The organism is Streptomyces erythrochromogenes (assembly GCF_036170895.1).
Classification (GTDB): Bacteria; Actinomycetota; Actinomycetes; order Streptomycetales; family Streptomycetaceae; genus Streptomyces; species Streptomyces erythrochromogenes.
This window is the reverse complement of the sequence record NZ_CP108036.1, coordinates 7,033,719-7,090,130: the sequence shown is the minus strand read 5'-3', so window position 1 is coordinate 7,090,130 and position 56,412 is coordinate 7,033,719. Positions and strand designations below refer to the sequence as shown.

Sequence of the window (56,412 nt, the reverse complement as noted above, 5' to 3'; positions counted from 1 at the left end):
TCCTTGCCCTGGATCACCAGGGGAGCGGCGCCGGGGCGCGCCAGGGCCTCGTCGCGCCTCCTTGCCGACGCTCACCGTGAGGCCCTCGTCGTTCAAAAACTTCTCGGCGTCGACCTCGGCCTCACTCACACCATCCACGGCACCTTCTCCGCGCTGCCCACGCCCTCACCGCAAGGGACGACTAGAGCAAAGATCCGGTCCAGGGTGGGCTGCGCGTCGACACCGAGCGCCCTGACGGTCAGTAGGTACGGGGTGGCACCTTGGCTCGCATCGTGCAAGCGCGCGCCGGAGATCTGGACCGTTTCCGACCACGAGGCCAACCGAGTGCCACTAATGCAGACAAGCCACCTGGGTCAAGTTGGGGACGCAGGCCGGATCAGCTGCCTCGCTGCACCGGTCCTAGTCCGCCGACGTAGCCCGTCGATCAACTGCCGAAACGTCCACATCGGCGGCCGCCCCGGCTTCCTGCCCAGCAGCAGCAACGGCTCCAGCCGAGCCGACTGACCATTCCTCAGATCTCCGCGCTCCACGGCGCTTGATCACCCCGGCGAGGCGCCCGCCACGGCCCGCCCCGGGTCTTTCGTCGACACCGGTCGCCCGATCGGTCGCCGACCGGACCAGTGAGGCGAACAGGCCGTCCCGGCCCCCGCCGGGCCGGTGACCGACTCCGGAACACCGTCCGACCTGCACGGATGCGCCGCGTATCCGCCGAGGCTTACATGACGCGCGCGGAGGGCTGTCGAGTGACTGTCGATGCAACAACAACCTACCTTGTGCGTGCTGCGGAAGCAGGGGCGCATGGGCCTCTTGCCAACGACCATGAGGCCGTTCCATGCCCATTCAGAAGAGGCAGAGTTCCATGCTGAAGATCCCCTTCCAGATAAATGGCGGCGGCATTGTTGCGCTCCTACCGAACGGCCACGTCGAGTTCCTCTCCAAATCCGCAGAGAAGACAATTCTCCTACACAACTCGGGAACGCCCACGTCAGTCGACGAGTTGATGGCATATGCGATTTCGGACCCGCTGGTGGAACTGGAGCGGTTCCACCTGTCTGCGCCGGCGATCGCCTTCGTCGAGACGACAAACCTCTGCAATCTTCGCTGCCGCCACTGCTACGCCGACTCCGCACTCAAGCGACCCAACGAGATCTCCACCAAGGCCCTCAAGGACCTACTGGACGACTTCGCCGAAATGGGCGTACTCCAGGTGTTTCTGACTGGCGGTGAAATCTTTTCGCATCGGGATGCGGTGGAAATCATCCAGCACGCGCGCACCAAACCCTTCAGCACTCAGGTCTTCACCAACGGCCTGCTGATCACCGAAGAGAAGCTGGCGAAGATCCCGCCCGGCCAGTCGTTCTTCATCAGCTTCGACACCGCAGATCCCGAACGCACCGTCCGTGGCCGGATGGACTTCCCCAAGCTACGCAACGCCTTCGAGATGATGCGGAAACACGGGCACGTCTTCCGTACCGCGATCTCCGTCCACCGCAACAACATCCACGACGCCGAGGAAATCTTCGACTGGTGCGCCGACCACGGCTACCCACGCCCTCAGTGGGTGGAGACGCATCCAGTCGGCCGCGCACTGCTCCACCCCGACATCCTGCTCCGCCCAGAGGACGTGGACGAGGTCTTCGAGGTCTTCAAGCGGTGCATGGACCGCTATTCCTCGGACCCGAGCGCCGTGCCTCCCGCAGCGGGTACGCAGGACGGCGAGGCCCCGCGCCGCGCCGCGGACGAGATCCGCGGCGTCGACACCATCCAGTTCTGCCAGCGACTGGAGCATGCCGTCGGCCAGGAGAAATGCGGCCGCTCCGTCGTCTACGTCAACAGCCGCGGCGACGTCTACCCGTGCAGCAACTGCATGTCGGGCCAGCTCTACCGGGCCGGGAACATCACCGAGCGACCCTTCGCGGCCATTTGGGAGAACGGCTTCGACGAATTCCGCGACATCCGATTCGACCAACACACCGTCTGCGGCGCATGTCCGGTGGCACAGGAAGGCAACTGGTGCCAGTTCCGCTGCCCGCCGCTGGCCCGCAATCTGACCGGTGACCCCAAGGGCTGCGGCGCCACCGAGTACCTACAGGAGTTCATGCTCCGGTCCGGCCGGTACTGGCGCCGACGCCGCGAGCAGAACATCCGGCTCACTCTGTCCCCGCGCTGAAGCGCCCTTTCCGACTCCCGCTTGCCGTCAATGTGAGCGGGTGACTCTATCCGGCGGATCCACGTCCGCCCTTCCCGAGGGAGAAAGCCATGGCCGACGAGCAGAAGAAGAAGATCATCAAAATCCACCTCGAGCCCTCACAGGACGGCGTGACCCTGTGCGCCGTCGGCGCAGCCTCGGCCACCGCGCCGGACGACTGCAGCCGAGTGCTGGAGCAAACCACCATCAAAGAGCCCACCGTCATCGAGATCCAGGTCTGATCCACAAGCCTGTCAGCAGTTTCCGAGTCGGTGAACCGCTTTCCCGGCCGGCCCGCCCGCCGGACGGGCCGGGAAAGCCCCGCCGACGGACACGACCGGCAAGGAGACGAGGTCGCGATGAGCACTGTGACGGCTGCTGGTTCAGAGGAAACCAACGAACTCCGTCCTGGATTGGGGCTTGAGCAGCTGCTCCTGGAGAATCCCGCCCTGCGGATCGACCAGGACGAATACAACATCAATGTGACTGCCAACTACGGTGAGCAGCTGTCGAGTGCTCAGGTGGCACAAGCGATCCAGGGACACCCTGGGGCCGGCCTGCCTGCCCACCTGTACTTCCACGTGCCGCTCTGCGCCTACATCTGCCACTTCTGCAATTACGTGAAGCGGAAGATTCCGCAAGGCGCCGCAAGGGAATCGACGCTCCAGTCCTGGACCGACATGTTGCTGGAGGAGTCCTCCCGCAGGCTGGTGCACGCCCCGTGGATCGCCGAGGCCAAGATTGAGTCGGTCTACCTGGGTGGTGGCACCGCCTCGCTGCTCGGCACGGGGCACCTGAGCCGCCTGCTCGACCACGTGCGCGGACATTACAGCCTGTCCGAGGGATGCGAGATCACCCTCGAAGGCAACCCCGACAACTTCCAGCGGAACGAGCTCGCTGAGGCCTGTGCGATCGGTTTCAACCGGTTCAGCGTGGGGGTGCAGTCCCTGCAGAGCGAGGTCAACAGCTTTGCCGGGCGCGGGCACGACGCGGCAATGTCCCTGCACGCCATCGACCGGCTGCGGGCCACCACCAAGCCGTTCAACGTCGACATGATGTTCGGCCTGCCGTACCAGACCGTCGAGACCGTCGCGGACGACGTACGCCGCCTCATCGAGCTCGAGGTGCCCACCATCACCATCTACCGGCTGCGCAACGCCGACCGGGCGAAGATGAACATCGGCAACCGGGCTCTGTGGAACATCGACGACGTGAAGGCCCGCCTGCACGGGCAGGGACTCTTCCCCGGACTCGTCGAGACCTACCGCATGCGCGAAGCCATCGTGGAGCTCCTGCTCGACGGCGACTACCACCCCAGCCCGTGCGGCTGGTGGAACCGCCCGGGGACGTACCCGGGCGGGAACATCCCCCAGGTCTCGCGGAACAAGTGGCAACGCCACGACACCATGATCGCCTATGGTCCGGGCGCGTACGGCTGGCTCACCGGCGAGGGCGACAGCGTGGTGCAGACGCACAACATCGCCGACATCCCCGAGTACACCCGTCCCCTCAGGGAAGGGACGGGGCTTCCCCTCGCCTCGGGGCGGCGGCTGACGGGCTACCAGGCGATCGGCATGGTGCTCGGCTTCGCCTTCAAGGCGAACCAGCCCATCGACGCCGCGCGGTTCCGGCGGCGGTTCGGCGTCGAGCTCTTCTCCGACGATCCGTTCGCCGGGGCCTTCGCCGAGCTCACCGAGCGGGGGCTGGTGAAGCAGGTAGCCGGGTCCGCGGAGAGCGTCATGCCCACCCTGGACGGAGAGGCTCTGCATGAGGAGATCATCAGCGTCTATTTCCACCAGCGGATCGGTGGCTTCAGCGAAGCGGTGTGCCGTCGGTGATCCGGTGACAGTGCGGCGAGGGGGCGGGAGCAGCTCGTCCTACCGGCTGCGGCGCTCCTCCCCCACCGGCCCTGCCAACGCCACCGTGGTGCTCTCAGGGCCCGGCACCGTGTCCGCGTACGACGGCGTGGGCCGCGACGACCTGTTGCTCGCCAGCCTGACGCGCCACTTGGTCTCCGGTGGTGCCCAGGTACTCCAGTGCGACATGCCTGCCCGACACACGGGCGTCCCTTCGGAGGAGGTGGACGAGGTCGCCCGTGCGGAGCGGCTGGAGCACCTGCTCCGCGCGTACGCGCATCCGGCCTCGGGCCCGGTCAGTCTGCTGGGGTTCTCACTGGGCGGGCACGCCGTGCTGCGGCTGCTCGGCAGCACCCGGTCCCGGCTGGTGGACAGGGCGGTGCTGGTGGGCACCGTGGTGGGCCAGAAGACGTTCGTCAATGCGCCGATCACCTCGCTCGACTTCGTCTACGGCAGCTGCGACCTGATCGGCTACCAGGCTGTGGACGCCCCCGCCGATGAGCTCCCGCCCCTCACCTATGGCCCCGACGTGTACGGCAAGTGGTGCGCGAGTCGCCTGAGCTGCCGCACCGAGCCGACGGTCCGCATCCACGTGCTTAACGGCCTCGGCCACACCCTCCACCCCTGTGTCGCAGAGCCGGTCATGGACCCGGTCCCTTTCCTCGCCGCCCTCACCAGTGCATAGCTGGTCCCCGTCCGAAACCACACCCCCCTCGCGCCCAGCCGTTCAGGCGACTGAGGAAAGATCCCCCGAAAGGCGTTCGCATGCTCTCCAGCCAGCGATTCGACAAGATCGCCAGCAACTTCGCCACCAGCGAGGTACACCGCTCCAGCCCGACGATCGACGCGCTCCACGAAACGCTGGGCCCGCAGACCGGCCGAGCCCTGTGCGACGTTGCCTGCGGGGCGGGCCATCTCGCGCTCTCCTTCGCCGCTCAGGGCCCGGCCCGGCTGGTCGGCGTCGATCCCGCACCCAGCATGCTGGAGGAGTTCCGTGCACTGGCCGACGACCGCGGAGCGAAGGTCGAGGCAGTGGAGGCCTTCGCCGGAGAACTCCCTTTCCCTGACGGGTCATTCGATCTCGTCATGTCCCGGCTCGCACCCCACCACTTCCCCGACCTGGCAGCGGCGGTGGCCGACATGGCGCGTCTGCTCCGCCCCGGCGGCCAGCTCGCCGTCATCGACCTAGAGGGCCACGAGGACCAGGAGATCGACGCGCTCAACCACGAGCTGGAGATGCTCCACGACCCGACGCACCAGCGCAGCTACACCCTCGACGAGTGGATCCAATGCCTCAATGACGCCGGGCTGAACGTCCCTGTCGCCCGCGGCTCGCAGGCGGAGAGCCCAACCGGGGTTCCGGTGAAGCGGTGGTGCGAGATCGCCTCGTCCGGCACCGAGGCCGAGCAGGCCATCCGCCAGCGGCTCACCGAGGCGCCTCCTGGACACCTGGACGCCCTTGGCATCCGCCGCACCGGCCGAGAATTCCTCATCCCCGTGCGAACCTGCATGGTGATCGGTGTCAAGCCGCTGGCGGAGACCCGCTGACATGCCGATGATCACGCTCTACACGCCGGCGCCGAGCCCCGGTGTCGCGGCGTTGCAGGAAGTGTCCGACGCCGTAACCGGACTGCTGAACCTACCCTCCGGGCACTGCTGGATGCTCTGGCAGCAGCTGGAGCCCGGCAGTTTCCACCGGCCCGAGTGGGAGAAGGACACCGACGCCCCGGCCCCCGTCGGGTTCGTGGTTTGTAAGCAGAGTTACACCCGAGACCAGGTCGGCGCGTTGCTGAAGCTTCTCCAAGCGCGCCTCGGCGACTTGCTCGGCGTGGCCCGGGAGGAGATCTACCTGACGGTGCAGCGGGCCACCGCTGGCGAGTTGCTGGTGCGGGGCGAAGTCTGGCAGGGAGACGAAATAGTCGGGGAGGAGACGGGGCGGAAGATCAAGGCAGTGACGGACGTCGTCCCGGTCGGGTTCGTGCACAACGATCGTCTCGATCTCACCGACGACAACTGGGGTCCGGTGACCTCGGTGATCCACCTGGACAGCAACCAGTTCACCTCGGACGCTCTGCTCCGCCTAGACAGCTTCTCCCACGTCGAGGTCGTCTACCACCTCCACCGCGTTCCGGTGTCGAAGATCCAGCGTGGTGCCCGGCACCCGCGCAGCAACGTTGACTGGCCGCTGGTCGGCATCTTCGCCCAGCGCGGCAAGAACCGCCCGAACCGGATCGGGGTCTCCCGCTGCCGGTTGCTGCGGGTGGACGGTCTGGACATCCATGTGGAGGGCCTCGACGCGGTGGACGGCACGCCGGTGCTGGACATCAAGCCCTACATGACCCAGTTCGCGCCTCGCGGAAAGGTCGTCCAGCCGACCTGGGTGGACGAACTGATGCGCAACTACTACTGAACTGCCCACGGGAAAGGCCGACGCGACATGTCGGGTGGCGGGTCGAAACACTCCGACTCGGTATTGGTCATGTTCGTTGGCCCACTCGCCCTCTGTCGCCGGATGCCAGACGCCAGGAGGAGGCGGGTAGACCGGGCCCGATGGCCTTCCACCAGGGCAGCAGCCGGCGATCGACACGGGGCCAACATCTACACCACCGACCCGGATGACACCGAGGGCCACTGCCCGCAGAGACAGAATCCGAGGGCCGTGTCGGCGGTCCACTCTCTTCGGGCACCCGCGCAATTCGCCGGCTGAGTGGGAGAGCGGGCTCCCGAGGACCAAGATCCGGACCATTCCCGAACTGCATCTCTGGTCAGAAGCCTCAGGACCATCGCTTCATCTGGTCAACCATGATGCGCGTCCTGCACGACCAGCAGACGAAGAACCTCCTGGTCTCCTACTCCCCCAAGAGGCTCGGCTTCTTTTAGAGCCTGAAAGACGGCGCCTGACCTGGGCTTTCGCCCCTCAGGCGCCGTCGGCTCGACCCGCTCGACACGGGTGTCAACCCTTTCTGTTCCTCCCGGTTCGTCCAGCCCCTCTCCCGCGGTCGAGGTACACGTCAGCTGACCCGAAGACCGACCGCCATCGTCAGCTCGAGGACCCGGTGTGGCGATGCGAGATCCGGAAAGAGCTCCCGCAGCTGCGACATCCGGTACCGGACGGTCTGGGGATGGACGAACAACGCCGCCGCCACCTCGTCCCGCCTGCCCTGGTGCAGCAGCCACTCCCGCAACGTCTCCTCCAGCCGCCGTGCGGTCGCGACAGGCAGGGTCCGCAACGGTGCGAGGGCTCGGGCACGCAGGTCCGCGAGCACGTCCACGTCGGCGCTCAGCACCAGCTCGGGCAGGTGGTCCTCGGTGTCGCGGATATCGGAGGAGAGGGAGCGCGCGCGTGCGGCTCGTGCGTACGAGGCGGACGCTCGAGTCCATGGCCGGGCCGGGCCGACCACGGCGGTGCGGTCGGTCAGCTGCCGCAAGAGATGTGACCGGTCGGCATCGGGGACGAGCAGCACACCGGTGGCGTCCGGCAGATCGTCGAGAACGAGGGTGCTCGGGTCGAGCGCGCGGTAGGCAGGCCGGGCCTGGGCGGCGGGCAGAAGGACCGCGGTCAGCGAAACCGGAGGCTGCCACCCGGCCCGTTGAGCAGAGGCCAGCAGCACGTCCGGGCTCGCGTCGGCAAGGAGGTCGCGGGCCAGGTGTTCCAGGTGGCGCTCGTGGTCCCGGCCCCGGGCGGCCAGTTCGTCGGCGTGGCCCGCGGCGCTCGCGGCGGAGAGCTCGTCGATGTAGGCAAAGGTCAGCTCGGCGAACTTGGCGACCTCGGCGGCGGGCAGACCTGCGGGTACCGCCCCCGCTGCCAGGCATCGCCAGGCCACGCGGGCGCCGACGCGGTAGGCGCTGAGCAGGGCGTCCATCGAACGCCCGTCGCGCACCTCGCCGCGGCCCAGCTCGTAAGCCGCGTCACCGCCATCGCCGCCCGTGGCGTTCCCGCTCGCGAGGTCCAGGTAGTGCCCGAGGGCGGTGCGGACGGCGCGGCGGATGGTGGCGCCCATGCGGCCCGAAAGGGCGTTGGCGTAGGGAGGGACCTCGTCGATGATCGCCTGGACGACCTCGCCGGCGGTGGTCTTCAGTGCGGCCCGAAGTACGGTGACCGTCGTCTCATCCAGGGCCAGCTCGCTGGCCCTCCGGGTTACATGGCTCACGTTTTTGTTCCCTGCGAACAATTCTGCCGATCAGATTCACGTCCTACGGTCAGGACCTTACGCCGTGAGGCGCAGCAAGCTGGAGCCATGACGAGTGCAGCCCTCCGCAGTAGGGCGTGGAAACTGCTGGAGATGGTCACGACGCCGCTGCTGCCGTCGGACTACCTCGACCTGGTCAGCCCGCTGCGGGCGGGCGCCGACCTGCGGGGGCGCATCGAGGCCGTGCACCCCGAGACGGCTGACGCCGCGACCATCGTGATCAGGCCGGGAAGGGGCTGGCGCGGCCACACGGCCGGTCAGTACGTGCGGATCGGGGCCGACGTCGACGGGCGGCGCCTGTGGCGCGCCTACTCCATCACCTCGCCGACGAACCGCCAGGACGGCCGCGTCACGATCACCGTGAAGGCGATCCCGGACGGCAAGGTCAGCAACCACCTGGTCCGCAGGGCGAAGCCCGGCACGCTGGTCCAGCTCGACCAGCCGACCGGTGACTTCGTACTGCCGGAGGCCAAGCCCGCCAAGGTGCTCTACCTGACGGCCGGCAGCGGCATCACGCCCGTGATGGGCATGCTGCGCGACATCGACTTCGACGACGTCGTCATGGTCCACAGCGCGCCACAGCCGCAAGACGTGATCTTCCGTAACGAACTGCACGACCTGGTCGCGGCCAAGAAGCTGCGGCTCACCGAGGTGCACACCGACACGGACGGCGTGCTCGACATCGCCCGACTCGACGAACTGGTACCCGACTGGGCCGAGCGCGAGACCTGGGCCTGCGGGCCCGCGGGCCTGCTCGACGCCGCCGAGGAGTTCTGGAGCGAACGCGGCGTCAGAGAGCGCCTGCACACCGAACGCTTCCGCCCCGGCATCGTCGCCGCCGGCGACGGCGGCGAGGTCACGTTCAGCGCCACCGGCAAGACCGTCGAGGCGGACGGCGCAACGCCGTTGCTGGACATCGGCGAGGAGGCCGGCGTGCTCATGCCGTCCGGGTGCCGCATGGGCATCTGCTTCGGATGCGTCACGCCGCTCAAGGCGGGCGCCGTCCGCGACCTGCGCACCGGCGAGATCACCGAGGCCGAGCCGGGCGTCCTCATCCAGACCTGCGTGTCCGCCGCGGCGGGCCCCTGCGACATCGAACGGTAGGAGCACCTTGACCGCCATCGACCCCACCGCCCACCTGACCGCGGAGCAGATCGAAGAGCTTGGCCGCGAGCTGGACGCGATCCGCGACGAGGTGATCGCCAGCCGTGGCGAGAAGGACGCCGCCTACATCCGTACGGTCATCTCGGCGCAGCGCAAGCTCGAGCTGGTCAGCAGGGGCGTGCTGCTGTTCTCGTTCTTCCCGCCCGCGTGGCTGCTCGGCACCGCCGGGCTGTCCGTGGCGAAGATCATGGACAACATGGAGATCGGCCACAACATCCTGCACGGCCAGTGGGACTGGATGCGAGACCCGAAGATCCACTCCACCACCTGGGAATGGGATCACGTCTCGCCGGCCGACCAGTGGAAACACTCGCACAACGAGCTGCACCACACGTACACCAACGTGATCGGCAAGGACAACGACCTCGGCTACGGCATCATGCGCGTCGACGAGGACCAGAAGTGGCACCCGTTCCACCTCGGTCAGCCGCTGTGGAACTTCCTCAACGCCTGCTTCTTCGAGTACGGCATCGCAGCGTACGACCTGGAGCTCGGCAAGAACCTGCACAAGCGCCGCCGCAACACCCCGGAGTTCCGCGCGCGGGCCAAGGCCGTGGGCCGCAAGATCCGCAAACAGGTGCTCAAGGACTACGTGATCCACCCGCTGCTGTCGGGCCCGTCCTTCCTCACCACGCTCGCCGCCACGTTCACCGCGAACCTGGTCCGCAACATCTGGACCCACTCGGTCATCATGTGCGGGCACTTCCCCGAGGGCGTTCAGACCTTCGAGCGCCGGTCGATCAAGGGCGAGACCCGCGGCCAGTGGTACCTGCGCCAGATGATGGGCTCGGCGAACATCAGCGGCAGCAGGGCCATGCACTTCATGACCGGCAACCTGTCGCACCAGATCGAGCACCACCTGTTCCCGGACCTGCCGAGCAACCGGTACGCCGAGGTCGCGGTGAAGGTGCGCGCGCTGTTCGAAAAGTACGAGCTGGAGTACGTCACCGGGCCGCTGCCCAAGCAGGTGTTCTCCGCGTGGCGCAAGGTCTTCCGGCTCTCGCTGCCGAACAAGAAGCCCAAGGTCGATGCGCCGGACCGCGATCAGGAGCTCGTCGCCGCCTGATTCCCGGTATCGGTTCAGACCTTTCACCCGTACGTCGGCCGTTCTCACTCTGCACGCCGACCCGCCCACCGGACCTCGGAAGGACCTGGCTCTCCCCGCGCAACCCGCGCGAGATTCAGGCACGGGATGCGGCGGCCCGACAGGTGGGCGTGCTGGACTGCCCGATCCCGGCCGCCCGGGCCGGAACGTACCAAGATCCGGACCATTCCCGGGCCAGCCCCTGGCAGAAGGCCTCACCGACTGTCGTTTCGCCTGGTCAGAATGGGTCTAGGCGCTGTACCACCAGCAGACGAAGAACCTCCTGGTCTCCTACTCCCCCAAGAAGCTCGGCTTCTTCTGAGCGTCCTCGGAAGCGGCATCGGCTTCCTCCCCCTTCCGCTCCGTGGGGTCTGATGTACTTCAGCCGGCCGGTACGAGGGATTCCGGCGGAGAGTGGTGAGGGTGCGATGAGTGAACCGACGAAGCCCGCGGTCGAACGTCCGGCGGGTGATGCTCCCCAGGAGCTGGTCATCCGGGACCTCGTCGTCGGGGACGGACCCGAGGCGAAGCCGGGCAGGGTCGTCCGGGTCCACTACGTCGGGGTCACCTTCGAGTCCGGAGCGGAGTTCGACGCCTCCTGGGACCGCGGCGAGCCGTTCAAGTTCGCCGTGGGCGGCGGCAGGGTCATCAAGGGCTGGGACCGGGGCATCAGGGGGATGAAGGTCGGCGGCCGGCGCGAGATCGTCGTCCCTCCGCGCCTCGGCTACGGCAACCAGTCCCCCTCGCCGTTGATCCCGGCGGGTTCCACGCTCGTCTTCGTGGTGGACCTGCTCTCCGTGGTCTGAGTTCTGAGTGCCCGTGGCGGGTCGGGCCGGACGGATGCCGGCCCGGTCCGTCAACTGCCCGAGCCGGCGCGCCGGTCCGGGGCGGGGGCGGGCCGGGCATTGGGTACGCTCTCGGTGACTTCGGGGCGCCGGCAGGTGCTGAATCGCCGCAATCAGAGATGGATCCCATGGGCAGCGCTCCTTCCGCCGACTTCCTGCAGCCGCTCAAGGCGGACGACCCGGCCGTCGTGGGCGGCTACCGCCTGGCGGCCGTGCTGGGCGCGGGCGGGATGGGCAAGGTCTACCTCTCGCACACGCCGGGCGGTCGGCCCATCGCCATCAAGGTGATCCGGCCCGAGTTCAGCGAGGACCCCGAGTTCCGTCGACGCTTCCAACAGGAGGTGCGGGCCGCGGAGCGGGTCCAAGGGCTCTACACCGCCCCGGTCATCGACTCGGACACCGAGGGCCCCCAGCCCTGGCTGGCCACGGCCTACGTACCCGGCCCCTCGCTCGCCCACGCCGTCGCCCGACACGGCGCGCTGCCGGTCCGCAGCGTGCTGCTGTTGACCGTCGGGGTAGCCGAGGCGCTGCACGTCATCCACGGCGCGGGCATCGTCCACCGGGACCTGAAGCCCGCCAACGTGCTGCTCGCCTCCGACGGCCCGCGGGTCATCGACTTCGGCATCGCCCGGGCCGCCGACTCCACCGCTCTGACCAGTACCGGCGTCAGCGTCGGCACCCCGGCGTTCATGGCGCCCGAGCAGGCCTCGGCCGGCACGGTCACCCCGGCCACCGACGTCTTCGCCCTCGGGCAGATCGCGGCCTTCACCGCCATCGGTGCATCGGTCTTCGGCGACGGGCCCTCGCACGCGGTGCTCTACCGGATCGTGCACGAGGACCCCGACCTGAGCGCCCTGCCGGAGGAGTTGCGGCCTGTGGTGACCCGCTGCCTCAGTCGTGATCCGGCCGACCGCCCGACCCTGACCGAGGTCATCGAGCTGTGCAACGCGGCCTCGGAGGCTCCGCTGCGCCAGGGTGAGGACTGGTTGCCGCAGGCCGTCGCCGGTTCCCTCACCGAGCGGCTGCGGCTGCCCGCGCCGGCGCCCGTCCCGCCGGCGCAGCCGCCGACGGCCGCGCCGACTCCGGCTCCGGGTGCGGTTCCGACCGCGGTCTCGCCGCAGGCGCCCGCCGCCGCGCCCGGGTACACGCCGACCGGTGTGGCCGCCGCGCCGACGCAGACAGCTCCGGCTCCGGGGGCCGTGCCGCCGGGACACCCGACGCCGCCCCCGTACGCGCAGGCCTCGTACTCGCAGCCGCAGTACGGCCGGCCCCCGTACACGCAGCCCTCGTACGCCCCGGGCCACAGCACGCCGCCGCCGTTCCACCCCCAGGGCTTCGTCGCCGGTCCGCCCGTTCCGCCGCGCCCCAAGCGGACGGGGCTGATCGTCACCGGGGCGGTGGCGGCGGCGGTCGTCGGCCTCGTGGTCATCGGTTCCCTGCTGCCGGACGGCTCCGCCAAGGGCGGGAACGACAAGGCAGCGGGCGGCGCGAGCTCCCCCTCGGGGAGGCCCGACCCGCAGCCGGTCGCGTACCCGGGCATCGACGTGCCCCAGAACCACCAGCTGATGTTCGCCGACAACCCTCCGCGCCCGGCCGAGGAGCCGACCGGCGCCGGGGTGCTCTACGGGCACGCCGACCTGTTCTTCTACCGGGACACCCTGTTCGGGGACGAGAAGTTCGGTAGCACGAACGGCAAGCTCGTCCTGCTGAACAACTCCGAGAAGGGCTCCTTGGAGACCTGCCGGGCCGTGACCCGCTTCACCGAGAAGATCGGCCTCGACCAGCTCACGGACGGGTCGCAGGTCTGCGTGCTGAGCAAGGCCGGCCACATCGCGGTGGCGACGTTCCGCGGCAGGACGGGCGGCGCGAAGGAGACGGCCTTCATCACCGTCGACCTGACCGTCTGGCGCAATGCCGAGCCCGCGGCGAAGAACTGACGGTGGCTCGCGCACCCGACGACGTTGCCCGGTCCGTGTCCTTGCAGGGGCGGTCGAACTCGTCGACGATGCTTTCAAGCCTCGGCCTTCCGGATCCCACCGGGTCCGGACAGGGCAGGGGAGAACTGGGGGAGACAGTGACAACGAACAGCCGTCCGAAGAAGCGCCCGACGGTCGCGGCGGCGATCGTTCCGCTCTTCGTGCTCGCCGGACTGCTCCTGGGTCCCGCGGCCACCGCCTCGGCTGCCGCTCCGGGCGCCCGGCAGGCTCATGCCGCCGCGGCGCTGCCGCAGGGCGGTCCGCTCGCCGGCGCCGGCGTGGCAGCCGGTCTCCACCAGGCGCCGGCGTCGTCCCAGGTCCGGGCCACCACCGGGAACAAGAAGGGCAAGAAGAAGGGCAAGAAGAAGGGCGGCCTGTTCAAGAATCTCCTGATCGTTCTGGTCGTCGTCATCGGGCTGCTCGTCGCCCTGTACGCGGTCCGCCGGGCTCTGCGCCGCAGGTCCGCCTAGGGAACGGCACCTGAACCGGCCGGAACGAGCCGGGCCAGGTCCGGACCGGCCCGGCCGGGCCCGGCCTGCGGCTCAGGCTGTCGTCGGGTCCGCAGCGATCGGGTGCACTTCGACCGGGTCGCTGCCGGGCTTCCCGCCGGGTCCGGGGCAGGCCGACGCCCGTGCGGCGATCTCCAGGGCCCGCTCCTCGCTCTTGACGTCGACGACCCAGTACCCGGCCAGGACGTCTCCCGCCCGGGCCGGCCCGTCGGTCACCCGGGGCCGGCCGTCGCTACCGGCCCGCACCGGGACCGCCCCCGGGCCGGGAAGTTCAGGTCAGGCTCCACGACCAGGTCCCGTCGGCGGTGACGAGGCAGACGAGGAGCACCACGTCGGCCAGGCCCAGGCCGATGGCCAGGCGGGCCCGGCCGGGCCTGGTCGTGTGCCGCAGCAGTGCGAGGACGCCGAGGACGACGGCGGTCGGGCCGAGGATCAGGTTCATCACGAGCAGCCCCACCAGGCCGAGGACGAAGCCGGTGACGGCCATCGCGTCGGCGTCACGGGTGCGGGCCGGCCCTCGGGCTGCGGTACGGGCATCCACCTGCGGGCTCATCGGGCACCTCGGGGGTCGTGGTCGAGCCGTCCTCCGGACCGGCGGTGGCCGAAGAGGCGCTCGCGGGCGGCGAAGAGGGCGAGCCAGAGAGCGATGGCGAGACCGGCGACCATGCTGACGGGCGCGGGTACATGGGCCACGACGCCGAGGACGACGCCGAGCACCAGCATTGCACCTACGAGGAAGAGCATGAGACGTCCTCCATTCAGGTAACAGTTGTTCACTGACTACCCAGTCCAGTTTGCATCATGCTGGCGACGGACGACTGTGACGCGGTTGACTTCGCGTCATGAGTGCAGAGACCGGCCTTCGCGAGACCCAGCGCCGCCGCACCCGACGCGCGCTCCTCGATGCGGCCCTGTCGGAGTTGGCGGAGCGCAGCCTCGGCAGCCTCGGCCTCCGGGAAGTGACCCGGGCCGCCGGAGTCGCCCCCACCGCCTTCTACCGGCACTTCCGGGGCATGGACGAGCTGGGAACCGCGCTGGTCGAGGAGGCACTGGCCAGCCTGCACGGGACGGTGCGGGAGATCCTCACCTCGACCGGCGACGCCGACCGCCGCGGCGACGCCGCGGTGCGGCTCATCGGCGAGCTGGTGCGCGACCGGCCCGGGCACGTCCGTTTCCTGGTCCGCGAGCGCCACGGCGGGGTACGGGCGGTGCGCGAGGCCATCGCCGCGCAACTCGACGTCTTCGCCGACGAGATAGGCGTCGCACTGGGCGCCGACCGCCTGAGCGCGGGCTGGGAGGCTGACGACGTGACGATGCTGTCGCGACTGCTGGTGGATCACATGTTCATGACGGCCTCGGCGTTCCTGACCGCATCCCTGCGGGGCGACGACTGCTCGGCCGCCACCGGCACGGCCCTCGCCCAGCTGCGCCTGATCCATCTCGGGCGCGTGCACTGGGCGGATGACCGGGCGAGGTGACGGTCGGCCTCAGGTCGGCTTGCGCCACACGGAGATGTGCTGCGCGGAGTCCTGGGTGAACGGCGACCCGTCCCAGTCCGCGACACGGCGTTCCAGTTCGAGCCCGGCGATCCGTGCCATCAGGTCGAGCTCCGCCGGCCAGGCGTACCGGTGCCGGGAGCTGTCGCGGCGGTAGTGGCCGTCGTCGCCGTCGAGGGTGAAGTGGTGCGAGACGAGGATCTGTTCGACCAGGTCGAAGGTGTCGAAGCCGACGTGCTGCTCGGAGACGTCGAACGGCACCGCGACCTGGCCGGGCGGCAGGAACCGCAGCGGCGGCACTCCCAGCTCGATGACGAATCGGCCGCCGGGCTGCAGGTGACGTGCGGCGTTGCGGAAGCACTCGACCTGCTCGTCCTGCGTGAGCAGGTTCGTGATGGTGTTGTAGACGAGATAGACCAGGGTGAACCCGCCCGGGACGACGGTGGTGGCCATGTCCCCGAGGGTTACCGGGAGCGTGTCCTCGTCGATCTTGCGCCGCAGCACCGCTGCCATGTGCTCGGACAGTTCGATGCCCACCACCGGCACGCCGCGTTGCCGGAGCGGGACGCCCACGCGGCCGGTTCCGATGGCGAATTCGAGTGCCCGGCCGTCTCCGGCGAGCTCGGCGAGGAAGGCGATCGTCGGCCCGAGAACGGCAGCCGAGGACGTTTCGGCCTCCTCGGCGTCGTAGCGGTCGGCGGTCGCGCGGGTCCACAGTTCACTGCTCGTCACGGGCGGCCACTCTGCCGGGTGCCGGGGGTGCTGTCGACTCATTTGCGCCCCCTCGGCGCGGCCGGAAGGCCGTGGCGCATCCAGGTCGTGCCGGGCGCCCCGCGGCAGAACGGGGAGCGGCCGGCCCGGGCGGCGTCCCGGGGCGCACCCGTGGGTCGACCGCCTCGACGTGCCGGAGCGGTACCGGCACCCGCCGCGGGCGGGCAAGTGGTGCATGCGTCGTGCCCGCCCGGGCCGGGTGGGTCAGGTGGTGGGTCTGGCGAGGAACTTGTCGATCGCCGTGGCGACTTCGGGGTGGGCGAGGTACTCCTCGATGCTGTGGGCGCGGTCGCTCGCGTTCACCACGGCGTGCTCTTCCGTCAGCTTGCCCCAGACGGGCTCCAGCGGGCAGCCGATGGCCACCGCGTCGGTCGGGCACCAGGCGTTGACCCACTCGCGGACGACTCCGGGGCGCTCGGTGCCCGGCGGGATGAGACGGCTGGTGACCGCGTTCATCCCCAGGGGGCTGCCCGCGGTGACGAGGAGGGTGACCTTCATGCCCGGGCGGAGCCGCTTGGCGACGAGGTCCATGCCGACCACCGTGCCGAGGCTGTGGGTCACCAGGACCAGCTCGCCTTCGTGCGGGATCTCCTCGGACACACGGTCCAGGACGGCGTCGCGGACCGCCTGGTCGTTGAGGTAGGCATCCACGTCACGGAAGATGGTCGCGATGGCCAACGCGTCCACGTCCGTCTTGGCCGCCAGCCAGCCCAGGGCTCCCTGGAGGGAACCGACGATCGTGCTGCCGATGTTCTCCGCGGCCTCCTGCCCGTTCGGCGGCATGCCGGCCCGGACCGCCGCCTCCATGACGAGCTGCTCGTACGTGCCCTGCTCGGACCGGGCGGCGAAGGCCTCCAGCGCCGCCACGGCGGGGGCGTCGGCGTAGGAGGCGGGAAGCGCCTCGTGTTGCCCGATGACCTCGACGATCCGGTCACCGTAGTAGGGGAACCAGACGTCCCCCGGGTCCACGGTGCGGAGCCCGGCGCGGGTGAGTCCGTGGTTGAGTCCCCCGGTCCAGCCGCGGCGGAGCACCTCGGGGTCCTTGCCCTGCTGGCTCCGGCCGTGCAGGAACACCAGGTGGCGTGCGCCGCCGAACGCCTTCATCGGGGCCTTCAGGCCGACGCGGGTCCCGGCGGGCGCGGGGGTCGCGGCCGCCTCCTGCGGGGTCGGCGTCGGGGTCGGGGTCCGGGCCGGGGCCACGGCCGGCGCTACGGGCGCGAGCGGCGCCAGCGGCGCGACCGGGGTCTCCACCGGACCTGCGACGGCGTCCTGCCGGAGCCCCGACTCGGGACCCATCTCCGCCAGCAGCGCCCGCCGCCCGGGGTCCAGCGGCAACGCGGCGAGGTGCTTGAGGATCGAGCTGGTACGGGCGCCCTCGTTCGAGACGTAGTCGACGGTGTCGTCGCTGTCGATGCCACTGCGCCACAGCTGGCCGTCCTTGCGCAGGATGCGGCCCTGGGCGTCCGTGTTCGGGACGCCCATGTGGTGCAGCGCCACGACCTCCCACTGGTCGTTGAAGACCGGGGACCCGGAATTGCCGGGCTCGGTGTCGGTCCGGTAGTGGAGGAAGTCGTCGAGCCGCTGCACGAGGGCGTTGTCGCGGAGCGCGATCTCCTTGAGCCGGCCCATCGGGTGGCCGATGACGTTGACCGGTTCGTTCTGGACGAGTTTGCCCTGCTGGATGCTGAGCCGGTTCCATCCGAACTTCTCGCCGGCGAGACCGCCGTCGGCTGCGGGAGCGACCGCCACCAGCGCGTAGTCGAGATGCCTGTCCGCCGTGAAGAAGGTGTCCGGGTCGAGGGTGAACCGGATCGCGGCGTCGGGTGCGTTGTCGATGGTGACCTGGGCGTTGAACTCCAGGAAGCAGCGCCGTGCCGTCTCCGGGTCCGGCAGCACGTGGTGGTTGGTGAGCAGCAGCCGGGGGGAGACCAGGAAGCCGGTTCCGTGCGGCCGTTCGAGACCGCCCCGCAGGATCGAGATCCGGGCGACGGTGGCGGCCGCGCGAGCACCCCGGGGCAGGAAGCTCCACGGCTGGAGGTCCTTGGTGAGTCCGATGACCCGCTCCAGGGTCTCGGGAACGTCCAGCGCCTCCGCGTGGACGCTCTCCACCGCCGCCGTCGGCGGAATCCCGCCCCGTTCGAGCAGCCGGTTGGCCCGGGAGGCGATCCGCTCCGGGGTGTCCGGGTACCGCACCCCGGCTGCCAGCTTGGCCTCGATCTCCTTGCGCTCCGAGGACGCCGCGCGGTACCGCTGCGCCGCCGCCTTCTGCTGTTCCTGCTCTTCCGGGGATTCGTTGGAGGGGAGCATGCCACTCACCGTTCTGTCGATGTGGGTCTTCCGACGCCTTCCAGAAGGCGGACGCGCTCTCGATGCCGCAACAACAACGGGTGCGGCCGCGACCGCGCCGGACGGAGCGGACGGCACGCACCGAAGCGGCTTCCTGGGGCGATGTCCGGACGCAGAAGATTCCGGGGCGCTGCGCCGGACAGGTGGGCGGGCGCGGTTGCACCGTGATGCCCCGCACCCCGCCGTTCACCTGGGTTTTCGCCTGTCTGCCCCGCTCCGCACGACAGCGGCCGAGGGCTGGGGCAGCGTCGTGGGGAGTACAGGGAAATCCCCTCCGGGAAGAGGCTCGCATGGACGAGGTCGAACAGTACGAGCGCTACGCCGGCGGCAGTCCGGAGGCCGAACGGCTGGTCTTCGAACGGTTGACGCGTGAGCTGCTGCGGGTGCAGCACAAGGTGAAGAAGCGCAGTGGCGCCGCCGCCGTCGACCGGACCTTCCACGCCAAGGCGGTCCTCGGCGTGGAGAACGCCCGGCTGAGGTTCCGCGAGGACCTCCCGGCGGAACTGCGGGCGGGATTCGCCGCGCCCGGAGCCGAGTACCCGGTCACGGTCCGGCTCTCCAACGCGAGCGGGGTCCGTCAGCCCGACTTCGCGCCCGATCTGCGCGGGGCGGCGCTGCGCGTCGAGGTGGGCCCGGGTGAAGCCATCGATCTGCTGATGACGAGCTTCCCGGTCTCCCACGCCCGCGACGCGCGTGAGTTCGTCGCCTTCGCCAAGGCCATGGCGGGTGCCGACTCGCGGCTGCGCAAGGGGATCGCCCTGTTCCTCAAGCTGCCCCTGGCGGTCGGCTGGCCCACGGCCACCCGGATGCGGCGCAACATCGTCGCGGGAACCAGGCGTACGGTGCGCAGCCTGGCCCTGGAGACGTACTGGAGCCGCGGCGCGATCCTGTGGGGCGACCGCGGGCCGGTGCGCTACCAGCTGCGGCCCGCCGCGTCCGCCGCGCCGGCCCCGGCCGCGTCGGGCACCGATCCCGACTACCTGCGGCGCGAGCTCTCCCAGCGGCTGCGCCAGGGGGACGTCGTCTTCGAGCTGTGCGTGCAGCGCTACGTGGACGCACGGAGCACGCCGGTCGAGGACGGTGCGGCCGAGTGGCAGGAGGGTGTCGCCCCCGTCGTACCGGTGGCCACGCTGACCGTCCCGCGCCAGGACGTCCACACCGCGCAGGCCCGTGCCGGTGCGGCACGGGTCGATCTGCTGGCGTTCAACCCGTGGCACACCTCGGCGGGCTTCCGCCCCCTGGGCAACCTCAACCGGGCCCGCAAGGCCGCCTACGAGGCGAGCAGCGCCCACCGCCTGGGCCGCCGCTTCGTGACGGTCGAGCCGCGCCGCAACACCCTGCTCGGGGCACCGCTGCGGGCCGGCTTCCGCACGGTCAACCGCTTCGTGCCGTGGCACCGGCTGCCCACCCCGCTCGGCCTGCTCAACCTCATGGCTTTCCGGCAGACGCTGCGGCGCCACAACCTCATCGACACCGAGGCCCACGAGGCTCCGCCCGAGGCCGGTCCGGTGAAGGCACCGCCCGACGAGGAGCTGCTGGTCAGGCGTAGTTACGACGGCTCGTTCAACGATCTGTCGGCGCCGCGGATGGGAGCCGTCGGGGCGACGTTCGGCCGCACCATGGCGCCCGTCTACCGCCCGGACCGGTTCGACTCGCCCAATCCGGTCACCGTCAGCAGGGAACTGCTGCGGCGTGAGGCGTTCATCCCCGCGACCTCGCTGAACGTCATCGCCGCCGCGTGGATCCAGTTCCAGGTGCACGACTGGGTCAAGCACAGGAGGCTCCCGGTCTCCACCCGCAGCGTCGAGGTGCCGCTGCCACCCGGCGAGACCTGGCAGAACACCCCGGGCGGCCCGCGCGAGGCGGTGATGCGCTTCGGCGAGGACGAGGCGGTGCCCACGCCCGGCGGGCGGCCGCCGATCGTCTTCGCCAGCGACGTGTCGCACTGGTGGGACGGCTCGGAGGTCTACGGCGGCGACCGGTCCGCGGCGACCGCGTTGCGCGAGCCCGACGGCGGCGCCGGCCTGCGGCTGGAGGACGGCCACCTCCCCAACGGCCCGAACGGCTCCCCGCTCACCGGGTTCACCGACAACTGGTGGCTCGGCCTCAGCGCCATGCACACCCTCTTCGCCCGTGAGCACAACGCGGTGTGCGAAGCCCTGCGGCACGAGTATCCGCGCATGGACGAGGAACGGGTCTACCACACGGCCCGCCTGGTCGTCTCCGCCCTGATCGCGAAGATCCACACGGTCGAGTGGACCCCCGCGATCCTCGCCACCAAGACGCTCGACATCGGCATGCGGACCAACTGGGAGGGACCGCCGAAGAAGTGGCTCGACCAGTTGGGCGTCTGGCTGCTGGAGGCGAACGGGCGCCAGGGCATCCCGAAGACCCTGCCCGACCACCACGGTGCCCCGTACTCCCTCACGGAGGAGTTCGTCACCGTCTACCGGATGCACCCGCTGATGCCCGACGACTACGAGCTCGTCGACCACCGGTTCGGCCGTCGGCTCGACACCCTGGACTTCGCGGCCCTCCAGGGCGCCGCGACGGAGCCGCTCATCCGCAAGACGGGTCTGGTGAACACCCTGTACTCGCTGGGCATCGCCCACCCGGGGGCGATCACCCTGCACAACTTCCCGCGCGCCCTGCAGGCGTTCGAGCGGGACGGGGAGGTGATCGACCTCTCCGTGGTCGACCTGGTGCGCACCCGGCGCCGCGGCGTCCCGCGCTACAACGACTTCCGGGCCGGCCTGCACAAGCCGCGGATCCGGCGGTTCGAGGACCTCTCCTCCGACCCGGAGACGGTCGCACGGCTGCGGGACGTCTACCGCTCGGTGGACGACGTCGACACGATGGTGGGGCTGTTCGCCGAGAATCCGCCCGCGGGCTTCGGCTTCAGCGACACCGCCTTCCGCGTGTTCATCCTGATGGCCAGCAGGCGCCTGCAGAGCGACCGCTTCCTCACGGTGGACTTCCGGCCGGAGGTCTACACGCCGCTGGGCATGGACTGGATCGAGCGGGGCGGCATGACGAGCGTCATCCTGCGGCACTGCCCCGAGCTGGCCGGCATCCTGCCGCGCGGGGCGAGCGCCTTCGCGCCCTGGCGCCCGGTCGCACCGGTCCGGAACGGCAACGGCAACGGCAACGGCTGAGCGGGAGCGGGCGCCGCGGGTCAGGGGGCCATTTCGAACTCGGGCGCCTTGAGGGTCTTCAGGCATGCGGTGTCCGGTGCGGACGGGTTGTCGAAGAAGGAGACGGCGATCTCCTGGGCGCACTTCGACGTCGCGAAGACCACGTGCGGCTCGTAGGGGACCGTGACGACCGTGGCCTCGGGCAGCGTGCGGGCGACGTACGGGCCGTTGTCCGCGCCGGTCTGGGAGTCGAAGCCGCCCGACAGGGCGAGGGTGGGGATGTCGCCGCGCGTGGCGTCGCGGATGGAGGGCGGCGCCGCGGGGACGTTCCAGACATCGCAGTCCGGGTGGAGGAAGGTGAGCTGCGGGGCCTGGGCCTGCACCGAGCGGGGGAAGGCCGGGAACGTCGCCTGTCCGCCCCGGAGCGCCGCCTGCTCGCTCTCGTACGGGGTCCACTCGCTGCAGAAGACGCCGTAGACGAGGCCGTGGGCGATCCGGCCCATGGCCTGGGGGCTGAGCTTGCCGCCCGCCCACTGCTGGGCGATGCGCTGCGGCTTGCCGCGTGCCAGTTCGTCGAGGGCGGCGGGTACCTGGGGTGCCACGTGGGTGGCGGATGTCATCCAGTTCACCAGGGCTCCCCCGTCGAGTACGACCTTCACCGGCTTGTCGCTGCCGGGGAGGGTGACGGTGGTCGTGACCGGTTCGGCTTCCAGTTGGCGGACGAGCTTGTCGAAGGTGGCCGACAGGTTCGGGTAGCGCTTGTTGCAGGCGGGCTGCTCCGCGCAGGCCTTGAAGAGGCCGTCGAAGCCCTGCCGGGCGCTGCTCCAGGTCGCCGCAGAGCCGGCCCTGGACGGCGGGAGGATCCCGTCGATGCCCACGGAGCGCAGCCCCTCGGGGTGCAGGCGCATGTAGGCCAGCGCCAGGTGGGTTCCGTAGGAGATGCCGTACAGGTTCCACTTGTCGATGCCCAGCGTCTTGCGCAGGTCCTCGTAGTCGGCGGCGCTCTGGATGTCGTTGTAGGCACCGAGGTCGATGCCGGCCGCCGCGAGCTTGTCGCGGCAGGCCTTGGTGGCCTCGACGTGCAGGCGCTCGGTGGACGGGGCGTCGTAGACGAGGCCGACCGAACGGGCGTTGAACTCGTCGATGTTGGGGCACAGGAGGTCCGGGTCGGCCGAGTACGTACCGCGCTGGGACATGAAGACGACGTCGCGGTCGCGGTTCAGGCCGCCGTCGATCGCCATCTGCGCCTCCCCCACCGCGTCGTCGCCGGGTCCGCCCGCGAGCCAGACGATCGGGTCGGCCTTGGGCGTGTCGGTCGCCGCGGGCACGATGGCGACGCCGAGTTCGATCGTGCGGCCTCCGGACTTCTCACGGTTCTCGGGCACGGTGAGCGTGCCGCAGCGGGCTCCTTCGAGCGCCTTGATCGGTTCCGGTGTCTTCGGGCAGGGGCCCGGTTCGTAGGTGGCGTCCCCCACGGTCCGGGCGACGGTGCCGGTCGGCGCTCCCGGGGTGGGGTCGGTGGCGGTGCGGACCTGCGCCCCGGCGGGTGCCGTGAGCAGGCCGGCGACGAGGAGCGCGGCCGCCAGGCCGGCCGATGACGGGGCGAGGAGTCTTCCTGCGGGCTGGCGACGGCGGGGCGCACGGGCGAAGGTCATCTGCCCTCCCGGTCATTTGGGGATGATCGTGAACTGTTGGGGTTCGGGGTCGTCCACGCAGCCCGTGTCCGGCGGCGCGGTCGGGCGGTCGGGGAAGGAAGCCAGTACGCGTTGCGCGCAGGGCGACTGCGGGACCACCCCGTGGCCGGTTCCGGGGACTTGCACGGTGGTCGAGCGGGGCAGGCCGCGGGCCTCCTCGGCGGCCTTCAGTAGGAGCGCTTGCGCCTGCTGCGCGTCGTATCCGAGGCCCACGGCCTGCCCGTTGAACCGGTCGTCCCCCGGGCAGGCGAGGTTCGGCCGGTCGTAGAGGTTGCCGCGCTGGCCCATGACGATCAGTTCGCGGTCCTTGTCCAGGCCGGATTCGACGAGGAACGGGATGTCGTCGAAGGCGTCGGCACCGGGGCCGCCCGCCATGAACACCACGGGTTCCTTGGCGGGCTTCGCGGGGGTGAGCGCCGGAGTGACGGCGACGGCCAGCTCGATGGTCGCCCCGCCGGGGCGCGAGCGGTTCTCGGGGACTTCGAGGACGCCGCAGCGGGCGCCGCTCAGTGCCTCGATGGGCTCGGGCGGTTTCGGGCAGGCGCCGGGCACGAACCGGGAGGCCGGCGAGGTGGGTGAGGCGGGTGAGGTCGTGGCGCCGGGTGCCGGGGCTCCGGGTGCAGGGCCTGCCAGGCCGACTGCGGTCAGGCAGGCCAGAGCGGCCACGGCGGTCACCGCGCGGATGCTGTGCTTTGGCATGGACTTCGTTCCTCTGCCGACCTGGGCCGCAGCGGTTTGGCGGAACGCTCCTCCTCGACGCTACCGGTCGGACCGTACGGGCGCATGCGGAGCCGGCCGGCGGCCCCGGCCGCGGAGCCGACACACCCGCCCGGGTACGGCGGATCGCCGGCCCGGTCGAGCGCGGGATCGGCAGCGGCCGACCGGGTGGACGTGCGGGCGACCGTCCAGCGCGTCGACACCGCGGCCAGGGAGCTGGTGCTGCGGGTCCGGGTCACTCCGCGCGGAAGCCTCGGCGAGGAGGACGGGACCGCTCCGGTCGGGGACCTCAGCCTCCAGACCACCGAGGCGACCCTCGGCGACCTGTCGTTCAGGGCGCACGACCGGCTCGCGGCCAAGGACGTGAAGGTGGTCATGGCGGGTGGGTCGATCGGTGACTACCCGTTCGACGCCTACGAGACCGACATCGGGTTCTGGGCGCAGATGGACGGCAAGGAGGTCCCGGTCCGGTTGTGTTCTCCAACATCGACACGCTGTTCTCGGTCTCGGCGATCCCCTGGCCCTCCCCTCAGGAGGCCGCCCTGGGGGTGGAGTTGGTCCGCTCGGGCAGCCTGCTCGTCTTCGCCGTCCTGATGATGGTCGTGATGTGGGCACTGGCGGCGTCCGTGCTCATCGGGACCTGGTACCTGACGACCCGCGGCGAGGGCCTGGTCTGGCCCGCCCTCGGCTGGATGGCCGCCACCCTGTTCGCCCTCTCGGCGTTCCGCAACACGGCACCCGGCTCACCTCCGATCGGCTGCGTGCTGGACTGGTTCGCCTTCCTGTGGGCCGAGAGCGTCATCGCCCTCTGCGTGATCGCCGTGGTCCTCGCCGGCGTCCGCACCGCCCTCCGGGCCGACGGCGGCGAGGACGACGGGCCGGACGGCGAAGGAGCCGGACGGCCCGGGCCCGGCGGGACGGGCGATCTTGGCCGTGCGAGCAGACAATGAGCACGAGGCGCCCGGCGCGGTGACCGTCCGGGCGGGAGCCCGACGCCGCGTGCCGCAGCAGCGCCACGGGTCCAGCGAAGGACTGATGGATGATGCCGGACGAGAGAGCCGAACGCATCGCGGACTTCATCGAGCCGTTGCGGGTGGAGCCGGGGTCCGAAGTAATCCTCGGCCGGGACTTCGATCCCCGCTACAAGGCCGGCCTGAAGAAGCGGGACGGAGGCGAACTCCTGCGCAGCGGTGTGTCGTTGCTCGCCGAGTACCAGGAGCGGCTGGCCGCCCAGGACACGTACGGCGTGCTGCTCTGCCTCCAGGCCATCGACGCCGGGGGCAAGGACGGGACGATCCGCCACGTGATGAGCGGCGTCAATCCCCAGGGCGTGCGCGTCAGCAGCTTCAAGGTGCCCTCCGCCGAGGAGCTCGACCACGACTACCTGTGGCGGTACTCCCGCCGGCTGCCGGCGCGCGGCGAGATCGCCATCTTCAACCGCTCGCACTACGAGGAGGTGCTCGTCGTACGGGTCCACCCCGACAACCTCGTCCGGCAGAAGCTGCCGCACGACGCGTGCGGGCCGGACGTGTGGGACCGGCGCTACCGGGAGATCAACCGCTGGGAGCACTACCTCACGGACAACGGGTTCAAGGTCGTGAAGATCTTCCTCAACCTGTCCGAGGAGGAGCAGCGCGCCCGATTCCTGAAGCGGATCGACCGGCCGGAGAAGAACTGGAAGTTCTCCGCGGCCGACGTCCGGGAGCGGGCCCGGTGGGACGACTACCAGGACGCGTTCTCCGCGATGCTGTCGGCCACGAGCACGAAGTGGGCGCCGTGGTACGTGGTGCCGGCCGACCGGAAGTGGTTCGCCCGGATCTGTTCGGCGGCGGTCCTCGCGCACACCCTGATGGACATCGATCCCCAGTACCCCGACGTGGGGGAAGAGGCGCGCAAGGCACTGCTCGTCACCCGGCGGGAGCTGGAAGGGGAGGCCCCCGCCGGGACGGCGGCCGATCCGTACGCCGACTCCCGGCGGCCCGGGAGGAAGAAGCGCGGCTGAGGCCGGCGCCCGGGAGCATCCGCGGCCAGGATCGGAGGCAGGACGATGACGGTGCGGGCGGAATCTGCGGGAGGGCGGCCCCGGGCTCCGGGGGACGCCTGGTACACGCGCACGCCGGAGGAGGTCGTGGCCGCGTTCGGCGTCGACCCGGCCGTCGGCCTGTCCGCGGCGCGGGCCGCGGAGCTCCTGACCGCGCACGGACCGAACGCGCTGCCCGAGGAGAAGCCGACCCCGGCCTGGCGCCGGTTCCTCGCGCAGTACCGCAGCTACATGCAGATCGTGCTGCTGGCCGCGGCGGTCGTCTCACTGCTCATCCGGGAGTGGACCACCGCGATCCTGCTGATCGTGCTGACCCTGCTGAACGCCGTGGTGGGCCTGCGCCAGGAGGGCAAGGCCGAGAGCGCCATGAACGCGCTGCAGTCGATGTTGAAGGCGACGGCGCGGGTCCGCCGGGACGGGACGGAGGCCGAGATACCCGCGGAGCAGCTCGTCGTCGGGGACGTCGTGCTCATCGCCGCCGGGGACCAGGTGGGGGCGGACGGGCGCATCATCGAGGCCAGTGCCCTGCAGATCGACGAGTCGGCGCTCACCGGCGAGAGCGTGCCCGCCGCGAAGGACTCCGGCACGCTGGCGGGCTCCCTGCCGGCGCCCGGCGACCGGACGAACATGGCGTTCATGAACACGCCGGTCACCCACGGCAGCGGCGTGCTCGTCGTCACCGCGACCGGCCCCGGCACCGAGCTCGGCAAGATCTCCGGGATGCTGTCGGCCACCGAGAAGGAGGTGCCGCCGCTCACCAAGGAGCTCGACACCCTGACGCTGTGGATCACGGCCGCCGCGGGTCTGACCATGATCGTGATGTTCGCCCTGGGGCGCCAGCGGGACCAGGAGTGGGACGTGCTGTTCGTCAGCGCGGTCTCGCTGGCCATCGCCGCGATCCCGGAGGCCCTGCCGACCGTGACGCAGGCGATCCTGTCCGTCGGCAGCCTCAACCTGGCGAAGCGGAACGCCATCGTCAAGGAATTGCCGTCGGTCGAGACCCTGGCGTTCACGTCGGCGATCAATTCCGACAAGACCGGCACCCTGACGATGAACCAGATGACCGCCGTCGAGGTGCTGAGCCCCACCGACCGGTACACGGTCTCGGGCACGGGGTACGGGCTGGAGGGGAGGATCCACCATGCGGCGGGCTCTTCCGCCGGCATCGAGGACGCGATCCTGCCGTACGTGGTGGCCAGCGACGCGAAGCTGGTGGACGGCGCGGTGGTGGGCGATCCCACCGAGGGTGCGCTGCTGGTGCTCGCGCACAAGGCCGGACTGGACGTCGACGCCACCAGGGAGAGCCTGCCTCGGCTGGCCACCCTGCCGTTCGACCCCGGGTACAAGCTGATGGCCACCTTCAACGCGGCCCGGGACGCCTCCGGACGGCAGGTCGTGCGGTGCTTCGTCAAGGGCGCGGTCCCGGCGGTGGTGGCGCGGGCCGCCACGGCGCTCGCGGCGGGCGAGACCGTGCCGTGGGACGCCGCGCTGGCGGCGCGGGCCGAGGAGCAGACCGAGCGGATGGGCGGCGAGGGGCGCCGGGTGATGGCCGCGGCCACCCGGGACCTGGACCCGGCCGGGTTCGATCCGGAGGGCGACCTGCTGGCGTACGTCACGGAGCTGCGGATGACCAGCCTCGTCGGCATGGTCGACCCGCCCCGTGAGGAGGCGAAGGCGGCCGTGGCCGACGCCCGGGCGGGGCACATCCGGGTCCGCATGGTCACCGGTGACGACGTCACGACCGGTGCGGCGATCGCCCGGCAGCTCGGCATCCCGGGCGAGGCGGTCCTCGGCGCCGACTTCGCCGCCCTGAGCGAGGAGGAGCAGATCGCCCGGATCGACGGCATCGGCGTGGTGGGGCGGGTCGCGCCCGAGCACAAGGTGCTGCTCGCCGACACGCTGAAGAAGAGGGGCGACGTCGTGGCGATGACCGGGGACGGCGTCAACGACGCACCCGCGATCAAGGCCGCGGACATCGGCATCGCCATGGGCAGCGGCACGGACGTGGCGAAGAACGCCGGCCGCATGATCCTCTCCGACGACAACTTCGCCACCATCGTCTACGCCGTGGAGCAGGGCCGGAGGATCTACGACAACCTCACCAAGTACATCCGGTTCGTCCTGCTCCTGCTGGTCACCTTCGTACTGACCTTCCTCGGGGCCACGGTGTTCAACATCGCCGCCGGCGAGCCCTTCACCCCGCCGCAGGTGCTGTGGATCCACTTCGTGGTCAACGCATCCTTCGGCTTCGCCCTGGGCTTCGACCGGGAGAGCCCCGGGCTGATGCGCCGCACGCCGCGGCCGCGCGGGGAGTCGGTGCTCACCCGGCCCGTGCTGGTCACGGTCGCACTCGGCGGGCTGGCGATCACCGTGGTCCTGTTGGGGCTGATCACGCTCGGCAAGGCCCACTTCGACAGCGTCGAGACCGGTCGGTCCATCGCGTTCACCGCGTTCGCGCTCTGTCTGATCGTGGCGGCGTTCGAGTGCCGCAGCGAGACGGAGTCGGTGCTGACCGCGTCCACCTTCGACAGCAAGCAGATGAACTGGGTGGCGCTGGCCCAGTTCGTGCTGGCGGTGCTGGTGACCCAGATGGACGGCTTCCAGCGCCTCCTGGGGACGACGGAGATCGACGCCCGGCAGTTCGGCTGGGCGCTGCTCGCCGCCGTCGCCCTCCTGCTCCTGTGGGAGCTGGGCAAGCTCGTGGCCCGCCGGTCCCGAGGCACCTGATGGTCGGGCGGTCCGCGCCGAACCGGCACCCGAACCGCAAGCTCGCCTCTCGGGTGCGGGCCGTACCCGGGATCCGCGCGGTCTCGACCTACCGGCGGGAGTGGCTGGTCAAGGACCTGGTGGCGGGGGTCGTCCTGACCACGCTGCTGGTGCCGCAGGGCATGGCGTACGCCGAGCTGGCGGGCCTGCCGGCCATCACCGGCCTGTACACGACGGTCCTCTGCCTGCTCGGCTACGCGGTGTGCGGGCCGTCCCGGATCCTGGTGCTGGGCCCGGACTCCGCGCTGGGCCCGATGATCGCGGCCACCGTTCTGCCCCTGGTGGCCGCCGGCGGGGATCCCGACCGGGCCGTGGCGCTGGCGTCGGTGCTCGCGCTGATGGTGGCGGCCGTCATGATCCTGGCGTCGGTGGCCAAGCTCGGCTTCATCTCCGATCTGATCTCCAAGCCGACGATGATCGGCTACATGAACGGTCTGGCGCTGACCATCCTGATCGGACAGCTGCCCAAGCTGCTCGGCTTCTCGGTCGACGCGGACAGCCTGATCGGCGAGTGCGCCGGCTTCGTGCGGAGCCTCGCCGGCGGGGCCGCCGTGCCAGCGGCCGCCGCGGTCGGCATCGGCGGGATCGTCGTCGTCCTGGTGTTGCAGCGCTTCCTGCCGAAGGTTCCTGCGGTGCTCGTGATGGTGGTCCTGGCGATCGGCGCGGCCGTCGTCTTCGACCTGGGCGAGCGCGGCGTCGCACTGGTCGGGGAACTGCCCGAGGGCTTCCCTCCGTTCACGGTCCCGGACGTTCGGCCCGCCGACCTGCCGCTGCTGCTGGGCGGTGCGCTGGGCATCGCCCTGGTGTCGCTGACCGACACGATCTCCAACGCGTCGGCGTTCGCGGCCCGTACGGGGCAGGAGGTCCGCGGCAACCAGGAGATGGCGGGCGTCGGCGTGGCCAACCTGGCGGCCGGCCTCTTCCAGGGCTTCCCCGTCAGCACGAGCGGATCGCGTACGGCGGTGGCGGAACGGGCGGGGGCCAGGACCCAGCTCACCGGGGTCGTCGGGGCGGTCCTCATCGTCCTCATGCTGGTGCTGGTTCCGGGCCTGTTCCGCGACCTCCCCCAGCCGGCCCTCGCCGCCGTGGTCATCACGGCGTCGCTGTCCCTCGCCGACCTTTCCGGGTCCGTGCGGCTGTGGCGGCAGAGCCGTACGGAGTTCCTGCTGTGCGGCGCGGCCTTCGCCGGCGTGGCCCTGCTCGGCGTGCTGCCCGGGATCGCCGTCGCCGTGTCCCTGTCCGTCCTCAACGTCTTCCGGCGCGCGTGGTGGCCGTACCGCACCGTGCTGGGGCGGGTGCCGGACCTGGAGGGCTACCACGACGTCCGCTCCTACCCGCAGGCGCGGCAGCTGCCGGGCCTGCTGATCTACCGGTTCGACGCGCCGCTGTTCTTCGCCAACGCCAGGACCTTCCGCGACGAGATCAGGCGCCTGGCGGGCACGGACCCGCGGCCCACCTGGATCGTGATCGCGGCGGAGCCCATGACCGACGTGGACACCACCGCCGCCGACATCCTGGAGGACCTGGACGAGGCGCTCAACGCGGACGGCGTGCACCTGGTGTTCGCCGAACTGAAGGATCCGGTGCGGCGGAAGATCGAGCGGTTCGAACTCACCCGGACCATCGACGCCCGTCACTTCTTCCCCACGGTGGGGGCCGCCGTCGCCGCGTTCCGCCGGCTCACCGGGGCCGAGTGGACGGACGGCGACCACTGACCCGCCGGCCCCGCTCGGCGTCCGGATGGCAGGTCCGCGCGAGCCGCGGGACGATGTCCCCGGAGGACAGCGATGACCCAAGACCCGCCGGTAGCGGCGTCGTCGTCCCCGTCGGACGGACCGCCGCCGACCGGGGCCGGGGGCGGGACCGCGGGCGCGACCGACCAGACCGGGGCGGCCGGGCGGACCAGGCGGGGACGCGGCTCCGGGAAGAAGCGGCGTCTGCGGTTCCATGTCATGCTGCCCGGCTGCTGGGGCGCGCTCGTCCTCGCCTGCCTGTCCTTCACCCCGTCGTTGCTCCCCCGGGGCGGCGTCCTCCAGGGGCTGATCTGCGGCATCAGCGCGGCCATCGGGTACGGGCTCGGCGTGGTCGCCGCCTTCGTGTGGCGGGCCTTCGCCGACCGGGACGCTCGGACCCCCTCGCGCCGGTCGTGGCTCGTCCTGCTGGTCTGCGCGGTCGTACTGTTCGGCCTCGCGTTCGGGCTCGGACAGTACTGGCAGCACCGGATCCGCGGGCTCATGGGGGTCACCGACTACAGCGCGCTCGCCACCGTCGCCTGCCCGTTCGTCGCCGCTGTCGTCTTCTACCTGTTGCTGATGGCCGGGCGCGGACTGCGGCGCCTGTACCACGGGGCCGCCCGGCTGCTCGGGCGCTGGATCGGGCCGCGGGCGGCGCGGGTGGTCGGCTGGGTCCTGGTGGTGGGCGTGGCGTGGTCCGTGGTGAGCGGGCTGCTGCTGGGCGGATTCGTGAACGCGGCCAACGAGGCGTTCTCGGTGCGCGACACGCAGACTCCGGAAGGGGTGCACCAACCGACGTCCGCACTGCGCTCGGGCGGACCCGGCTCCCTCGTGCCGTGGGACTCGCTGGGCCGGCAGGGCCGGGCCTTCACCGGCAGCGGGCCGACGGCCCAGCAGATCGGCGGCTTCACGCACCGCGCGGCACAGGAGCCGGTCCGGGCCTACGCCGGGCTGTCGACCGCCGAGGACACGGAGACCCGGGCGGAGCGGGCCGTCGCGGACCTGAGGCGGGCGGGCGGCTTCGAGCGGGAGAACCTGCTCGTGACGACCACCACGGGAAGCGGCTGGGTCGATCCCGCCGCCGTGGACTCTTTCGAGTACCTCGGCAACGGTGACACGGCCACCGTGGCGATGCAGTACTCCTACCTGCCGTCCTGGCTCTCGTACCTCGTCGACCAGTCCAAGGCCCGCGAGGCCGGCCGCGAGCTCTTCGACGCCGCCTACGACGTCTGGTCCAAGCTGCCCCAGGACGAGCGGCCGCGGCTGTTCGTGGCGGGCGAGAGCCTGGGATCCTTCGGCGGTGAGACGGCCTTCAGCGGGGAGTACGACCTGCGCAACCGCACCGCCGGCACCCTGTTCGCCGGTCCGCCCAACTTCAACACCCTGTTCCGGGAGTTCAGCGATCACCGCGACGCGGGCAGTCCCGAGATCGAGCCCGTCTACAAGGAGGGGCGTACGGTCCGCTTCACCGAAGACCCGGCCACCGGAATAACCCCGGCGGACCGCGCGTGGGACGGCACCCGAGTGCTGTACCTGATGCACCCCTCCGACCCGATCGTCTGGTGGAGTCCCGCCCTGGCCCTGTCCGAACCCAACTGGATCGGCGAGGCGCCCGGCGGTGACGTGCTGGAGGAGATGGTCTGGATGCCTTTCGTGACCTTCTGGCAGGTCACGGCGGACCTGCCGTTCTCGACGGGGGTGCCGGACGGGCACGGTCACACGTACAAGGCCGCCTACGTCGACGGCTGGAACGCCGTCATGCGGCCGGAGGGGTTCACGGCTCAGGACCTGGACCGGCTGCGGGGCATCGTCGGGCCGCCGCAGGACTGAGCCCGGCCGCCGGACGGTCAGGACAACAGCAACCCGGCCACGTAGCCGAACGCGTTGACCGCCCAGTGCAGGCCCATGGGTGCCAGCAGACTGCCGCTGCGGCGCCGCAGTTCGCAGAACAGGACGCCCGCCGCGGCCGTGAACAGCACGGCCGCCACGACCGCGAGGGCGGCGCCGGCCGCAGAGTCGCCGAACACCTCGGTCAGGGCGGGTTTCGCGGTCGCCAGGTGCAGTGAGGGAAGTACGTGCCACAGGCCGAACAGCAGGCTCGACACGGCCGTCGCCCGCAAGGCCCCATGGGCGCGGCACACCAGGCCGTAGAGCACCCCGCGGAAAGCGACCTCCTCCAGCAGGACGGTTCCGACGGGGACCAGGACGAGGACGCGCACGGCCAGCTCGCCCGCGCCCATCCCGTCGTGGCGCCGGTCCTCGAAGAGGGGCCTGGTCTCCGGGAGGAGGGCTCCGGCCAGATAGACGAGGCCGACCAGGCCGATCAGGGCCAGCGCCCACCGGGCACCGCGGGCGAACGTGCCCGGGGCCAGGCCCGCGTCCGCCCTCGTGCCGCCGGCCCAGTGGAGCACGCCGATCAGCAGGACGCTCGCCGCGACGGCAGTGAGCAGGCCGAGGGGGCCGCTGCGGTAGTGCACGGCCAGATTCGCCGCGACAAGGACGGCCAGGGTGAGTCCGACGGCCGGCCGGGTGCCGATGGGTCCGCGCCATCGGCGCCGCGACGGGTCGCTCGCGGCCCGGGGTCCCGCTGCCTCGCGCCGCTCGGCGTCGTCGGGGTCGCCGCAGGGCATGACGTCCACGCTACCGGGCACCTCGTCCGGGCGCCCGGCCGTCGGCGGGCGGCACGCCGAGGAGCGGCCCTCCGCAGTGCGGAGGGCCGCTCCCGACAACTCTGCCGAAACGTTACTGCGCGACCTTCAGCAGCTTGTTCGCGGTGCCGGACGACGGGTTCTTGATGGCTCCCTTCGTCGCGGCCCCGGTCAGCGCGGCAGCCGTGTCGGCCGGCGTCGCGGACGGGTGAGCCGCCAGGTACAGGGCGGCGGCGCCCGCCACGTGCGGGGAGGCCATCGAGGTACCGGAGATCGTCTTGACCCCGGTGTCACTGTCGTTCCAGGCCGACGTGATCTCCGAGCCCGGCGCGTACAGGTCCACCACCGCGCCGAAGTTCGAGAAGTCCGACTGCTGGTCGTCCTCGGTGCTGGAGGCGACCGTGAGGGCTTCGGGCACCCGGGAGGGGGAGCCCTGGCCGGCGTCGGAGGACTCGTTGCCGGCCGCCACCGCGAAGCTCACGCCCGCGTCGATGGCCCGCTTGACCGCGGCGTCCAGCGCCTCGTCGGCGCCGCCGCCGAGGCTCATGTTGGCGACGGACGGACCGGAGTGGTTCTGCGTCACCCAGTCGATGCCCGCCACGACCTGCTCGGTGGTGCCGGAGCCGTTGTCGTCCAGCACCCGCACCGCGACGATCTTGGCCTTCTTCGCGACGCCGTGCGCGGCGCCGGCGATGGTTCCTGCCACGTGCGTTCCGTGGCCGTTGCCGTCGTCGGCGGTCTCGTCGTTGTCGATCGCGTCGAAGCCACTGGTGGCCCGGCCGCCGAAGTCCTTGTGCGTGGTGCGGACGCCCGTGTCGATGACGTAGGCCGTCACCCCCTCACCGCCGCCGTCGGGGTACGTGTACTTCTGGTCGCCGGCCGTGGCTGCCTGGTCGATCCGGTCCAGGCCCCAGGACGGGGGCTTCTCCTGGGTCTCGCTGATGGTGAAGCGCTTGTTCTGCACGACGGTGCCGACAGCCGGGTCCGCGGCGAGCCGCTTGGCCTCCTTCTCCGTCAGGCCGGAGGCCGAGAAGCCGTTGACCTTGGAGCCGTAGGCGCGCTCCAGCTTGCCGCCGTACTTCTTCGCCAGGTCCTCCTTGTTCGCGGATGCGTCGAGGATGACGACGAAACTGCCGTCCACGGCGCCCGGGGCGCCGAGGCCGTGCACAGTCCCTTCGGCCGGTGTGGCCGCCCCCGCGAGGGGGCTCGCAAACAGGCCCGCGGCAACCGCTGTTGCGGCTCCCGCGGCTATCGCCGTGTTGCGAAGGGCTTTGGATCGCTTGTGAGTTGCCATGAAGAGGGTTCTCCTCGTGTTGACGTGTGGGGCGTCAAACGTTCTGTAGAACCCTGTTCCGATTGACAGGAGCAAATCAAGGGCGAACCGGGGGTAAGGACTTGTTCAACAAGGTTTCTCAATAGCCCCTCCACACCTCCTCCACCTCGCACACGCGTTCTCACGAACTCCCGCGTGTAATAAGCACGTTCTTTTGGCGGCCGGGCCGGGGGGCTATCCCGCGATGTCCGCCGCGCAGGGGGCGAGCCCCTCCGCGGAGGCTCCGGCCCACCCGACGTAGCCGTCGGGGCGGACCAGGAACACCCCGTCCCCGTAGGCCTCGTACGAGGGGATCCGTACGGTGCGGACCGCCGCGAGCCCGGGAAGTCCGGACAGATCCGGCAGGTCGCGGCCGGGGGCCGCGGCGTCGCCGACGGCCAGCAGCGTCCAGTGCGCCTCGCGGAACTCCTCGAACAGCCGGACGCCGCCACGGATCCGTCCGGCGCGCGGTCGCCCGCCCGCAGGGCCCCCTCGGCCAGGTCCGCACGGGTCTCCACCGCGAGGACGCGGTCCCGGTAGCCGAGGCCGAGCTGCCGGGTGGCGGCGCCGCGCCGGGCCTCGCGGCGGTGGATGCGGGTGGACAGGCCGAGCATCTCGGCGGCGACCGGCAGCCGCTACGACCCGGACGAACGCGCCGCGCGCATGGCGGAGTTCCCCCTGGCGGCGGCCGCGGGGGCGGAGCTCTTCCAGGACTTCTCCACGGGCTTCGAGGAGAGCCTGCGCCTGCTCGTCGCGGGCATCGAGGCGCGCTACGGCATCTCCTGAGCGAGTGCCGCCGGCAGGCGGGCGGTCCGGGACGCGAGTCCCGGACCGCTCCCCCACGGCACCGGCGCGGCGGTGCCGTCCGATCAGATGACGCCCTGGGCCAGCATCGCGTCCGCGACCCGCTCGAAACCGGCGATGTTGGCACCGGTGACGTAGTCGCCCGGGGCGCCGTACCGCTCGGCGGTCTCGTGGGCGACGGCGTGGATCGAACGCATGATGGCGGCCAGCTCGTCCTCCACCCGCTGCGCGCTCCAGGCCACCCGGCCGGCGTTCTGGCTCATCTCCAGCGCGCTGACCGCGACGCCGCCCGCGTTGGCGGCCTTGCCCGGCCCGAACGCGACCCCGGCCTCCTGCAGGATCCGTACGGCCTCGGGCGTGGTCGGCATGTTGGCGCCCTCGGAGACCGCCTTGACCCCGCCGGCGACGAGCGTACGGGCGTCCTGCGCGTCCAGTTCGTTCTGCGTGGCGGAGGGGAAGGCGATGTCCGCCGGCACCTCCCAGACCCGTCCGCCTGGCACGAACCGCGCCGAGGATCCGCGGCGCGCCGCGTACTCGCTCACACGCCCCCGCTCGACCTCCTTGACCTGCTTGAGCAGCGCCAGGTCGATGCCCTTTTCGTCGACGACGTAGCCCCGGGAGTCCGAGCAGGTCAGCGGGTTCGCGCCGAGCTGCTGGAGCTTCTCGATCGTGTACAGCGCGACGTTGCCGGAGCCGGATACCACCGCGGCCAGCCCGTCCAGCGACTCGCCCCGGACCCCCAGCATCTCGGCGGCGAACAGCACGCTGCCGTAGCCGGTCGCCTGCGGCCGGATCGCGGAGCCGCCCCAGCCCTGGCCCTTGCCGGTCAGGACGCCGGCCTCCCAGCGGTTGGTGATGCGCCGGTACTGGCCGAAGAGGTAGCCGATCTCGCGGCCGCCGACGCCGATGTCCCCGGCGGGCACGTCGGTGTGCTCCCCGATGTGCCGGTGCAGCTCGGTCATGAAGGACTGGCAGAACCGCATGACCTCCGCGTCCGACCTGCCGTGCGGGTCGAAGTCGCTGCCGCCCTTGCCGCCGCCGATCCCGAGGCCGGTCAGGGCGTTCTTGAAGACCTGCTCGAAGCCGAGGAACTTCACCACGCCGATGTCCACCGAAGGGTGGAAGCGCAAGCCGCCCTTGTACGGGCCGAGCGCGCTGTTGAACTCGACGCGGTAGCCGCGGTTGACGTGGACCCGGCCCCGGTCGTCCTGCCACGGGACACGGAAGACGATCTGCCGCTCGGGCTCGGTGAGCCGCTCCACCAGGGCCACGGCCGGGTCGGCGTACTCGGGCCGGGCCGTGAAGACGGGGGCCAGCGTGTCGAGGACCTCCCGTACCGCCTGGTGGAACTCGGGCTGTGCGGGGTTGCGGCGCTCGATCTCGGCCCGCAGTGCTTCCAGCCTGTCCTTCGAGTCCTTCACGTATGTCCTTCCGTCGATTTCCACGTGCAGCGCGCCGCGAACACGCGCTTTCGGAAGAGTTCTTCCGCCAGAGCGGCTCCTTCGCGGAGGCTACCGCGCACGCCGCCCGCCCGGGCAAGGCTTCTGCCCTGCGGACAAAAAAGCGCGTCAGCGGCCGTTCCCGCTACCGCGGTCGGGTGCGCTCATGTCCCCCGTCGCGGGGATCCCGTCGGCGAGCCCGTAGCGCAGGTACACGGCGCCCTTCGGGCCGGCGGCCGGGGGTTCGAGGAGCGTGAGGCTGGTGGGCACCTCTCCCCCGTCGAACACCTTCTTGCCGACCCCGAGCACGATCGGGTGCACCCAGAGGTCGAGACGGTCGAAGAGCTTCTCGCGCAGCAGGCTCTGCACGAGGTTCAGACTGCCGACGACCTTCACGTGCTCGTGCCGGTCGCGGATCTCGCGCACGGCGCCGGCGAGGTCGGGGCCGAGCTGCGTGGACCCGGCCCACGAGAGGTCGGGCCGGCCGCGCGAGGCCACGTACTTCGGGACGCGGTTGAAGAGCGTGGCGATGCCGTCGTCCTCGCCGCCCTCCTGGTGGGGCCAGTAGGCGGCGAAGATGTCGTAGGTCCGCCGGCCGAGCAGGAGGGCGTCCGTGCCCTCGTACGCGGCGCCGATCTGCTCCCCGGCGACCCCGTCCAGCAGGGGCGCCTGCCAGCCGCCGAACGGGAACCCCACCGGGTCCTCGTCGGGGCCGCCGGGCGCCTGCCCGACGAGGTCGAGGGTCGCGAACAGCTCGATGTGGATGAGTCCCATGACGTGCTCCCGGTGCGTCGGTCTTCTTCCGTCAATGGATAGACCAGCCGGAGCCCGCGAACTCATCGCCGCGACGGACACCGGGACGGGAATCGCGACGGGAACTCCGGCGGAAATCGCGGGCGGAATCCGGTCCGGCCGGTCACCGGCGGGTCATGAGCCCGATGCCGTGTTCGAACCGCTCGTCGAAGGAGGCGTCGCCCAGGTGGTCGCCCACGCGGCTCAGGGCGGGGTATCCGCCGGGCGCCAGGGCCTCGGCCAGGGCCTCGCCGTGGGCCCGGTCCGCGGTCTGCTCCTCCTGGGCCAGCCCCAGCACGAAGTAGACGATCGACCAGCAGGTCCAGGCGGCCTCCCGGTCGCCGAACCCGCCGGCCAGCAGCGCCTCGACCATCCGGTCCGCGAACCTGAGCGTGCCCGGTTCCGCGACGTGCGTGCCGGCCACGATCACCGCGCCGTCGCGGTGGGACAGCAGCGCCCGCCGGTAGCGCCGGGCCAGCTCGTGGACGCGCTCGCGCCAGTCCTCGGGCAGCCCCTCCGGGGAGACCTCGGAGACGATCGCGTCGGCCATCAGCTCCAGCAGGCGGGCCTTGGACTTGGCGTGCCAGAGCACGGTGTTCATCCGTACTCCGAGGCGGTCGGCGACCCCGCGGACCGAGACGCCCTCCGCCCCGCGCTCGTCAAGGAGTTCCAGCGCCGCCCGCACCACACCGTCTTGCTTTTTGGTCACTGACCAAGTCTACTTCTTGGTCAGTGACCAACAAGGAGGATCGTCGATGATCGTCATCGTCGGAGCCGGGCCCGTCGGCCTGTGGCTGGCGGCAGAACTGCGGCTGGGCGGGGCCGAAGTGACCGTGCTGGAGGACCGGGAGGAGCCGGATCCGCATTCCAAGGCCCTCACCGTGCATCCCCGCACCCTGGAACTGCTGGCGTGCCGCGGCATCGTGGAGAGGTTCCTGGACGAGGGCCGCCGCATCCCGGACGGCCACTTCGGCGGTCTGGACGACCGGATGGACTTCGGCGTGCTCGACACGCCGTTCCCCTTCACGCTGGCCCTGCCGCAGGCCCGTACGGAGGCGCTGCTGGAGGAGCACGCGCGCGCCGCCGGAGCCCGGATCCTGCGGGGCCACCGCGTCACCGGCCTCACCCAGGACGCATCAGCCGTCACGGTCGAGATCGCCGGGCGGCCCCCGGTACGGGCCACTCACGTCGTGGGCTGCGACGGCACGCGCAGCGTCGTACGGGGCGCCGCCGGCATCGCCTTCCCCGGTACGGAGGCCACCACCTGGGGCTGGCTCGGCGACGTCGTGCTGGACGCGCCGCCGCCGGGCCCGGTCAGCATCTCCGGGCCGGCCGGCGGCCTGATGGTGGTACCGCTGCCGGGCGGTGTGCACCGGATCGTCGGCGGGGACCCGGACGGCGCCGGCCCCGACCGGCCCGGCGCGCTGACCCTCGACGAGCTGCGGGCCAAGGTGGTGGCGATCTCCGGAGGCGACTACGGCCTGCGCGACCCGCGCTGGCTCTCCCGCTTCGGCAATGCCACCCGGCAGGCCGAGCGCTACCGCAGCGGCCGGGTGCTGCTCGCCGGAGACGCCGCGCACATGCACTTCCCGACCGGCGGCGTCGGCCTCAACGCAGGCGTCCAGGACGCCGCCAACCTGGGCTGGAAGCTGGCCGCCGTGGTCAGGGGCGAGGCGCCCGACGCCCTGCTCGACACCTACCACGACGAACGCCACCCGGTCGGCGCCGAGCTGCTGGCGTCGACCCGCGCGCAGACCGCGCTGATGACCGGCCACTCCCCCGAAGGACAGGCGCTGAGAGCCCTACTGAGCGGGCTCATCGCCGACCTGCCGGAGCTGTCGCGCACCCTGGCGGAGCGGTTGTCGGCGCTGTCGGTCGCCTACCCGGCCGCCGAGGGCGGCCACCGGCTCGCAGGCACCCGCGCGCCCGACCTCCGGCTCGGCGACACCGGGCTGTTCACGCTCCTGCGGACCGGCCGCCACGTGCTGCTGGACCTGGCCGGCGGGACCGCTCCGGCCGAGGGCGTCACCCACCACCGCGGGCCGCTCTCCGCACCGCACGCGGACTGGGCGGGGGTGGCGGCCGCGCTGATCCGTCCCGACGGCCACGTGGCCTGGGCCGGTGACGACCCGGACGCCGATCCCCGGGCGGCCGTCGCCGGGCGGTGGGGGTGACCCGGCGGAGGGCGCGGCCGCCCTCCGCACCCGTCAGGCGAAGCGGAAAGTGGTGACCACCGCCGCGTGGTCGGAGGGCCAGTCGTTGGCCGCGACGTCCGGCCAGGGCGCGATGCGGCCCGTGGCCAGGGCGATGGAGTCCAGGACGGTGAGGCGGTCGCCGGTGTGGAGCACGAAGTCGATGCGGTCCTGCGGTTCCGGGCGGCCGCTGCCGTCCTCGTGCCGCGGGTGGACGGGCGACCAGGTGGTTCCGGGAGCCGCCACCGGGTCCGGGTGCGCCTCGCGGTAGGAGTCGCGCAGCCCGGCCCGTTCCACGGCGCGGGAGACCGGCCAGTCCACCGGACCGCGCCCGCCGTGCAGCGGGGCGGCCGCGGCCGTCCAGTCCAGGTGCGAGGGGGCGTTGAAGTCTCCGACGAGCAGGACCGGCGTACGGTCGGCCGCGGCCAGGTCCGGCGCCATCCCGGCCAGGATCCCGTCGATCTCGCCGACCCGCCCCGACTGCCTTTCGCGGTCGGCCAGTTCGGGCGCGGCGAGACCGCCGAAGCAGGCGTCGTAGGGCCCGTACGGCGTGTAGTTGAGGTGGGCGCTCCACAGCACCAGCTCGTGCGGGGCGCCGTCGGGGTGCTCGTCGAGCCGGATCCGGGCGCCGGTGGCCCCGTAGAAGCCGGCTCCGGGGTCGCCGAGGGTTTCCACGAGGGGGTGGCGGCTGAGGACCGCGAGGTTCTCCCCGGCGCTGTGGTGGAACCAGCCGAGCGCGTCGGCGAGTTCGGGCGCGGCGTGCACGGCGGTCTCCTGGAGGCCGACGACGTCGACGTCCGCGGCGAGGAGCACGGCCAGCTGCTTGTCGCGGTGGTCGTCGACGGGGCTGCCCCCGAGCCACAGGTTCCAGCTCATCACCCGGACCCGGTCGAGCGCGGGCGCGTCCGCGGCCGCCACGGGGATGCGGACGGTGAGGTGGGCGGTGGCGCCGTGCGCGTCGACCGCGGTGACCTCGGCGACGGCGACGTCGGCGGTGTCCGGGCCCGGCAGCGGCGAGGGGGTGCCGCTGAGGGTGCCGTCGGCGTGGACCGTGAGCCAGTCGGGGCGGTCGGCGGCGGCGAAGGTCACGGGACGGGCCGCGCCGCGGAGCAGGCCCGCCACACGGGCGGTGAAGGGCCGGCCGGCGCGGGCGCGGCGGGTGGTGAGCCCGGGGACGAGGAACCGGGGCGCCGGTGCGTCGGCGACCAGGGCCCGCAGCCGGTCCGGGGTGGCCTGTTCCAGGGAGTCCAGCACGGTGCGGCCCGGGGCCGGGTCGATCCTGGCGACGGAGGGCACGGCGAGAACCTGGCAGCCGGCGGCTTCGGCCGAGGCGACGCCGGTGGGGGTGTCCTCGACGGCCACGCAGGCGGCGGGCGGGACCCGCAGCGCGCGGCAGGCCGCGAGGTAGGGGTCGGGGTTCGGCTTGGTGAGCGCGGTGTCGTCGGCCGTGACGGTGACCGTGAAACCGCCGTGGCCGGCCTCCGCGAGGGCGGCCACGACGGTCTCCGCGACCTCCCGGGGGGAGGCCGTGACGAGGGCGGTGGGGACGCCCTCGGCACGCAGTGCGCCGAGCAGGGCCAGCGCGCCGGGCCGGGGTACGACCCGGGTGCGGACCCGGTCGGCGAACGCCCGGTGCAGCTCGGCGGCGATCGCGGCGGCGGGGGCGCCGCTGCGGGCGGCGAGGACACCGGCGGTGTGCTCCACGGGCCGGCCGAGCACGTCCGGCTGGTCGGCCTCGACGAGGACGTGCCCGAGCCGCTCGGCCGCCTCCGCCACGGTGTCCCACCAGAGCTGCTCGGTGTCGACGAGGGTGCCGTCCATGTCGAAGAGGACGGCTTGCAGCGGGGTCGGGGCGGGAGAGTGCGAGGGCGTCACGAACGAGGTCTCTTTCCGGTGCGGGTGGTGGGGTTGCGGCCGGGGCGGCCGCGGTACGGGCGGACCCGGGCGGCGGTGGTGGGACCCGGGGGGAGGTGGCTGCGCGGACGGCACGGCAGCCGGGGTGTCGTGCCTTCAGCGCGCGTTCCCGCGGCGCGGCCGGGCGGCCGCGGGCACGGCCCGGGGCGCCGGTCCCCGCGGTCAGCTCGCGCGCGGGGCCACCAGGACCGGACGGTCCGGCAGCGACAGGCGGACGGGCGTGCCGACGGCCAGGTGGCCCGCGTCGTGTGCGGGAACGTCGGCCTTGACCGGGGTGCCGTCGGCCAGGGCCACGGACACGCGGACGGTGGCGCCCAGGAACGAGGTGCCGAGGACCCGGCCTTCCCCGGCCGCGTCAGCGGTGACCCCGAGCGACTCGGGCCGTACGAGGACGTCGACGTCGGCGCCGTCGGCGCCGTCCCCGGCGCTCGGCGGGGTGCCGTCGACGGCGAGGTGGCGGCCCAGGACCGCGACGGTCGCGCCGGAGGCGAGGAGCCGGCCCGGGATGCGGCTCATCGTGCCCACGAACTCCGCGACGAAGGGGGTGGCGGGGCGGGCGTACAGCTCCGCCGGCTCCGCGCACTGCTCCAGGCGGCCGGCGCGCATGACCGCCACGCGGTCGGCCATGGACAGCGCCTCCTCCTGGTCGTGGGTGATGAAGAGGGTGGTGATGCCCAGTTCCTGCTGGAGGCGGCGGATCTCCTCGCGCAGCGTCAGGCGCACCTTGGCGTCGAGGGCGGACAGCGGCTCGTCCAGGAGCAGGACCCGCGGGCGCAGGGCGAGGGCGCGGGCGAGCGCGATGCGCTGCTGCTGTCCGCCGGAGAGCTCGTGGGGGAAGCGGCCGCCCTTGTCGGCGAGGCCGACGAGTTCGAGCAGTTCCCCGGCGCGGGCGCGCCGCTCGGCGGTGCGGACCCGGCGCATCCGCAGGCCGAACGCCACGTTGTCGAGGGCGCTCAGGTGCGGGAAGAGGGAGTAGGACTGGAAGACCATGCCTGCGTCGCGGCGGTGTGCGGGGACCGCGGTGACGTCCTTGCCGTCGACGAGGATCTCCCCGGCGTCGGGGTGTTCGAAGCCCGCCAGCATGCGCAGCGCGGTGGTCTTGCCGCAGCCGGACGGGCCGAGCAGGGCCAGGAGTTCACCGGGGCGCACGGTGAGGTCGAGTCCGTCGAGGGCGGTGGTGGTGCCGAAGGCCCGGCGCAGGCCGCGCAGTTCGACGGTGGCCGCGTCGGACGGTGCGGGCGTGCCGTGCGCGGCCGGCGCGGGTGCGGTGAGGCTCATGAGGGGTGTCATTTCCGGTCGGTGGTCGAGGAAGGGGCGCGGCGGCTGCCGAAGCCGGCGAGGAGCAGGAGCAGCAGCCAGGTCACCAGCAGGCTCATGACGGAGACGGCCACGGACATCTGGGCCTGCGAGCCGCTGATGTTGACGATCCAGACGGCGAACGGCCGGAAGCCGAGGAGCTGGGCGGTGGTGAACTCGCCGAGGACCAGGGCGAGGGTGAGGAAGGAGGCGCTCAGGAGGGCTCCGCGCAGGTTCGGCAGTACGGCGCGCAGCAGGGCGTGCGGCAGGCTCGCGCCGCACGAGCGGGCCGCCTCGACGAGGGTGCGGACGTCGATGGCGCGCAGTCCCGCGTCCAGGGCCCGGTAGGCGAACGGCAGCGCCATCACGGCGTAGGCGAGGACCAGGACGAGGGGGAAGTCCGGGTTCTGGACGGCGACGAACGTCTGGAAGAGCGGGGTGCGGGAGAGGCGTTCGGGCCCCCACTTCAGGACGGTGCCGACGCCGGCGACGAAGGCGATGGGCGGGACGACGAGCGGCAGCGAACACACGACCTCGACGACGGGCCGCAGCTTCGACGCGGTCAGCCGGAGTGCCACCGTGGCGGGAACCATGAGCAGCAGGACCACCGCGATGGTGGCGGCCGAGAGTTCGAGGGAGAGGAGCAGGCTGGGCAGGAAGCCCTCGGTGTCCAGGATGCGGGTGTAGGCGTCGAGGTTCACGCCCTGGCCGGGCACGTCGACGGTGAAGACGACGGAGGCGGCGAGCGGCACCAGGAAGTACAGGGCCGCGGTGGCGAGGACGAGAGCGCGCCAGGGGGCCGGGGTCGGGCGGGCGGTCAGGCGAGCCATCGGGCGCTCCGTCGTTGCAGGGGCAGGTAGACCGCCATCACCAGGCCCGCGACGAGGACCATGTCGAGGCTGAGGGCGAGGGCCACGTTCTCCTGCCCGATGAGCACGTTGCCGGAGATCGCGTCGGCGATCTGGAGCGTGACGAGCGGGACCGAGCTGCCGACCATCGCGGCGGCGGTGGCGTACGCGGCGAAGGCGCTGCCGAAGAGGAGCACGAGGCCGCCGAGGAGGGAGGGGGCGAGGACGGGCAGGGCGACGTGCTGCCAGTACTGGCGGTGGGTGGCGCCGTTGTTCTGGGCGGCCTCCCGCCACTGGGTGCGCAGCCCGTCCAGGGCGGGGGTGATGGTGAGGACCATGAGGGGGACGAGGAAGTACAGGTAGACGAGGACCAGGCCCCAGAAGCTGTAGAGGTTCCAGCCGGTGTCGGCCAGGCCCAGCTCGCGGGTGAGGACGCCCGAGTTGCCGAGGGTGGCGACGAAGGCGAAGGCGAGGGGGACGCCGCCGAAGTTGGCGAGGACGCCGGAGGCGGTCAGGACGGCTTCGCGCAGGGCCCGCAGGGGGGAGGTGACGACCGCCTGGGCGAGGAGGAGGCCGAGGAGGGTGGCGAGGACCGCGGAGGTGGCGGACAGTTTCACGCTGCCGACGAGGGCGGTGAGGTAGGCGCCCTGCCAGGAGGCGGTCAGGTTGCCGAGGCCGTACGAGGCGGCGCCGGTGGCCGGGTCCCGGGTGGTGAAGGCGCCGTCGAGCATGGCGGCGGCTGGCAGGCCGAAGGCGATCGCGGTGAACAGCAGCAGGGGGACGACGGCGAGTGCGCCGGAGCGGCGGGCCCGCCGCCCGGTCCGGGCGGCGGGGGCGGCCGGGGCCGCCGGGGCGGCGGCCGCCGTGCGGGGTGGGGTCATGTCGGTGATCATGGAGGTCGTGTCGGTGGGCGGTCCGGCGGTCAGCCGGCGACCGCCTTGCCCCAGCTCTGGGCGAGGACGCCCTTGGCCTTGGTCTGCTGGGCCTCCGTGGGGAAGGTCGGGGTGCCGCTGACCTGCGGGAGCTTGGCGGCGGCGGCCTTGTCGAGGGTGGCGGCCCCTTCCATGGCGCTCATGAGCACCGGGCGGGCGTAGCCCTTCAGCCACAGGTTCTGGCCTTCGGCGCTGTAGAGCCACTCCTGCCACAGCCGGGCGGCGGCGGGGTGCGGGGCGTCCTTGTTGATGGCCTGGGCGTAGAACTGCGCGTACTTGCCGTCCTCGGGGACGGCGACCTTCCAGTCGACGCCCTTGCCCTTGAACTGGTCGGCGTAGCCGGCGTTCAGGTAGTCCCAGTCGATGCTGATGGGCGTCTCGCCCTTCTCGACGGTGGCCGGGGTGGACTCGACGGGCGTGTAGTTGCCGTTCTTCTTCAGCTGCCCGAAGAAGTCGATGCCGGGCTGGATGTCGTCGAGGGAACCGCCGTTCGCGAGCGCGGCCGCGTAGACGCCGCCGAAGGCGGAGCCGGACTTGGTGGGGTTGCCGTTGAGCGCGACCTGGCCCTTGTACTCGGGCTTGAGGAGGTCCTTGAAGGTGGCGGGGCAGTTCTTGACGCGGCTCGCGTCGCAGCCGATGGAGATGTAGCCGCCGTAGTCGTTGTACCAGCGTGCCTGGTCGTCCCGCTGCGCCGAGGGGATGTCGCCGTAGGCGGCGACCTTGTAGGGGGCGAACAGGTCCTGCTGGGCGCCGCTGACGGCGAAGGAGGTGCCGAGGTCGAGGACGTCGGGGGCGCGGTCCTGGCCCTTGCGGCTGGTGACGGCGTTGATCTCGTCCTGGCTGCTGCCGTCGGGGTTCTCCACCTCGACCTTGATGCCGTACTTCTGGGTGAAGCCGTCGATGAGGGCGCCGTAGTTGGCCCAGTCGCGGGGCAGGGCCATCGCGTGCAGGGCGCCTTCCTTCTTGGCGGCCTCGACGAGGGCGTCCATGCCGCCGAAGTCCGCCGCGGAGGTCGCGGTGGCGGCGTCCTTGCCGGTGGCGGTCTTGTTGTCGGCCTTCTCGGGGGCGGCGCCGCAGGCGGTGAGGGTGAGGGCGGCGACGACGGCGAGGCAGCCGGCGAGGGCGGCGTTTCTCGGCAGGGACACGGTCTCTCCTGGGAGGTTGCGCGAGGGAGCGCGGGGAGGGTGGGAGGGGTACGGCGGACTCGAACGCTCCGAGGCCAACTTGTCTGAACAAGTTGGCCTCAGTAGGCCCGGCATCCATGACCTTCCGGTGAACGGAGGGCGACGGATTCAGGCCAATAACCTGGACACTCTCCCCATGTTTCGGTCCGCGCGGCCCTGCGCTTACGCTTTACGCGTCACGCGCATTGCGCACATTCGGCGTTCACGACGAGGTACGGGGGCACAGCCGATGAAGGCCCGGCACGAGGAGATCGCCGAGGAACTGCGGCGGGCGATCGACCGCGAGGAGTACGCGGTGGGGGCGCTCCTGCCCGCCGAGACCGAGCTGGCGGCGCGCTTCGGGGTCTCCCGCGGCACCGTCCGCCAGGCCGTGCTCGCCCTGACCGCCGAGGGCCTGATCGGGTCCCGGCAGGGCGCCCGGCGCGTGGTGCTGGCCAGCCGCCGCAGCCAGAGCTTCGCCGAGCTGCGCAGCTTCGCCCAGTGGGCCGCGGCCATGGGCCGTACGGCGACCGGCCGGGTGGTGTCGTCGGAGTACCGGCCGGCCACCGACCGGGACGTCATGTGGCTCCAGGTGGAGCCCGGCGCACCCGTGCTGCACGTGCTGCGCGTGCGCGGGCTGGACAGCGAGCCCGTCCTGCTGGAGCGCACCGTGTACGCCGACTGGATCGCCCCCGCCGTCGAGCGCATCGAGCCCGACTGCCCGTCGGTGACGCAGCGCCTGCTGGACGACACCGGGCTGGTGTTCGCGTACGGGGAGCACCTCATCGACGCGGTCGCGGCGGGGGCCCGGGACGCCGAGCTCCTCGAAGTACGGCGCACCAGCCCGCTGTTGCGGGTGCGCCGCATGACCACCACGCGCGACGGCCGACCGGTCGAATGGTCCGACGACCGCTACCGCTCGGACGCGGTGGGCTTCAGCGTCCACAACTCGATCGGCAGCAACCCCCTGGCCCGCCGCACGGGCCCGGCCCTCACGGACGCCTGAGCACCCCCGCCTCCGACGCAGGCGCGGTTCGGCCGGCTGGGACGGCGGCGGACCCGCACGCCGCCCGACGGGCTCGACGGGCGGCTGGGCCTGCAGGATCGGAGCGCCATGCCCCCGTGCTCCACGCAGGAGTTCCAGGACCGGGCCCGCGGTCTGGACCCGGACCTCTCCGCGGCGCCCGCACCTCCCGCACCGTCCGCACCCGATCCCGCGCTGCGCGACATCGCCCCGCTGGTCCGGGCGGCCGCGCCGGCCCCGGACGCCGCCCTGCGCGGCGACGGGTTCGCCGCGGAGCTCGACCGGGCCCGCGGCCTGTACCTCGCCCACCGCTCGGCCCAACCCCACCCGGCACGACGCGGTCCTGCGGGCGACCCGCACCTGATGCACGGAGGCCCTCAGCGACCACCTCGCGGCCCGCCGCTGACGGTGGCCCGCTCCGCCGGGAGCGATCGCGGCAGCAGCAGCGGGGTGGCCATGGCGAGGACGCCGGCGACCGCGATCGCGGCGCGCGGGCCCGTGACGACGGCCAGCAGGCCCCACAGGGCGGTCAGCGCGGCGATGGCGGCCTTGCCGGAGACCGACCAGGCGAGCAGGGTGCGGGCGGCCCGGTCCGCGGGGGTCCGCTCCAGCCGACAGGTGGCCAGCACCGGGTTGAAGACGCCAGTGCAGGTGATCAGCCCGCATTCGACGGCCATGACGAGCACGAGCCCGGACGTGCCGGATCCGGTGAACGCCAGCCATGGCAGCCAGCAGGCCCGCAGCGCCCCCGCGGCGAGCATGACCCGGTGCCGGCCGAACCGCTCGACGAGCCGCGGCGCCAGCCGGGAGCCGATCAGGCCGCCCACGCACGGTACGGCGAAGGCGAGTCCGTACTGCCAGGGCGCGAACCCGAGCGGGCCGAGCATGAGGACGGCCAGCAGCGGCGAGGTCGCCATGACCAGGCCGCTGACCAGGGCGGAGTTGAGGAACAGCGGGCGCAGCACGGGGTCGGTCAGGATGTGCCGCCAGCCTTCGAACAGGTCGCCGGCCCGCACGCGTTCCCGTGGTCCGGCGGGGGCGGGGCGCGGCTCCGGTGCCCCGATGGCACGGATCCCCGCCGCCGAGAGCAGGTGGCTGACCGCGTTGGCCATGACGGTCGAAACCGGCCCGAAGGCGGCGATCGCGGCCCCGCCGAGCGGCGGTCCGAGCATGGTGGCGGTCCACGTCGTGGATTCGAACCGGCCGTTCGCGACGAGCAGGTCCTGCGGCGGGACGATCTCCTTCAGGCACGCGCCGCCGGCCGCCGTGAAGGCGATGCCGGCCGCGCCGACGACGACCGAGACGACCAGGAGCTGGGCGAAGGTGAGCCCGCCGAGCGCGAACGCCACGGGCACGCTGGTCAGCGCCGCGAACCGGACCAGGTCCATGGCGACCATCACCGGCCTCTTGGGACGGGACTCCACCCACGGCCCGAGCGAGAACGCCAGCACCGCGCCGACCGCAGGCCCCGCGGCTGCCAGCAAGGACACCTGGGTGGTGCCGGCGTGCAGCACGAGGATAGCGATCAGGGGGAACGCGTCGAAGGCGAGCCAGGTGCCGAGCGTGCTGACGGCGTACGAGGTCCACAGCCATCCGAACCGCCGGCCCGGCGACCGCCCGCCCACCATGATCAGCCCGCCCCGCTCTCCGTACGGACGACCTCGTGTCGCCCCTGGGATCAAAGCGAGCCGCGCGCCGGCGGGTCAAACCGGCGAGGCCATCGGTCCCGCCGGGTTCCGGCGCGCCGATGGCCTCGTCCGTGCCGCGCCGGAGCGGGCGGTTGCGGAACCGGCTGCTGCCGGGTGACGCAGTGGATCCCGCCGCCGGTGCCGAGGCGGTCGATGCGCGTGGGACTCCCCGGACCCGTCCGCTCCCCCCGCTCGCACGGGGCGGCCTCGGCGAAGGCTTCACCACGCGCAACGTGGCCGCGCTGTGCGGCGTTTCGCACGGGATGTGCCACTACCACTTCCAGGACAGGACCGATCTCGTGCTGGCGGTCGTCACGGACATCCGCCCGGAGCGGATCCTCCCCCTGGAGGAGGCGGTCTCCGCCCCCGGGCCGTTCGCCGAGCGGGCCGAGCGGGTGGTCGAGCTGCTCGGTCCTGAACGACGAGCGGGTTCAGGAGAGCCTGGAGGCGGAGTACCGGCGCTGGCGCCGCTGTTTCGTCACCAAAATTCAGTCGATGATTGATGCGCGCAGTGTGGGTGGGCCGAGGGGGCGAGAGGAGTGCGCGGCGGGCCTCCCCGCGAAGGCGGGCGAGCGGTCGCGGGCCGGCGGCTCTGGCTTACCTTCCCTCCGGCACTGGCTGAAAATTCAGTCAATAGCTGAGGCAGGGAAAGCCTAGGCATCGAGGGGCGGGCCGGCGGGCAGCCGAAAAGGGGGACGGGCGGGCCGGCGGCTCAGCCCTGGCGGAGACCGGCCAGTTCGGCGTCGATGGCGCCGCTCATGAGTTCCCGCGCATGACCGATCCTGATGCCGCCGCTGAGCCAGCGCATGCCGAGCCCTTCGAGCAGGGCGGTGAGCCGCTCGGCCGCGGCGGCGAGCGAGGACGCGGGCGCCATCGGATGGACCCGGCCCAGCAGCGCGGCGACCTCCTGGACCCAGACCAGGGTGGCCCTGGCCAGGTCCTCGCGCAGGACCTCGTCGAAGACGGCGCTCGCCCGCAGTTCACCCCAGGCCGAGCTGTTCTCCCGTACCTCCACGGTGTCCTGGAGTTCCAGGAGCAGGGTCTCCTCCAGCTCCTCCCGGGGGGTGAGCGGCGGGTCGTCAGGGTCGCGGTCCGTGGTGTAGCGCTCGGCACGGTCGTTGATGAACTCGAGGGTCTGTCGCAGAACGCCCGTGCGATCCTTGAAGTGGTAGTAGATCAGGGCGGTCGACACGCCCGCCTCAGCCGCGAGTTCCTCCACGCGCAGCCCGCGGACCCCGCGCCGGGCGATCACCCGGGCGGCTGCTTCCAGGATCTGAGTGCTGCGAGACGCCATGGACCGCACCCTACCGGGGCGTTCCGGCGCCGGCGTACGCGGCCCGGCGCGGCCCGGCGCGGGGTCCGCGAGCCCGCACGGGCGCAGCGGCCATCAGAGGGCGGGCGCGAACGACCGGGTGGGACTGCATGGCGCAGCGGCTGCCACCGCACCCCCATGCCGCCGGAGCCGAGGCGGACGTGGAGGCGGTAGCCGCCGATCTCGTACGGGTCGTCGGCGGCCAGCGCCGTGGGGGCGGGCTGCGCGCCGGGATGATGCTCGGACATGCGGTTGCTCTTGCAACGATGCGGCAATGACCTGCACGCATCGTGACACTAACTAAAATTTCAGTCAATGTGTAGCAATGCGAGACGCACTCGACCAGGAGGGAAACACGCAGCGACCGACCGCAGAACAGAGATCCTCACCGGCGCCGCGCGTCATCGCGCGTCAGGGCGTCCGCGGGCTGCGGGTGGCGGACCTGGCGGCCGAGGTCGCGGGCCACCTCGCCCAACTGTGCCCGACAGCCCCCTACGGCGCCGTCGTGGCGGCCGCGGAACGGCTCACGGCCCTGCTGGAGGGGCCCAGCGTCCGCTGGCTCAGCGGGCTGATCCCCCTCCGGCACGCCCGCGGCCTGGTGCGCGAGGCGACCGGAGTGGAAGTGGGCCGCCTGGGTCTCCACGCTTCCTCCTCTTCCCACCCCCCGAATTGACTGAAATTCCAGTCAGTGCCACAGTGGCGACACGAGGCCGCATCACTTCACCGTGCAGAGCGGCCGTTCGCGGTGCGGAGCGCGCACCCTTGTCCGTAGGGCCCGGTTTGTCGGCCTACGTGACACTCGCGCCCGCCCTGGCCGGATGCGCCCCTTCCGCCAGCCCACGATCGGAGTTCCCCGTGTCCTTCCTTCCCCCCACCCGCCGGACCGTCCTGCGCACCCTCGCCGGAATCGGCGCGATCGTCGCCGGCGCCTCGGCCTGCGGCCCCTCGGTGGTCGGAGTGCAGCCAGAAGCCACGAAGGGGTCCGCCCCCGCGGCCGACGGGCGCCGCCTCGGCGCCGAGTGGGAGAGCCACGCCCGCACCTTCATGGCCTGGCCGGCCCTGGCCGCCGGAGTGTGGGAGCAGGACCTGCGCTACGTGCGCGAGGACATCGCGCGGATCGCCCGGGCCGTGGGGAAGTACGAGGCCGTCGTCATGATGGCCCGCCCCGACCAGGTGGCCGCGGCCCAGCGGGCCTGCGGCAACGACGTCGAGGTCATCCCGCTCGCGGTGGACGACCTGTGGGCCCGCGACACGGTCCCCGTCTTCGTGGAGGAGGGCGGCAAGGTCGTCGGAGTCGACTTCAACTTCAACGGCTGGGGCAACAAGCAGGAGCACAGGAACGACGGGTCGGTCGCCCGGGCCGTGCTCCAGAAGTACGGGATCTCCCGGGTCCAGGCACCGCTGATCGCCGAGGGCGGCTCCTTCGAGACGGACGGCGAGGGCACCCTGCTGGTCACCGAGAGCTCGATCGTGAACGACAACCGCAACCAGGGCAAGAACCGGGACGTGATCGAGGCGGAGCTCAAGCAGACCCTGGGCGTCCAGAAGGTCGTCTGGCTGGCCGGCGTCCGCGGCGAGGACATCACCGACGCCCACGTCGACAGCCTCGTACGCTTCGCCGCGCCCGGGGTCGTCCTGCTGGACCGCGCGCACCCCGGCACCCCGGCCGACTCCTGGTCGCGCTCCGCCGACCAGGCGAAGTCCGTCCTGTCGAAGGCGACGGACGCCCGCGGCAGGCGATTCGAGGTCATCGACCTGCCGCAGCCCGACCTGAACAGGATCACGGGCGAGGGCGACGACTTCGTGTCGACCTACGCCAACTTCTACATCGCGAACGACGCCGTCTTCATGCCGAAGTTCGGCGACCGCAAGGCCGACGACCGGGCTCGCGGCATCCTTCAGGAGCACTTCCCCAAGCGGGACATCGTGCCGGTCGCCATCGACACGATCGCCTCGGGCGGCGGCGGCATCCACTGCTCGACACACGACCAGCCGGGAGAGCCCGCCGCCTGAGCAAGCCCCTGCCCGGGCGTTACGGTGGCGGTATGGAACAGCGCATCAGCCTGGTCACCCTGGGGGTCGCGGACCTCGCCCGCGCCAAGAGCTTCTACACGGCGCTCGGCTGGCGCGGCACCGAGGTCGAGGAGACGGTCTTCCATCAGGCGGGCGGCCTGGCCCTGGTCCTGTGGGACCGCCGCAGGCTTGCCGCGGACTGCGGCCTTCCGGACACCCCGCCGACCGGCTTCGGCGGCATCGCCCTGGCCCACAACGTGCGCGGCGACGCCGAGGTGGACGCCGTCCTCGACGCGGCCGCGGCGGCCGGCGGCACGGTCACCCGGCCGGCCGCGGTCAACGCGATCGGCTTCTACTCGGGCGTCTTCACCGACCCCGACGGCCACGCATGGGAGATCGCCCACAACCCCGGCTTCACCCTGGCCGAGGACGGCTCCCTCGTCCTGCCCGACTTCGGCGGATAGTTGCGGGAGGCGCACGCGTACGCGCCCCGGGGCAACACCCGCCCCGGGGCGCTTCCTTGTGCCGTGCGCGGGCACGGGCACGGCCACGGGCACGGCCCTCACCGTCCCTCGCACCAGGGCGAGTTGAGGCGATTGCCCGACTCGTCCCTGTGTTGACCCTGCGGGCTTCCTTAAGGGAACTTGAAGAACCCCTCCTGGGGGACTTTTTCGCTGGTCACCGGCCTAGGCTCAGCCGGACTCCCCTCCTCCCCTTCTCTTGCGAGGTGTTACCGGCATGAGCCGCAGCCGAACTCCCGAAACGCAGACCCGCGTCGAGGCCCGGCGGAAGAAGACGGTGCGCACCCGCATCGTGCTGTCCGTCACCACGGCCGCCGCGGTGGTGGCGGTGGGGGTCGCGGTGGCCGACTCCGGCGATGACGCGCGTACCGACCGGCGCACCGACGCCGCCGGCACGTCCTCCGGGACGGCGACCCCCACCCCGGACGCCGCCCCGCCCACGACCGACGCCCCGACCACGACGAGCGCCAGCGCGTCGGCGACGCCCGACGCCTCGGCCTCGGCGTCCGCCACGCCCACGGACCCCGCGACGGCGGAGAGCAGCACCCCGGCCAAGTCGGAGTCCTCCCCCTCCGCCAAGCCCCCGCGCAAGCCCGCCACCACCACGGGCGGCGGCTCGGGCAGCACGGGCGGCTCCGGCGGCAGCACGGGCGGGGGCGGCGGCACCGTCAACGGGGACGCCGAGTCCGCCGTGCTCGCCCTGGTCAACAAGGAGCGGGCGGCCGCCGGATGCGGCGCCCTGACCTCCAACCCCAAGCTGAGCGCCGCCGCACGGGGTTACAGCGACACCATGGCCCGCGCCGGCGTCATGTCGCACACCGGACCGGACGGGTCCACGATGACCAGCCGGGTGGAGGCCGCCGGCTACAAGTGGTCCAACCTGGGCGAGAACATAGCCCGCGGGCAGGCCGACGCGGACGCCGTCATGAAAGCGTGGATGAACAGCTCCGGCCACCGGGCCAACATCCTCAACTGCGCCTTCAAGGAGATCGGCATAGGCGTCCACAAGGGCGACGGCGGCCCGTGGTGGACCCAGAACTTCGGCGCCCCGAGGTAACCGACCCCGCACACAAAGGGCCTACGGGGCGAAAGCCCCCCGCCCTTCCCTGAACCACCCTGAACCACCCCCCACAGCCACGTCCTCCCACCCGTACGCGGGTGGGGGGACGTCGGCGTTCGCCGACCCGCCCGGCACCCGGACCGGCGCCGTTTCGGGGGGAGCCGGTGACAGACCGGCCGGAACGTCGGACACTATGGGGCCGTGCCCCGAACTCCGCGCTACCTGCTCATATGGCTGTCGTGCACGGCCGCCAGCGTGACCGCCGTGCTCGCGACGGTCCAGTTCGTGGTCGGCTCGACCCGGCATACGCCCCCGGTCGCACGGTCCGCCCCGACGGTCATCGACACGCCTCCCGCCTGGCAGGCGGGCAGCCCGCCCGTGGACACGCCCTCCCCGACCGCGTCGGCCAGCCCCTCTCCCACGGCGTCGCAGAGCCCCTCCACCACCACTGCCGCCCCCACGCCCGTCAAGGCCACGTCGGGCGCCCCCCGGACCCCCGCGCCGAGGAAGGTCGACTGCGAGGAGGGCGGAGCGGGCCTGTACACCGTCCCCGCACAGGGCGGAAAGGTGACGGTGCGGTACGGGAGCCGCGGCGTGTGCCTGATCTCGGCGGTCCCCAGCCGTGGCTTCAAGGCCTCCACGTCGCAGACCTCGGACAGCACCCTCACGGTCACGTTCACGAGCTCCGACCACAAGTCGGTCGTCACGGCGACGATCGATCCGAGTGCGAAGGCCAGTGTCCGCGAATCGTCCTTCTGAGTACTGCTCGGCCACCCTCGTCCCTTTCGCAGGGATCAACACCTTGTGTCCGCCCCTGGACCGGGTTCCGGCGAAGCGGAAGGTGAGCTCTTCCTTAGGGCAAGCTCATGATCACGCCGAGGCGGTTCCACGGGCCCCGAGCGGTCCTATGCTCGCGTCAGCCGAGCGGCCGTCGGCACCGGGGAAACGACACCCCGGCGCACCGTCGGGCCGCCGGTTTCACCGAGCCGGGGGGCGCTCCGCCCATCCCGCAGTCCGAACCGTGCCTTGGGGTGTCTTCGCCATGAGTTCTCGCATGCTCCGACCCGTCCGCGCCGACCGCCGTACGACGTCGCCCCGCTCCGCCGCGCCCCTGGGAAGGCGACTGCCGCTGGTCGCCGCGGCCGTCGTAGCGGCGGGCCTGACCGCGGCCTGCGGCCCGTCCTCCGAGCCCGCCGGCTCCGCCGCCGCGGCCACGGCCACGGCCGGCCAGTCCTCGCAGGCCTTCCCCTCCGAGTCGCAGTCCGCGACGGCCTCCGCCGCGGCGTCCCCGACCGCGTCGGCCCCGCCGTCCGCGTCCGCCTCCGCCTCGGCCTCCTCGCCGACCCCCTCGCGGGCACAGTCCGGTTCCGGCTCGACCGGCGGCGGCTCCGCCAAGCCGGCCCGTACGTCGGCCGCACCGGCGCCGGCCAAGGTGCCCGGCCCCGGCTACGACAGCTCCGCCGACGCGCAGAAGCAGATCGACGCGGCGCTGCGCGCGGCCAAGGCCGACGGGCGGATGGTCCTGCTCGACTTCGGCGCGAACTGGTGCGGCAACTGCAAGGCCGCCGACAAGGTGTTCGCCCAGTCGCAGACCGCCGGGATCCTCGGCGCCTCGTACCACCTGGTCAAGGTGGACATCGGCGGGAACAGCCCCGCCAACTCCGCGCTCCTGCGCAAGTACAGCCCCTCGGGCGGCACCTACACGATGCCCGTCCTGGTCGTCGTCTCGCCGTCCGGCACGGTGCGCACCGACACCCACGTCACGGGCAACCCGTCGCTGACCGCGGAGGGCATCAACTCCTTCCTGCGCAAGTGGGCGGCATGAGACGACCGGTACGGGCGTCCGCCCTCGTCCCGCCCGCCGCCGGCCTCGCGGTGGCGGCCGTGCTGGCCGCCGCCGGCCTCTGGACGGACGACGGCGCCGGTGCGGGGGCCCGCGCCGGACGGCCGAACGCGATCGTCGCCGCGGCCGGCGCGACGGTCATGGACCCCGGCACCCGGCAGGACGCGCCCGCCCTGGCCGGTGCCGACCTGGACGGGAAGCAGGTCTCGCTGGGCGACTTCCGGGGCCAGGTCGTCGTCCTGAACGCCTGGGGCTCGTGGTGCGGCCCCTGCCGTGCGGAGGCGGACGACCTGGAGCGGCTCAGCCGGCAGACCCGGGGCGACGGGGTCCGGTTCCTCGGGATCAACACCCAGGACCGCGACCGGGCCGCCGCCCGCTCCTTCGTACGCGCCCACGACATGACGTTCCCCAGCCTCCACGACCCCGACGGCGAACTCCTGCTCCGGTTCCCGCCCTCCCTGGTCAACCCGCAGGCGATCCCCTCGACCCTCGTGATCGACCGCCGCGGGCGCGTCGCCGCCGCCATCGGGGGCGCCGTCACCGACGAGCAGCTGCGGCCCCTGCTCGCACGCGTCCTGGAGGAGGAGTCGTGACGGCCGGCGCGCAGTGGACGCTCGCCGTCGCGGACGCCCCCTCCCTCGTCAACGGGACCCTCGCGATCGCGGCGCCCGTGGCGTTCCTCGCGGGGCTCGTCTCCTTCCTCTCGCCGTGCGTGCTGCCCCTCGTACCGGGCTACCTCAGCTACGTGACCAGCCTGTCGGTCGCCGATCTGGCGGACGCGCGCGGCGGGCGCCGCAGCCGGATGGCGACCGGCGCGCTGCTGTTCGTCCTGGGTTTCACCGCGGTCCTCGTCTCCGGCGGCGCCCTGTTCGGCTACTTCGGCAGGAGCCTGCTGGCACACCAGGAGACGGTCACCCAGGTGCTCGGCGTCCTCACGGTGCTCATGGGGCTGTCCTTCATGGGGTTCCTGCCGGGCTTCACCCAGCGGGAGTTCCGCAGCCACCGGCGCCCCGCACTGGGGCTCGCCGGAGCCCCCGCCCTCGGTGCGGTGTTCGCGGTCGGCTGGACCCCGTGCATCGGCCCGACGCTGGCCGCCGTGCA

General features: G+C 72.0%; 51 protein-coding genes and 2 pseudogenes (2 of these 53 running past the window's edge). 31 read left to right on the top strand and 22 right to left on the bottom strand.

Features of this window, described 5'->3' with window-relative positions; all coding sequences use genetic code 11:
• Positions 1-17: the 5' portion of a DNA glycosylase AlkZ-like family protein gene (locus tag OHA91_RS32460; RefSeq protein WP_408059201.1), read on the bottom strand. Its footprint begins 367 nt before the window's first position; only the first 17 of its 384 coding nucleotides appear in the window; its start codon is at positions 15-17; the stop codon falls past the left edge of the window.
• A gap of 842 nt (positions 18-859) precedes the next feature.
• Between OHA91_RS32460 and OHA91_RS32455 the strand changes: the two genes are divergently transcribed.
• The 6 genes from OHA91_RS32455 to OHA91_RS32430 all read left to right on the top strand — a co-directional run bounded on the left by OHA91_RS32455 (position 860) and on the right by OHA91_RS32430 (position 6,454).
• Complete coding sequence (locus OHA91_RS32455) at positions 860-2,170, top strand: radical SAM/SPASM domain-containing protein (RefSeq protein WP_031156575.1); 1,311 nt, start codon at positions 860-862, stop codon at positions 2,168-2,170.
• An 89-nt stretch (positions 2,171-2,259) separates the two neighbouring features.
• Positions 2,260-2,430: a hypothetical protein gene (locus OHA91_RS32450; RefSeq protein ID WP_266503546.1), complete on the top strand. Its 171-nt coding sequence runs from the start codon at positions 2,260-2,262 to the stop codon at positions 2,428-2,430.
• A gap of 30 nt (positions 2,431-2,460) precedes the next feature.
• Entirely contained in the window at positions 2,461-4,026 is a 1,566-nt protein-coding gene (locus OHA91_RS32445; protein ID WP_328740528.1) for a coproporphyrinogen-III oxidase family protein, read from the top strand.
• A 4-nt stretch (positions 4,027-4,030) separates the two neighbouring features.
• A complete protein-coding gene (locus OHA91_RS32440) occupies positions 4,031-4,729 on the top strand; it encodes a lipase family protein (protein WP_158714883.1) in 699 nt (232 codons plus the stop codon).
• 80 nt (positions 4,730-4,809) lie between these two features.
• Positions 4,810-5,592, top strand: a complete 783-nt coding sequence (locus tag OHA91_RS32435; protein WP_078959560.1) for a class I SAM-dependent methyltransferase — start codon at positions 4,810-4,812, stop codon at positions 5,590-5,592.
• A gap of 1 nt (position 5,593) precedes the next feature.
• Complete coding sequence (locus OHA91_RS32430) at positions 5,594-6,454, top strand: SAM-dependent methyltransferase (protein ID WP_328740527.1); 861 nt, start codon at positions 5,594-5,596, stop codon at positions 6,452-6,454.
• Positions 6,455-7,055: 601 nt separating this feature from the next.
• Here the strand turns inward: OHA91_RS32430 and OHA91_RS32425 are convergent.
• The gene (locus tag OHA91_RS32425; protein WP_266503541.1) at positions 7,056-8,195 is read right to left on the bottom strand and encodes a helix-turn-helix domain-containing protein; all 1,140 of its coding nucleotides are present in this window, start codon (positions 8,193-8,195) and stop codon (positions 7,056-7,058) included.
• Between the two features lie 87 nt (positions 8,196-8,282).
• Between OHA91_RS32425 and OHA91_RS32420 the strand changes: the two genes are divergently transcribed.
• The 5 genes from OHA91_RS32420 to OHA91_RS32400 all read left to right on the top strand — a co-directional run bounded on the left by OHA91_RS32420 (position 8,283) and on the right by OHA91_RS32400 (position 13,773).
• Complete coding sequence (locus OHA91_RS32420) at positions 8,283-9,338, top strand: ferredoxin reductase (protein ID WP_328740526.1); 1,056 nt, start codon at positions 8,283-8,285, stop codon at positions 9,336-9,338.
• A gap of 7 nt (positions 9,339-9,345) precedes the next feature.
• Positions 9,346-10,464, top strand: a complete 1,119-nt coding sequence (locus OHA91_RS32415; RefSeq protein ID WP_328740525.1) for a fatty acid desaturase family protein — start codon at positions 9,346-9,348, stop codon at positions 10,462-10,464.
• A 446-nt stretch (positions 10,465-10,910) separates the two neighbouring features.
• A complete protein-coding gene (locus OHA91_RS32410; RefSeq protein ID WP_031156558.1) occupies positions 10,911-11,288 on the top strand; it encodes an FKBP-type peptidyl-prolyl cis-trans isomerase in 378 nt (125 codons plus the stop codon).
• Between the two features lie 167 nt (positions 11,289-11,455).
• Entirely contained in the window at positions 11,456-13,264 is a 1,809-nt protein-coding gene (locus OHA91_RS32405) for a serine/threonine-protein kinase (protein ID WP_381702122.1), read from the top strand.
• 137 nt (positions 13,265-13,401) lie between these two features.
• A complete protein-coding gene (locus OHA91_RS32400; protein WP_031156554.1) occupies positions 13,402-13,773 on the top strand; it encodes a hypothetical protein in 372 nt (123 codons plus the stop codon).
• A gap of 72 nt (positions 13,774-13,845) precedes the next feature.
• Here OHA91_RS32400 and OHA91_RS32395 read toward each other — a convergent pair whose 3' ends face one another.
• The 3 genes from OHA91_RS32395 to OHA91_RS32385 are packed head-to-tail and all read right to left on the bottom strand — an operon-like array spanning position 13,846 to position 14,556.
• Positions 13,846-14,058 carry a YciI family protein gene (locus OHA91_RS32395; protein ID WP_051893669.1) on the bottom strand — a complete coding sequence of 71 codons (213 nt, stop codon included), beginning with the start codon at positions 14,056-14,058 and terminating at the stop codon, positions 13,846-13,848.
• 25 nt (positions 14,059-14,083) lie between these two features.
• Positions 14,084-14,365: a hypothetical protein gene (locus OHA91_RS32390; RefSeq protein ID WP_031156550.1), complete on the bottom strand. Its 282-nt coding sequence runs from the start codon at positions 14,363-14,365 to the stop codon at positions 14,084-14,086.
• Positions 14,362-14,556: a hypothetical protein gene (locus tag OHA91_RS32385; protein ID WP_031156548.1), complete on the bottom strand. Its 195-nt coding sequence runs from the start codon at positions 14,554-14,556 to the stop codon at positions 14,362-14,364. The genes OHA91_RS32390 and OHA91_RS32385 overlap by 4 nt, the downstream gene beginning before the upstream one ends.
• A gap of 98 nt (positions 14,557-14,654) precedes the next feature.
• Here OHA91_RS32385 and OHA91_RS32380 point away from each other — a divergent pair, with 98 nt between their 5' ends.
• Positions 14,655-15,290 carry a TetR family transcriptional regulator gene (locus OHA91_RS32380; protein ID WP_031156547.1) on the top strand — a complete coding sequence of 212 codons (636 nt, stop codon included), beginning with the start codon at positions 14,655-14,657 and terminating at the stop codon, positions 15,288-15,290.
• A gap of 9 nt (positions 15,291-15,299) precedes the next feature.
• On the opposite strand, the gene OHA91_RS32375 is transcribed toward OHA91_RS32380, so the two are convergent.
• On the bottom strand, positions 15,300-16,040 hold the full coding sequence (locus OHA91_RS32375; RefSeq protein WP_031156545.1) for a class I SAM-dependent DNA methyltransferase: 741 nt from the start codon (positions 16,038-16,040) through the stop codon (positions 15,300-15,302).
• 243 nt (positions 16,041-16,283) lie between these two features.
• Entirely contained in the window at positions 16,284-18,386 is a 2,103-nt protein-coding gene (locus OHA91_RS32370; RefSeq protein WP_031156543.1) for a trypsin-like serine peptidase, read from the bottom strand.
• A gap of 329 nt (positions 18,387-18,715) precedes the next feature.
• On the opposite strand from OHA91_RS32370, the gene OHA91_RS32365 reads away from it, so the two are divergent.
• Positions 18,716-21,580 carry a peroxidase family protein gene (locus OHA91_RS32365; protein ID WP_328740523.1) on the top strand — a complete coding sequence of 955 codons (2,865 nt, stop codon included), beginning with the start codon at positions 18,716-18,718 and terminating at the stop codon, positions 21,578-21,580.
• A gap of 20 nt (positions 21,581-21,600) precedes the next feature.
• Here the strand turns inward: OHA91_RS32365 and OHA91_RS32360 are convergent, their stop codons facing one another.
• Positions 21,601-23,214 (bottom strand): alpha/beta fold hydrolase, encoded by a 1,614-nt coding sequence (locus tag OHA91_RS32360; protein WP_328740522.1) that lies wholly within the window; start codon positions 23,212-23,214, stop codon positions 21,601-21,603.
• A 12-nt stretch (positions 23,215-23,226) separates the two neighbouring features.
• Positions 23,227-23,952 carry an alpha/beta hydrolase gene (locus OHA91_RS32355; protein ID WP_245240254.1) on the bottom strand — a complete coding sequence of 242 codons (726 nt, stop codon included), beginning with the start codon at positions 23,950-23,952 and terminating at the stop codon, positions 23,227-23,229.
• An 84-nt stretch (positions 23,953-24,036) separates the two neighbouring features.
• Here OHA91_RS32355 and OHA91_RS39915 point away from each other — a divergent pair.
• From OHA91_RS39915 to OHA91_RS32325, 5 genes and pseudogenes are all read left to right on the top strand, one after another.
• Positions 24,037-24,920, top strand: a pseudogene (locus tag OHA91_RS39915) (DUF4436 family protein).
• Positions 24,921-25,012: 92 nt separating this feature from the next.
• A complete protein-coding gene (locus tag OHA91_RS32340; protein ID WP_031156533.1) occupies positions 25,013-25,972 on the top strand; it encodes a polyphosphate kinase 2 family protein in 960 nt (319 codons plus the stop codon).
• A 45-nt stretch (positions 25,973-26,017) separates the two neighbouring features.
• A complete protein-coding gene (locus OHA91_RS32335) occupies positions 26,018-28,738 on the top strand; it encodes a cation-translocating P-type ATPase (protein ID WP_328740520.1) in 2,721 nt (906 codons plus the stop codon).
• The gene (locus OHA91_RS32330) at positions 28,738-30,492 is read left to right on the top strand and encodes a SulP family inorganic anion transporter (RefSeq protein ID WP_051893659.1); all 1,755 of its coding nucleotides are present in this window, start codon (positions 28,738-28,740) and stop codon (positions 30,490-30,492) included. The genes OHA91_RS32335 and OHA91_RS32330 overlap by 1 nt, the downstream gene beginning before the upstream one ends.
• A gap of 72 nt (positions 30,493-30,564) precedes the next feature.
• The gene (locus tag OHA91_RS32325) at positions 30,565-32,340 is read left to right on the top strand and encodes an alpha/beta hydrolase (RefSeq protein WP_328740519.1); all 1,776 of its coding nucleotides are present in this window, start codon (positions 30,565-30,567) and stop codon (positions 32,338-32,340) included.
• A 17-nt stretch (positions 32,341-32,357) separates the two neighbouring features.
• Here the strand turns inward: OHA91_RS32325 and OHA91_RS32320 are convergent, their stop codons facing one another.
• The 3 genes and pseudogenes from OHA91_RS32320 to OHA91_RS32310 all read right to left on the bottom strand — a co-directional run.
• A complete protein-coding gene (locus tag OHA91_RS32320; RefSeq protein WP_328741191.1) occupies positions 32,358-33,140 on the bottom strand; it encodes a CPBP family intramembrane glutamic endopeptidase in 783 nt (260 codons plus the stop codon).
• A gap of 112 nt (positions 33,141-33,252) precedes the next feature.
• Positions 33,253-34,452, bottom strand: a complete 1,200-nt coding sequence (locus tag OHA91_RS32315; RefSeq protein WP_328740518.1) for a S8 family peptidase — start codon at positions 34,450-34,452, stop codon at positions 33,253-33,255.
• A gap of 213 nt (positions 34,453-34,665) precedes the next feature.
• Positions 34,666-35,105, bottom strand: a pseudogene (locus OHA91_RS32310) (aromatic-ring hydroxylase C-terminal domain-containing protein); the annotation flags it as partial.
• Here OHA91_RS32310 and OHA91_RS32305 point away from each other — a divergent pair.
• The gene (locus OHA91_RS32305) at positions 35,062-35,256 is read left to right on the top strand and encodes a TetR/AcrR family transcriptional regulator C-terminal domain-containing protein (RefSeq protein WP_328740517.1); all 195 of its coding nucleotides are present in this window, start codon (positions 35,062-35,064) and stop codon (positions 35,254-35,256) included. The pseudogene OHA91_RS32310 and the gene OHA91_RS32305 overlap by 44 nt on opposite strands.
• Positions 35,257-35,339: 83 nt before the next feature.
• Here the strand turns inward: OHA91_RS32305 and gdhA are convergent, their stop codons facing one another.
• The 3 genes from gdhA to OHA91_RS32290 form a co-directional block, all read right to left on the bottom strand.
• Positions 35,340-36,695 carry an NADP-specific glutamate dehydrogenase gene (gdhA, locus tag OHA91_RS32300; protein WP_031156514.1) on the bottom strand — a complete coding sequence of 452 codons (1,356 nt, stop codon included), beginning with the start codon at positions 36,693-36,695 and terminating at the stop codon, positions 35,340-35,342.
• 147 nt (positions 36,696-36,842) lie between these two features.
• A complete protein-coding gene (locus OHA91_RS32295) occupies positions 36,843-37,487 on the bottom strand; it encodes a dihydrofolate reductase family protein (protein WP_328740516.1) in 645 nt (214 codons plus the stop codon).
• Between the two features lie 142 nt (positions 37,488-37,629).
• On the bottom strand, positions 37,630-38,214 hold the full coding sequence (locus OHA91_RS32290; protein WP_031156509.1) for a TetR/AcrR family transcriptional regulator: 585 nt from the start codon (positions 38,212-38,214) through the stop codon (positions 37,630-37,632).
• 46 nt (positions 38,215-38,260) lie between these two features.
• Here OHA91_RS32290 and OHA91_RS32285 point away from each other — a divergent pair, with 46 nt between their 5' ends.
• Positions 38,261-39,679: an FAD-dependent monooxygenase gene (locus OHA91_RS32285; protein ID WP_031156507.1), complete on the top strand. Its 1,419-nt coding sequence runs from the start codon at positions 38,261-38,263 to the stop codon at positions 39,677-39,679.
• Between the two features lie 33 nt (positions 39,680-39,712).
• On the opposite strand, the gene OHA91_RS32280 is transcribed toward OHA91_RS32285, so the two are convergent.
• The 5 genes from OHA91_RS32280 to OHA91_RS32260 all read right to left on the bottom strand — a co-directional run bounded on the left by OHA91_RS32280 (position 39,713) and on the right by OHA91_RS32260 (position 45,826).
• Entirely contained in the window at positions 39,713-41,572 is a 1,860-nt protein-coding gene (locus tag OHA91_RS32280) for an HAD-IA family hydrolase (RefSeq protein WP_328740515.1), read from the bottom strand.
• Between the two features lie 201 nt (positions 41,573-41,773).
• Positions 41,774-42,889 carry an ABC transporter ATP-binding protein gene (locus OHA91_RS32275; RefSeq protein WP_328740514.1) on the bottom strand — a complete coding sequence of 372 codons (1,116 nt, stop codon included), beginning with the start codon at positions 42,887-42,889 and terminating at the stop codon, positions 41,774-41,776.
• 8 nt (positions 42,890-42,897) lie between these two features.
• Positions 42,898-43,737 (bottom strand): ABC transporter permease, encoded by an 840-nt coding sequence (locus tag OHA91_RS32270; RefSeq protein ID WP_328740513.1) that lies wholly within the window; start codon positions 43,735-43,737, stop codon positions 42,898-42,900.
• A complete protein-coding gene (locus OHA91_RS32265) occupies positions 43,725-44,636 on the bottom strand; it encodes an ABC transporter permease (protein ID WP_328740511.1) in 912 nt (303 codons plus the stop codon). Before OHA91_RS32265 ends, OHA91_RS32270 begins: the two co-directional genes overlap by 13 nt.
• Before the next feature lie 41 nt (positions 44,637-44,677).
• The gene (locus tag OHA91_RS32260) at positions 44,678-45,826 is read right to left on the bottom strand and encodes an ABC transporter substrate-binding protein (protein ID WP_266504282.1); all 1,149 of its coding nucleotides are present in this window, start codon (positions 45,824-45,826) and stop codon (positions 44,678-44,680) included.
• A 274-nt stretch (positions 45,827-46,100) separates the two neighbouring features.
• On the opposite strand from OHA91_RS32260, the gene OHA91_RS32255 reads away from it, so the two are divergent.
• Positions 46,101-46,856, top strand: a complete 756-nt coding sequence (locus OHA91_RS32255; protein WP_031156496.1) for a GntR family transcriptional regulator — start codon at positions 46,101-46,103, stop codon at positions 46,854-46,856.
• 395 nt (positions 46,857-47,251) lie between these two features.
• On the opposite strand, the gene OHA91_RS32250 is transcribed toward OHA91_RS32255, so the two are convergent.
• Positions 47,252-48,502, bottom strand: coding sequence for an MFS transporter (locus OHA91_RS32250; protein ID WP_031156495.1), 1,251 nt, complete (start codon positions 48,500-48,502; stop codon positions 47,252-47,254).
• Positions 48,503-48,684: 182 nt separating this feature from the next.
• Between OHA91_RS32250 and OHA91_RS32245 the strand changes: the two genes are divergently transcribed.
• Positions 48,685-49,065 (top strand): TetR/AcrR family transcriptional regulator, encoded by a 381-nt coding sequence (locus OHA91_RS32245; RefSeq protein WP_031156493.1) that lies wholly within the window; start codon positions 48,685-48,687, stop codon positions 49,063-49,065.
• Positions 49,066-49,274: 209 nt separating this feature from the next.
• Here OHA91_RS32245 and OHA91_RS32240 read toward each other — a convergent pair whose 3' ends face one another.
• Complete coding sequence (locus OHA91_RS32240) at positions 49,275-49,856, bottom strand: TetR/AcrR family transcriptional regulator (RefSeq protein WP_031156492.1); 582 nt, start codon at positions 49,854-49,856, stop codon at positions 49,275-49,277.
• A gap of 128 nt (positions 49,857-49,984) precedes the next feature.
• Here OHA91_RS32240 and OHA91_RS32235 point away from each other — a divergent pair, with 128 nt between their 5' ends.
• The 9 genes from OHA91_RS32235 to OHA91_RS32195 form a co-directional block, all read left to right on the top strand.
• Positions 49,985-50,152 (top strand): hypothetical protein, encoded by a 168-nt coding sequence (locus OHA91_RS32235; RefSeq protein WP_158714882.1) that lies wholly within the window; start codon positions 49,985-49,987, stop codon positions 50,150-50,152.
• 47 nt (positions 50,153-50,199) lie between these two features.
• Positions 50,200-50,547: a hypothetical protein gene (locus tag OHA91_RS32230; protein WP_266503492.1), complete on the top strand. Its 348-nt coding sequence runs from the start codon at positions 50,200-50,202 to the stop codon at positions 50,545-50,547.
• 182 nt (positions 50,548-50,729) lie between these two features.
• Positions 50,730-51,887, top strand: a complete 1,158-nt coding sequence (locus OHA91_RS32225) for an agmatine deiminase family protein (protein ID WP_328740510.1) — start codon at positions 50,730-50,732, stop codon at positions 51,885-51,887.
• Positions 51,888-51,919: 32 nt separating this feature from the next.
• Entirely contained in the window at positions 51,920-52,351 is a 432-nt protein-coding gene (locus OHA91_RS32220; protein WP_031156489.1) for a VOC family protein, read from the top strand.
• Between the two features lie 274 nt (positions 52,352-52,625).
• Positions 52,626-53,465: a CAP domain-containing protein gene (locus tag OHA91_RS32215; RefSeq protein WP_328740509.1), complete on the top strand. Its 840-nt coding sequence runs from the start codon at positions 52,626-52,628 to the stop codon at positions 53,463-53,465.
• A 204-nt stretch (positions 53,466-53,669) separates the two neighbouring features.
• Positions 53,670-54,227, top strand: coding sequence for a RodZ family helix-turn-helix domain-containing protein (locus OHA91_RS32210; RefSeq protein WP_245240250.1), 558 nt, complete (start codon positions 53,670-53,672; stop codon positions 54,225-54,227).
• A gap of 295 nt (positions 54,228-54,522) precedes the next feature.
• Positions 54,523-55,293 carry a thioredoxin family protein gene (locus OHA91_RS32205; RefSeq protein ID WP_051893653.1) on the top strand — a complete coding sequence of 257 codons (771 nt, stop codon included), beginning with the start codon at positions 54,523-54,525 and terminating at the stop codon, positions 55,291-55,293.
• Positions 55,290-55,904, top strand: coding sequence for a TlpA family protein disulfide reductase (locus tag OHA91_RS32200; RefSeq protein ID WP_031156485.1), 615 nt, complete (start codon positions 55,290-55,292; stop codon positions 55,902-55,904). The genes OHA91_RS32205 and OHA91_RS32200 overlap by 4 nt, the downstream gene beginning before the upstream one ends.
• A protein-coding gene (locus tag OHA91_RS32195) for a cytochrome c biogenesis CcdA family protein (RefSeq protein ID WP_031156484.1) crosses the window boundary here: on the top strand, positions 55,901-56,412 show its 5' portion. 271 nt of this gene lie beyond the right edge of the window; only the first 512 of its 783 coding nucleotides appear in the window; the start codon lies at positions 55,901-55,903; its stop codon lies beyond the right edge, outside the window. Before OHA91_RS32200 ends, OHA91_RS32195 begins: the two co-directional genes overlap by 4 nt.

What these genes read in the sequence shown, in the direction of transcription:
- OHA91_RS32295 (WP_328740516.1), bottom strand. Translation starts at nt 37,487, where the DNA reads ATGGGACTCATCCACATCGAGCTGTTCGCGACCCTCGACCTCGTCGGG.
- OHA91_RS32325 (WP_328740519.1), top strand. Translation starts at nt 30,565, where the DNA reads ATGACCCAAGACCCGCCGGTAGCGGCGTCGTCGTCCCCGTCGGACGGA.
- OHA91_RS32250 (WP_031156495.1), bottom strand. Translation starts at nt 48,502, where the DNA reads ATGGTGGGCGGGCGGTCGCCGGGCCGGCGGTTCGGATGGCTGTGGACC.
- OHA91_RS32315 (WP_328740518.1), bottom strand. Translation starts at nt 34,452, where the DNA reads ATGGCAACTCACAAGCGATCCAAAGCCCTTCGCAACACGGCGATAGCC.
- OHA91_RS32275 (WP_328740514.1), bottom strand. Translation starts at nt 42,889, where the DNA reads ATGAGCCTCACCGCACCCGCGCCGGCCGCGCACGGCACGCCCGCACCG.
- OHA91_RS32235 (WP_158714882.1), top strand. Translation starts at nt 49,985, where the DNA reads ATGGCGCAGCGGCTGCCACCGCACCCCCATGCCGCCGGAGCCGAGGCG.
- OHA91_RS32285 (WP_031156507.1), top strand. Translation starts at nt 38,261, where the DNA reads ATGATCGTCATCGTCGGAGCCGGGCCCGTCGGCCTGTGGCTGGCGGCA.
- OHA91_RS32330 (WP_051893659.1), top strand. Translation starts at nt 28,738, where the DNA reads ATGGTCGGGCGGTCCGCGCCGAACCGGCACCCGAACCGCAAGCTCGCC.
- OHA91_RS32230 (WP_266503492.1), top strand. Translation starts at nt 50,200, where the DNA reads ATGCGAGACGCACTCGACCAGGAGGGAAACACGCAGCGACCGACCGCA.
- OHA91_RS32405 (WP_381702122.1), top strand. Translation starts at nt 11,456, where the DNA reads ATGGGCAGCGCTCCTTCCGCCGACTTCCTGCAGCCGCTCAAGGCGGAC.
- OHA91_RS32390 (WP_031156550.1), bottom strand. Translation starts at nt 14,365, where the DNA reads ATGAGCCCGCAGGTGGATGCCCGTACCGCAGCCCGAGGGCCGGCCCGC.
- OHA91_RS32265 (WP_328740511.1), bottom strand. Translation starts at nt 44,636, where the DNA reads ATGACCCCACCCCGCACGGCGGCCGCCGCCCCGGCGGCCCCGGCCGCC.
- OHA91_RS32450 (WP_266503546.1), top strand. Translation starts at nt 2,260, where the DNA reads ATGGCCGACGAGCAGAAGAAGAAGATCATCAAAATCCACCTCGAGCCC.
- OHA91_RS32355 (WP_245240254.1), bottom strand. Translation starts at nt 23,952, where the DNA reads ATGCCAAAGCACAGCATCCGCGCGGTGACCGCCGTGGCCGCTCTGGCC.
- OHA91_RS32365 (WP_328740523.1), top strand. Translation starts at nt 18,716, where the DNA reads ATGGACGAGGTCGAACAGTACGAGCGCTACGCCGGCGGCAGTCCGGAG.
- OHA91_RS32410 (WP_031156558.1), top strand. Translation starts at nt 10,911, where the DNA reads ATGAGTGAACCGACGAAGCCCGCGGTCGAACGTCCGGCGGGTGATGCT.
- OHA91_RS32335 (WP_328740520.1), top strand. Translation starts at nt 26,018, where the DNA reads ATGACGGTGCGGGCGGAATCTGCGGGAGGGCGGCCCCGGGCTCCGGGG.
- OHA91_RS32305 (WP_328740517.1), top strand. Translation starts at nt 35,062, where the DNA reads ATGCGGGTGGACAGGCCGAGCATCTCGGCGGCGACCGGCAGCCGCTAC.
- OHA91_RS32215 (WP_328740509.1), top strand. Translation starts at nt 52,626, where the DNA reads ATGAGCCGCAGCCGAACTCCCGAAACGCAGACCCGCGTCGAGGCCCGG.
- OHA91_RS32435 (WP_078959560.1), top strand. Translation starts at nt 4,810, where the DNA reads ATGCTCTCCAGCCAGCGATTCGACAAGATCGCCAGCAACTTCGCCACC.
- OHA91_RS32240 (WP_031156492.1), bottom strand. Translation starts at nt 49,856, where the DNA reads ATGGCGTCTCGCAGCACTCAGATCCTGGAAGCAGCCGCCCGGGTGATC.
- OHA91_RS32220 (WP_031156489.1), top strand. Translation starts at nt 51,920, where the DNA reads ATGGAACAGCGCATCAGCCTGGTCACCCTGGGGGTCGCGGACCTCGCC.
- OHA91_RS32455 (WP_031156575.1), top strand. Translation starts at nt 860, where the DNA reads ATGCTGAAGATCCCCTTCCAGATAAATGGCGGCGGCATTGTTGCGCTC.
- OHA91_RS32430 (WP_328740527.1), top strand. Translation starts at nt 5,594, where the DNA reads ATGCCGATGATCACGCTCTACACGCCGGCGCCGAGCCCCGGTGTCGCG.
- OHA91_RS32200 (WP_031156485.1), top strand. Translation starts at nt 55,290, where the DNA reads ATGAGACGACCGGTACGGGCGTCCGCCCTCGTCCCGCCCGCCGCCGGC.
- OHA91_RS32420 (WP_328740526.1), top strand. Translation starts at nt 8,283, where the DNA reads ATGACGAGTGCAGCCCTCCGCAGTAGGGCGTGGAAACTGCTGGAGATG.
- OHA91_RS32320 (WP_328741191.1), bottom strand. Translation starts at nt 33,140, where the DNA reads ATGCCCTGCGGCGACCCCGACGACGCCGAGCGGCGCGAGGCAGCGGGA.
- OHA91_RS32370 (WP_031156543.1), bottom strand. Translation starts at nt 18,386, where the DNA reads ATGCTCCCCTCCAACGAATCCCCGGAAGAGCAGGAACAGCAGAAGGCG.
- OHA91_RS32270 (WP_328740513.1), bottom strand. Translation starts at nt 43,737, where the DNA reads ATGGCTCGCCTGACCGCCCGCCCGACCCCGGCCCCCTGGCGCGCTCTC.
- OHA91_RS32385 (WP_031156548.1), bottom strand. Translation starts at nt 14,556, where the DNA reads ATGCTCTTCCTCGTAGGTGCAATGCTGGTGCTCGGCGTCGTCCTCGGC.
- OHA91_RS32380 (WP_031156547.1), top strand. Translation starts at nt 14,655, where the DNA reads ATGAGTGCAGAGACCGGCCTTCGCGAGACCCAGCGCCGCCGCACCCGA.
- OHA91_RS32205 (WP_051893653.1), top strand. Translation starts at nt 54,523, where the DNA reads ATGCTCCGACCCGTCCGCGCCGACCGCCGTACGACGTCGCCCCGCTCC.
- OHA91_RS32255 (WP_031156496.1), top strand. Translation starts at nt 46,101, where the DNA reads ATGAAGGCCCGGCACGAGGAGATCGCCGAGGAACTGCGGCGGGCGATC.
- OHA91_RS32340 (WP_031156533.1), top strand. Translation starts at nt 25,013, where the DNA reads ATGCCGGACGAGAGAGCCGAACGCATCGCGGACTTCATCGAGCCGTTG.
- OHA91_RS32360 (WP_328740522.1), bottom strand. Translation starts at nt 23,214, where the DNA reads ATGACCTTCGCCCGTGCGCCCCGCCGTCGCCAGCCCGCAGGAAGACTC.